Annotated in this window: 44 protein-coding genes and 1 other RNA gene; 28 read left to right on the forward strand and 17 right to left on the reverse strand. The window is 67.0% G+C overall.

All coding sequences use genetic code 11. The features are described from left to right. A partial coding sequence (locus tag BN4332_RS29010) for an amidohydrolase family protein (RefSeq protein ID WP_160110948.1) occupies positions 1-702 on the reverse strand: 702 nt, incomplete at its 3' end. 101 nt (positions 703-803) lie between these two features. Between BN4332_RS29010 and BN4332_RS29015 the strand changes: the two genes are divergently transcribed. Continuing rightward, entirely contained in the window at positions 804-2,138 is a 1,335-nt protein-coding gene (locus BN4332_RS29015; protein ID WP_066903201.1) for an aromatic ring-hydroxylating oxygenase subunit alpha, read from the forward strand. After that, positions 2,135-2,776 (forward strand): TetR/AcrR family transcriptional regulator, encoded by a 642-nt coding sequence (locus BN4332_RS29020; RefSeq protein WP_066903203.1) that lies wholly within the window; start codon positions 2,135-2,137, stop codon positions 2,774-2,776. The genes BN4332_RS29015 and BN4332_RS29020 overlap by 4 nt, the downstream gene beginning before the upstream one ends. Here the strand turns inward: BN4332_RS29020 and BN4332_RS29025 are convergent. The 4 genes from BN4332_RS29025 to BN4332_RS29040 form a co-directional block, all read right to left on the reverse strand. Further along, a complete protein-coding gene (locus tag BN4332_RS29025; RefSeq protein ID WP_066903205.1) occupies positions 2,748-4,187 on the reverse strand; it encodes a glycoside hydrolase family 183 protein in 1,440 nt (479 codons plus the stop codon). The two genes, BN4332_RS29020 and BN4332_RS29025, sit on opposite strands and share 29 nt — an antisense overlap. Before the next feature lie 399 nt (positions 4,188-4,586). Further along, complete coding sequence (locus tag BN4332_RS29030) at positions 4,587-7,436, reverse strand: MMPL/RND family transporter (RefSeq protein WP_066903207.1); 2,850 nt, start codon at positions 7,434-7,436, stop codon at positions 4,587-4,589. Between the two features lie 164 nt (positions 7,437-7,600). Then, on the reverse strand, positions 7,601-8,353 hold the full coding sequence (locus BN4332_RS29035) for a YwaF family protein (RefSeq protein ID WP_096867180.1): 753 nt from the start codon (positions 8,351-8,353) through the stop codon (positions 7,601-7,603). A gap of 72 nt (positions 8,354-8,425) precedes the next feature. Beyond that, on the reverse strand, positions 8,426-9,388 hold the full coding sequence (locus BN4332_RS29040) for a cutinase family protein (protein WP_066903210.1): 963 nt from the start codon (positions 9,386-9,388) through the stop codon (positions 8,426-8,428). Between the two features lie 207 nt (positions 9,389-9,595). Between BN4332_RS29040 and BN4332_RS29045 the strand changes: the two genes are divergently transcribed. Then, positions 9,596-9,943 carry a hypothetical protein gene (locus BN4332_RS29045; protein ID WP_066903212.1) on the forward strand — a complete coding sequence of 116 codons (348 nt, stop codon included), beginning with the start codon at positions 9,596-9,598 and terminating at the stop codon, positions 9,941-9,943. 52 nt (positions 9,944-9,995) lie between these two features. Here BN4332_RS29045 and ssrA read toward each other — a convergent pair. From ssrA to prfB, 7 genes are all read right to left on the reverse strand, one after another. Next, positions 9,996-10,364: a transfer-messenger RNA gene (ssrA, locus tag BN4332_RS29050) on the reverse strand. A gap of 169 nt (positions 10,365-10,533) precedes the next feature. Continuing rightward, positions 10,534-11,025 (reverse strand): SsrA-binding protein SmpB, encoded by a 492-nt coding sequence (gene smpB / locus BN4332_RS29055; protein WP_066903214.1) that lies wholly within the window; start codon positions 11,023-11,025, stop codon positions 10,534-10,536. A 10-nt stretch (positions 11,026-11,035) separates the two neighbouring features. After that, positions 11,036-11,932 carry a permease-like cell division protein FtsX gene (gene ftsX / locus BN4332_RS29060; RefSeq protein ID WP_066903216.1) on the reverse strand — a complete coding sequence of 299 codons (897 nt, stop codon included), beginning with the start codon at positions 11,930-11,932 and terminating at the stop codon, positions 11,036-11,038. Beyond that, complete coding sequence (ftsE, locus tag BN4332_RS29065; protein WP_066903218.1) at positions 11,933-12,622, reverse strand: cell division ATP-binding protein FtsE; 690 nt, start codon at positions 12,620-12,622, stop codon at positions 11,933-11,935. Positions 12,623-12,667: 45 nt separating this feature from the next. Continuing rightward, positions 12,668-13,183 (reverse strand): Rv3103c family proline-rich protein, encoded by a 516-nt coding sequence (locus BN4332_RS33880; protein ID WP_066903220.1) that lies wholly within the window; start codon positions 13,181-13,183, stop codon positions 12,668-12,670. Beyond that, on the reverse strand, positions 13,180-14,160 hold the full coding sequence (locus BN4332_RS29075; RefSeq protein WP_066903227.1) for a mechanosensitive ion channel family protein: 981 nt from the start codon (positions 14,158-14,160) through the stop codon (positions 13,180-13,182). Before BN4332_RS29075 ends, BN4332_RS33880 begins: the two co-directional genes overlap by 4 nt. Beyond that, positions 14,147-15,256 carry a peptide chain release factor 2 gene (gene prfB / locus BN4332_RS29080; protein ID WP_066903229.1) on the reverse strand — a complete coding sequence of 370 codons (1,110 nt, stop codon included), beginning with the start codon at positions 15,254-15,256 and terminating at the stop codon, positions 14,147-14,149. The genes BN4332_RS29075 and prfB overlap by 14 nt, the downstream gene beginning before the upstream one ends. A gap of 150 nt (positions 15,257-15,406) precedes the next feature. Between prfB and BN4332_RS29085 the strand changes: the two genes are divergently transcribed. Continuing rightward, positions 15,407-16,777: an FAD-dependent oxidoreductase gene (locus tag BN4332_RS29085; protein WP_066903231.1), complete on the forward strand. Its 1,371-nt coding sequence runs from the start codon at positions 15,407-15,409 to the stop codon at positions 16,775-16,777. A gap of 18 nt (positions 16,778-16,795) precedes the next feature. On the opposite strand, the gene BN4332_RS29090 is transcribed toward BN4332_RS29085, so the two are convergent. Further along, the gene (locus tag BN4332_RS29090; protein ID WP_276079652.1) at positions 16,796-17,146 is read right to left on the reverse strand and encodes a hypothetical protein; all 351 of its coding nucleotides are present in this window, start codon (positions 17,144-17,146) and stop codon (positions 16,796-16,798) included. A 20-nt stretch (positions 17,147-17,166) separates the two neighbouring features. On the opposite strand from BN4332_RS29090, the gene hisN reads away from it, so the two are divergent. Then, a complete protein-coding gene (gene hisN, locus BN4332_RS29095; RefSeq protein WP_066903235.1) occupies positions 17,167-17,949 on the forward strand; it encodes a histidinol-phosphatase in 783 nt (260 codons plus the stop codon). Between the two features lie 2 nt (positions 17,950-17,951). Here hisN and BN4332_RS29100 read toward each other — a convergent pair whose 3' ends face one another. Continuing rightward, positions 17,952-18,869: an NADP-dependent oxidoreductase gene (locus BN4332_RS29100; protein WP_066903286.1), complete on the reverse strand. Its 918-nt coding sequence runs from the start codon at positions 18,867-18,869 to the stop codon at positions 17,952-17,954. A gap of 113 nt (positions 18,870-18,982) precedes the next feature. On the opposite strand from BN4332_RS29100, the gene BN4332_RS29105 reads away from it, so the two are divergent. The 4 genes from BN4332_RS29105 (at position 18,983) to BN4332_RS29120 (ending at position 23,264) form a co-directional block, all read left to right on the forward strand. Then, positions 18,983-19,432 carry a winged helix-turn-helix transcriptional regulator gene (locus tag BN4332_RS29105; RefSeq protein ID WP_066903236.1) on the forward strand — a complete coding sequence of 150 codons (450 nt, stop codon included), beginning with the start codon at positions 18,983-18,985 and terminating at the stop codon, positions 19,430-19,432. Positions 19,433-19,526: 94 nt separating this feature from the next. Next, positions 19,527-20,924, forward strand: a complete 1,398-nt coding sequence (locus BN4332_RS29110) for an acyl-CoA dehydrogenase family protein (protein WP_066903237.1) — start codon at positions 19,527-19,529, stop codon at positions 20,922-20,924. Positions 20,925-20,949: 25 nt separating this feature from the next. Then, a complete protein-coding gene (locus BN4332_RS29115) occupies positions 20,950-22,170 on the forward strand; it encodes an acyl-CoA dehydrogenase family protein (protein WP_066903238.1) in 1,221 nt (406 codons plus the stop codon). A gap of 95 nt (positions 22,171-22,265) precedes the next feature. Then, positions 22,266-23,264 (forward strand): oxidoreductase, encoded by a 999-nt coding sequence (locus tag BN4332_RS29120; protein WP_066903240.1) that lies wholly within the window; start codon positions 22,266-22,268, stop codon positions 23,262-23,264. A 72-nt stretch (positions 23,265-23,336) separates the two neighbouring features. Here the strand turns inward: BN4332_RS29120 and BN4332_RS29125 are convergent, their stop codons facing one another. After that, positions 23,337-24,314, reverse strand: a complete 978-nt coding sequence (locus BN4332_RS29125; protein WP_066903242.1) for an esterase family protein — start codon at positions 24,312-24,314, stop codon at positions 23,337-23,339. Positions 24,315-24,788: 474 nt separating this feature from the next. Between BN4332_RS29125 and BN4332_RS29130 the strand changes: the two genes are divergently transcribed. Continuing rightward, on the forward strand, positions 24,789-25,955 hold the full coding sequence (locus BN4332_RS29130) for an acyl-CoA dehydrogenase family protein (RefSeq protein ID WP_066903244.1): 1,167 nt from the start codon (positions 24,789-24,791) through the stop codon (positions 25,953-25,955). A gap of 12 nt (positions 25,956-25,967) precedes the next feature. On the opposite strand, the gene BN4332_RS29135 is transcribed toward BN4332_RS29130, so the two are convergent. Then, complete coding sequence (locus BN4332_RS29135) at positions 25,968-26,525, reverse strand: type 1 glutamine amidotransferase domain-containing protein (protein WP_066903247.1); 558 nt, start codon at positions 26,523-26,525, stop codon at positions 25,968-25,970. 175 nt (positions 26,526-26,700) lie between these two features. Here BN4332_RS29135 and BN4332_RS29140 point away from each other — a divergent pair, with 175 nt between their 5' ends. Genes BN4332_RS29140 through BN4332_RS29175 form a run of 8 tightly spaced genes read left to right on the forward strand, consistent with a single transcriptional unit; the run spans position 26,701 to position 34,331 of the window. Continuing rightward, a complete protein-coding gene (locus BN4332_RS29140; RefSeq protein WP_066903249.1) occupies positions 26,701-27,804 on the forward strand; it encodes a homogentisate 1,2-dioxygenase in 1,104 nt (367 codons plus the stop codon). Between the two features lie 34 nt (positions 27,805-27,838). After that, positions 27,839-29,029: an alpha/beta hydrolase family protein gene (locus BN4332_RS29145; protein WP_066903251.1), complete on the forward strand. Its 1,191-nt coding sequence runs from the start codon at positions 27,839-27,841 to the stop codon at positions 29,027-29,029. Continuing rightward, the gene (locus tag BN4332_RS29150; RefSeq protein ID WP_066903253.1) at positions 29,026-30,228 is read left to right on the forward strand and encodes a CaiB/BaiF CoA transferase family protein; all 1,203 of its coding nucleotides are present in this window, start codon (positions 29,026-29,028) and stop codon (positions 30,226-30,228) included. Before BN4332_RS29145 ends, BN4332_RS29150 begins: the two co-directional genes overlap by 4 nt. 1 nt (position 30,229) lies before the next feature. Beyond that, positions 30,230-31,132 (forward strand): hydroxymethylglutaryl-CoA lyase, encoded by a 903-nt coding sequence (locus tag BN4332_RS29155; protein ID WP_066903255.1) that lies wholly within the window; start codon positions 30,230-30,232, stop codon positions 31,130-31,132. A 7-nt stretch (positions 31,133-31,139) separates the two neighbouring features. Continuing rightward, positions 31,140-31,751, forward strand: a complete 612-nt coding sequence (locus tag BN4332_RS29160) for a TetR/AcrR family transcriptional regulator (RefSeq protein ID WP_066903257.1) — start codon at positions 31,140-31,142, stop codon at positions 31,749-31,751. A 20-nt stretch (positions 31,752-31,771) separates the two neighbouring features. Continuing rightward, positions 31,772-33,016, forward strand: coding sequence for an acyl-CoA dehydrogenase family protein (locus BN4332_RS29165; protein WP_066903259.1), 1,245 nt, complete (start codon positions 31,772-31,774; stop codon positions 33,014-33,016). Then, a complete protein-coding gene (locus BN4332_RS29170; protein WP_096867155.1) occupies positions 33,013-33,987 on the forward strand; it encodes a phosphotransferase family protein in 975 nt (324 codons plus the stop codon). Before BN4332_RS29165 ends, BN4332_RS29170 begins: the two co-directional genes overlap by 4 nt. Then, positions 33,948-34,331 carry a DUF6285 domain-containing protein gene (locus BN4332_RS29175; protein WP_066903261.1) on the forward strand — a complete coding sequence of 128 codons (384 nt, stop codon included), beginning with the start codon at positions 33,948-33,950 and terminating at the stop codon, positions 34,329-34,331. The genes BN4332_RS29170 and BN4332_RS29175 overlap by 40 nt, the downstream gene beginning before the upstream one ends. Positions 34,332-34,336: 5 nt before the next feature. Here BN4332_RS29175 and BN4332_RS29180 read toward each other — a convergent pair whose 3' ends face one another. After that, positions 34,337-34,966 (reverse strand): class I SAM-dependent methyltransferase, encoded by a 630-nt coding sequence (locus BN4332_RS29180; protein ID WP_066903263.1) that lies wholly within the window; start codon positions 34,964-34,966, stop codon positions 34,337-34,339. A 59-nt stretch (positions 34,967-35,025) separates the two neighbouring features. On the opposite strand from BN4332_RS29180, the gene BN4332_RS29185 reads away from it, so the two are divergent. The 10 genes from BN4332_RS29185 to BN4332_RS29230 all read left to right on the forward strand — a co-directional run. Beyond that, the gene (locus tag BN4332_RS29185) at positions 35,026-35,412 is read left to right on the forward strand and encodes a nuclear transport factor 2 family protein (protein ID WP_066903265.1); all 387 of its coding nucleotides are present in this window, start codon (positions 35,026-35,028) and stop codon (positions 35,410-35,412) included. 24 nt (positions 35,413-35,436) lie between these two features. Continuing rightward, complete coding sequence (locus BN4332_RS29190; RefSeq protein ID WP_066903268.1) at positions 35,437-35,955, forward strand: YceI family protein; 519 nt, start codon at positions 35,437-35,439, stop codon at positions 35,953-35,955. A gap of 64 nt (positions 35,956-36,019) precedes the next feature. Beyond that, positions 36,020-36,418 (forward strand): Rv3143 family two-component system response regulator, encoded by a 399-nt coding sequence (locus BN4332_RS29195; protein WP_066903270.1) that lies wholly within the window; start codon positions 36,020-36,022, stop codon positions 36,416-36,418. 171 nt (positions 36,419-36,589) lie between these two features. After that, positions 36,590-36,958 (forward strand): NADH-quinone oxidoreductase subunit A, encoded by a 369-nt coding sequence (locus BN4332_RS29200; RefSeq protein WP_003881436.1) that lies wholly within the window; start codon positions 36,590-36,592, stop codon positions 36,956-36,958. Beyond that, complete coding sequence (locus BN4332_RS29205) at positions 36,949-37,503, forward strand: NuoB/complex I 20 kDa subunit family protein (protein ID WP_066903272.1); 555 nt, start codon at positions 36,949-36,951, stop codon at positions 37,501-37,503. Before BN4332_RS29200 ends, BN4332_RS29205 begins: the two co-directional genes overlap by 10 nt. Beyond that, positions 37,500-38,192, forward strand: a complete 693-nt coding sequence (locus tag BN4332_RS29210) for an NADH-quinone oxidoreductase subunit C (RefSeq protein ID WP_066903274.1) — start codon at positions 37,500-37,502, stop codon at positions 38,190-38,192. The genes BN4332_RS29205 and BN4332_RS29210 overlap by 4 nt, the downstream gene beginning before the upstream one ends. Then, complete coding sequence (gene nuoD / locus BN4332_RS29215) at positions 38,192-39,496, forward strand: NADH dehydrogenase (quinone) subunit D (protein ID WP_066903280.1); 1,305 nt, start codon at positions 38,192-38,194, stop codon at positions 39,494-39,496. Before BN4332_RS29210 ends, nuoD begins: the two co-directional genes overlap by 1 nt. A gap of 28 nt (positions 39,497-39,524) precedes the next feature. Further along, positions 39,525-40,073 carry an NAD(P)H-dependent oxidoreductase subunit E gene (locus BN4332_RS29220; RefSeq protein ID WP_066903282.1) on the forward strand — a complete coding sequence of 183 codons (549 nt, stop codon included), beginning with the start codon at positions 39,525-39,527 and terminating at the stop codon, positions 40,071-40,073. After that, positions 40,070-41,386, forward strand: coding sequence for an NADH-quinone oxidoreductase subunit NuoF (gene nuoF / locus BN4332_RS29225; protein WP_066903284.1), 1,317 nt, complete (start codon positions 40,070-40,072; stop codon positions 41,384-41,386). The genes BN4332_RS29220 and nuoF overlap by 4 nt, the downstream gene beginning before the upstream one ends. Before the next feature lie 92 nt (positions 41,387-41,478). Continuing rightward, positions 41,479-43,048: 2Fe-2S iron-sulfur cluster-binding protein (locus BN4332_RS29230; protein WP_160110950.1), on the forward strand; the 1,570-nt coding region annotated here is incomplete at its 3' end.

Genomic DNA, 43,048 nt, shown 5'->3' on the forward strand with positions numbered 1-43,048 from the left:
CGCCGTCGCCCGCCCCAGGGCGAACAGCTCGTCCTCTGCGGCGAAGGTGCCCGGCACCGGCTCACCGTCCATGGCGCGGTGCGCCAGCGTGCGCGAGGACGAAAAGCCCAGCGCCCCGGCCTCGATGGCCTCCTGAACCAGTTCGGCCATGGCCTTGATGTCATCGGGGGTGGCCGGCTCGTTGCGGGCGCCGCGCTCCCCCATGGCGTACGCGCGCACCGCGCCGTGGGCGATCTGGGTGCCCATGTCGACAGACAGCTCGCGCCGGCCGATCACATCGAGGTATTCGCCGAAGGTCTCCCAACCCCAGGTGATGCCCTCGGTCAGCGCGGTTCCGGGGATATCTTCGACACCCTCCATCAGCTTGATCAGCCATTCCTCCTGACCGGGCCGCACGGGCGCGAAACCCACGCCGCAGTTGCCTGCCACCACGGTGGTGACACCGTGGTTGCTCGACGGTTCGAGCACGTCATCCCAGCTGACCTGGCCGTCGTAGTGGGTGTGGATGTCGACGAACCCGGGCGCCACGATCTTGCCTGTGGCATCGATGGTTTCGGCCGCATCACCGGCCATCGCGGGGTCATTCGGACCGCGTCGATGCACCTCGACGATCTTCCCGTCCTTGATCGCGACGTCTGCGGTGAATCGGTCGGCACCGGTGCCGTCGACGACCGTTCCGCCGGTGATCTTGAGATCGAACACGTTTTTGCTCCCTTGAGGCTTGGAGGCCGCTACGGTGGCAATGTAACACCGTTACATAACTGCCGTGCCGAGTTTTCGATCTTCGCGACGGGAGGCTTTCCATGGCCCTGAGCTCCACGCCCACCGACCACCCACGGCGGCTGGACGCGATCGGCGAGCCGCCGGCGCGACCCACCCTGGTGCCCGCCGAGCGCTACCACTCCCCCGCATTCGCCCAACTCGAGGTGGAACGCATGTGGCCACGGGTGTGGCAGCTGGCGTGCACGGTGGATCATGTGGCCGAGCCGGGCGACTACTTCGAATACCGTTGCGGGCCTTATTCAGTGCTGATCGTTCACGGCGACGACGGCGTGCTGCGCGCGTTTCAGAATGCCTGCCGTCACCGCGGCAACGCGCTGTGTACCGGCGCAGGCTCGTCGCTGCGCGAGCTTAAGTGCGGCTATCACGGCTGGACCTGGGATCTGGCCGGAGCGCTCAAGCGAATCCCGAACCGCAAGGGGTTCGGGACGGTCCACATGGCCGAGTTCCCGCTGGCACCGGTGCGGGTCGACACCTGGGAACGGCTGGTCTTCGTCAACCTCGACATGGCCGCCATGCCGCTGACCGACTACCTGGAGGCGGTCCCGGCGGACATCGCCTGGTGCGGTCTCGGCGACTTCCGTTGCTACGCAACGATGACCATCGACGTCGACGCCAACTGGAAGACCATCGCCGACGGTTACAGCGAGACCTACCACGTCCAGACCCTGCACCCCGAACTACACCGATGCATGGACGACGTGTATGCGCCGCAGACGATCTGGGGTCACACCGGAAAATCAGAATCGCTCTACGGGGTTCCGAGCCCACGGCTCGCCGGAGCGCTGAGCGACGAAGAGGTGTGGGACGCATACGTGTGCACCCAGGGGCCCTTGATGGGGGTCGCCGAGGGCACCCCGTTCCCGCGCGACCAGCACGGCGCCGGCCAGTCGGTGGCCGACGTCATCGCCCAGCAGATCAAGCGCTTCGCGGCCGACCGCGGCGTCGACATCGGCTGGGCCACCACCGATCAGGTGATGCGGCTGCACCAGTACAACGTCTTCCCCAACATGACGTTCTTGGCCAGCGCCGACCATCTCACCGTGATGACGTCGCTGCCCGGGCCCGACCCCGACCGAGGCCAGTTGGTGATGACACTGATGACCCGCATGCCGACTCAGGCCCCGAGGACCAGGCCGGCCGATGTCCGCATGAGCGCCGCCGACGCCCACCCCGGCGTGGTGATGAGCCAGGACATCGCGGTGCTGACCGGCCTGCAACGTGGTATGCATCAGCCTGGGTTCACCCATCTTGTGCTGTCCAGCGAGGAGCGTCGGATCATCAACATGCACCACAATCTGGAGCGCTACCTCGACCTGCCCGAGGCCGAGCGCGTCACCGAAGCGCACGGCGGATGAGCCCGAAAACGAAGGCGATCGACGCCGACGTCATCCTCGACACGGCGGCGGTTCTCATCGAAAACGATGGGGTGGACGCCTTCTCGATGCGGGCCCTGGCCGAGCGCATCGGCGTTGCCGTCACCTCCATCTACTGGCACGTCGGCGGACGCGACGCGCTGTTCGACAGCCTGGTCGACCGGCTCCTCGCCGAGATGGCCGGCCTGCCCGTTTCGGGCGACGGACCGGTGAATCGGATTGCCGCCCTGGCCCGCAACCAACGCAGCCTGCTCATCCGCCGACAACACCTTCTGGCCATCGCCCACGAGCGGGACCGGACCCCGACCTTGTTCCTGCCGGTCCAGCAGAGGCTGGCGGCCGAACTGGCCGAGCTGGGGGTCACCGGAACCCACGCCGCACTGGTGCTGCGCGCCGTCCAGGTGCACGTGATTTCGTCTGCGGTGATGCAGTTCTCGGCGGTGCGCGCTCCTCGCCACCAGGAAGAGGACCCGTCGCTGTGGACCGCCGACTGGCCGGACCAGGCACTCGTCGCCGCCCTGCAGTCCCCCACCGACTACGACGCGGTGTTCGAGTACGGGCTCGATGCCTTGCTGGCCCCGCTGGCGCAGATTACGGCAGCACCGTCTTCATCAGCATGACGTTGTAGGCCGACCACAGCGACAGGTTGTAGTACAACTCCTTGCCCGTCGACCACGGGTGCAGATACGGCGCATAGATTCCGCCGGGGATCTGCGAGGACGGCGCGATCAACTGCTCAGGTCCCCACGGCCCCTGGGGCGCCGGCGCGGTCCGCATCACCACATCGTTGGCGCCGTTGCCGTACAGCACGAGGTACTGCTTGAGATACGTGTTGTACTGGGCCGACATCTCACTCACCGGGCCCGGGATCACCGGCGTCGCAGCCGCCGGATTGCCCGGCACCCAGGCATTGTTGTCGGCGTTCCAGTATTCGTATTTGGTGAGATCCGGGATCAGGCCCGGCGCCACCCGCGCGATGTAGGCCGATCCGCCGCGCCCGTTCGGTGTGCCGAACGAGTAGATGTACGGATCGCCGGGACCGGGCTTGAGAAAGGCCCCCATCTGGAAGTTCTCGTTGCCGCCGCCGGGCGTCCGGATGGTGCCCGGGTACACGCCCCAGTTCTCGCCGTTGTCCGGCGACATCGCGATCGCGGAGAAATTGGTGGACCACGCTCCCGGGCTGTCCCAGTTCCGGATCGACATGAAGTTCAGATACTGGTTGCGCCCGACGGCGATACCCGCGGTCGGGATGATTCCCGTCTCCTCCGGGGCCCGGCCGATGCTGTTGATGATCTGTTTGGAGATGCCCTGCCGCCACACCGGCGAACCCGAGTACCGGTTGGCCGGCACGCCGTCGGGCACGGCGATGGTCCGGGCCAGCGCACCGTCCTGGCTGCGGAACAGGGCGTTGTACCGCCACTGCTTGCCGGGGATGCCGCAGTAACCGTTGGTGTCACCGAAGGCCATCAGCACCTGGCGGTTCACCGGATCACCGTTGTCCCACATGATTCCGAGATCGGTCCCGGTGATCGCGAACCGCTTGATCGTCTGGTTGGGGCTGTCCGGACCGGTCACCCAGCCGACGATCGACGTGCCGGGAGGCGCGCCCGGGGCCGGCTGGGCCGCCGGAGCGGGGGCCGGTTGTGGCGCCGCTGGGGCCGGAGCCGGTTGGGCTGCGTTCGGGACAGGTTGGGCGCCACCGGGGTTGGGCGCCGGGACGACCGCTGCCCGCTGCCTGACCTGTCCGGTGTTCGGGATCAAGGCCTTGAGGATGGCCAACGGCAGCTGTCCGAGCCGCGGCAACGGTGCCTGGTCGTTGGCCCCCACGGGCTTGTGACCGATGGGCCGGTTGAGCGGGGCGAGCTTGGACGGATTGGGGATCTGGAAAGCCTGATGTGCCAGGGGCTGCGCGGCCGCGGCCGCGCCTTCACAGGGTTCGGCAGATACCGGGGGCGCCACGCCGACGGCGACGACGAGCCCGATTGCGGCCGCCGCGGCCATCGTCGAAGCACCCCGAGGACGTCGCGACATGTCACACCTTCCCAATACGGGACGTCGACACGACGTCACCATTCGCTGAAGTGACGTTAGTGATCAATGGTGCCGATGTGGCCAGTGATGTACTGATAGGTACCGTCCTGTGACCGTGTCGCAACCGGGGCGGCGTGTCGCTTGTTCATCCCTGTTTGCTGCGCGACGCCGCATTCGTCGCTACGGTGGGTTGTGGTGGAACTATCGACGAGCGAGAGGGATCACCATGGCCGGAACATTCGATCCGAAAAAGGGCGGCAAGTTCGAGCCGACCACCAAGGCTAAGCCGCCGCCACCTCCGCGGCCCGGGGGCAATAAGAAGTAGGTAGACGAATCTGCCCACGTGTGAGCGCTTTCCGCTGACGCGTGGGCAGATTCGTTTCCAGGCTGCGCGCGCCTCTAGTGCTGCAACGCGGCCAACCGCCGCTTCGACGCCGCCGACTGGATGACCTGCGGCCACCAGAACCAGCGGCCCAGCATCGCCGCGATCGCCGGGGTCATGAACGACCGGACGATCAACGTGTCGAACAACAGGCCGAGCGCGATCGTCGTACCCACCTGGGCCATCACCTTGAGGTCGCTGAACGCGAACGATGCCATGGTGAAGGCAAAGACCAGGCCCGCCGAGGTCACCACCGAGCCGGTGCCCGCCATCGCCCGGATGATGCCGGTTTTCAGGCCCCCAGGTAGTTCTTCCTTGAATCGCGACACCAGCAGCAGGTTGTAATCGGAGCCGACCGCGAGCAGCAGGATCACCGACATCGCCAGCACCATCCAGTGCAGTTCCAGCCCGAGCAGATGCTGCCAGACCAGCACGGACAAGCCGAATGACGCGCCGAGCGACAGCAGCACCGTGCCGACGATCACCGCGGCCGCCACCACGCTTCGGGTGATGAGCAGCATGATGATGAAGATCAGCGATACCGCTGCGATTCCGGCGATGATCAGGTCGTAGAACGATCCGTCGCGCATGTCCTTGTAGGTGGCCGCGGTGCCGGCCAGGTAGATCTTGGAACCTTCCAGGGGCGTGCCCTTGAGCGCTTCCTTGGCCGCGAGCTTGATCGGGTCGACATGGTCGACCCCCTCCGGGGTCGCCGGGTCACCCTCATGACTGATGATGAACCGCACCGACTTTCCGTCCGGCGAGATGAAGTTCTTCATGCCGCGCTTGAAGTCCTTGTTGTCGAAGGCTTCCGGCGGGAGATAGAACGTGTCGTCATTGCGGGCATCGTCGAAGGCCTTGCCCATGGCTGTCGAATTCTCTTGCATGGCGGCCATCTGATCCTGTTGCCCGGCCTGTGTGGACCGTTGCGTCAGCATCATCGTCTTCATCTTGCGCATGCTCTCGATCTGTTGCGGCAGCAACGAGACCAGCTGCGGCATCAGCGAATCCAACCGCTCCAGGTCGGGCACCAACTCCTGCACGTCGTCGGTCAGGGCATCGATTCCGTCGAGGGTGTCGAAGATCGACCGCAGCGACCAGCACAACGGGATGTTGGCGCAGTGCGGTTCCCAGTAGAAGTAGTTACGCAACGGACGCAGGAGATCGTCGAAATTGCCGATGTTGTCACGCAACTCGGCGATGTCGAGCGTCATCGTCTTGGTCTTGAGCACCATCGAGTGCGTGGTGTCGGCCATCTGCTGGGTCAGCCGGGACATCTCCTCCATCGTGTCGATGGTCTTCTGCATCTCGTCGGCCTGGACCAGCATGTCGTCCATCCGGTCCTGCATGTACTTCCGGTTCATGGTGTTCGTCGTCCCCTGCCGGCTCAACAGGAACGGGATCGACGTGTGCTCGATCGGGCGCCCGTTCGGGCGGGTGATCGCCTGCACCCGTGAGACACCGGGAACCCGCACCACACCTTTGGCGATCCTGTCGATGACGAGAAAGTCCGCGGGGTTCCGCAAGTCACGGTCGGTCTCGACCATCAGCAGCTCGGGATTCATCCGGGCGGCGCTGAAATGCCGCTCTGCCGCGGCATATCCGACGCTGGCGGGCAGATCCGATGGGAGGTACTTTCGCGGGTCGTAGTTGGTCTTGTACCCCGGCAGGGTGAGCAGGCCGACGAGGGCCAGGCCCAGCGTCGCGGCCAGGATCGGGCCCGGCCACCGCACCACCGCGATGCCGATCCGCCGCCAACCCCGGGACCGGATGCTGCGCTTGGGTTCGAACCGTCCGAACCGGCTGCCGATCACGATGACCGCCGGTCCCATGGTCAACGCGGCGACGACCGCGACGAACGTGCCGACCGCACATGGCACGCCCATCGTCTGGAAGTAGGGCAGCCGGGTGAAGCTGAGACACAACATCGCTCCGGCGATCGTCATCCCAGATCCAAGGACGACGTGAGACGTGCCGCGGAACATGGTGTAGTAGGCGGTTTCTCGGTCCTCGCCCGCCCCGCGCGCCTCCTGATAGCGACCGATCGCGAAAATCGCGTAGTCGGTCCCGGCCGCGATCACCATCAGCGTCAGCAGATTCACCGCGAAGGTCGACAATCCGATGATCCCGTTGTGCGCCAGGAAGGCCACGATGCCGCGGGCCGCGCCGAGTTCGAGGAACACCATCAGCAGCACCAGGATCATGGTGGCCACCGAGCGGTAGACGATCAGCAGCATCACCGCGATCACCACCAGCGTGATGGCGGTAACCCGCGCGACGCTCTTGTCGCCGGCATGGTGCTGATCCGACACCAGGGGCGCGCCACCGGTGACGTACACGCTGATCCCGGGCGGCGGTGACGATTGGGCGACGATCTCGCGCACCGCGGCAACCGATTCGTTGGCCAGCGTCTCCCCCTGATTGCCGCGGAGGTAGACCTGGACGTAGGCGGACTTGCCGTCGTTGCTCTGCGCGCCCGAGGCCGTCAGCGGATCGCCCCAGAAATCGGCGACGTGCTGCACGTGGGCGGTATCGGCTTCGAGCTGGTCGACGACACCGTCGTAGTAGTGGTGTGCATCGTCGCCGAGCGGCTGCTGCCCCTCCAGCACCACCATGGCGTTGCTGTCGGAGTCGAACTCCTGGAAGTTGTTGCCGATCTTGCGCATGGCGATCATCGCGGGGCCGTCTTTGGCACTCAGCCCGACCGTGTTCTCCTCACCGACCTTCTCCAGCGAAGGCACGAAGACGTTGGTCAGGACGGTCAGCACCACCCAGCCGAGCAGAATCGGCACCGCGAGCGCCCTGATCGCCCTGGCGATGCCCGATCCGTTGGTCCGCGCGCCCGCAGCCGCTGACTTGGTCTGCACAACCCGCCCCCTCGATCAGGCCACTGTCGCCCCGTGGGACAGGTCGCAAGCGATACAAAAACGCCGTCGCGCGTAATATACGTAGCCCGTCAAATTGTCGCTGTCAATGATGGAAATCGGCCACGATTGACAGCATCTTCACAGCTAGGTGGCGCGCCGGCGGCTCAGTCGGGGCGTCCGATGCGAGCCTGCCGTCCGTTCTCGTGCTCGCCGGAAGCCCCGCTGCGGGCCTCCCAAGGCCACGTCATCAACGCCCACACGATGAGGACGATGACGATCTCGGCAAGCAGGTACACCGGCCAGGGACCCAGTAAGTCCAGCACCGAAGCGGTGGGCGGCTTGCGGTTCAGATATCCGTAGTTGGTTCCGGCGATCGCGTTGAAGGCGAAGGTGAACGCCACCCACCCGAGGGTGACTATGACCGCGAAGCGATAGTCGCGCCACCGTGGTCGCATCCGGCGTCCCCAGGTGAGATAGATCGCCGACAACACCACCAGTACGTGCAGCGTGAAGAACGTGACGAACAAATGGTGCGGAAAATCCGGCGCGCCCTCGGTGGGGGTGCCGATATCCGGCGTGATCAACGCCTGCGAGCTGAGCACCAGGCCCCAGAAGTAGGTGAGCACGAAGGCCCAATGCCGCTGGGACCAAAGGGCATACGCCGCCGCGAGCTCCGCGATGTCGCACAGCTGCAGAGGTATCGAGGTGTAGAGGGTGGGGTTGGCCAGCTTGTAGGCCAGCGCCACGAGGAAGGCGCCCACGAGGAGCACTGCCAGGACCCGGCTGAGGACACGTGCCTGCGATTCGGTCTGCCGCCGGCCGATCACGACCAACAGCACTGCGCCGATCACGAACAGCGCGAGCACCACCAGGTGCGACGGGCCGTACGCCGAGAACTCACGTTGCGCCAAGAGCAAAACGATCAACTCCCCGATTCGTCACATGCAGGGAACGATCACCCATGATCCCAGGCGGCGGGTCGCGGTTGGTCAGCGGACCGCCGAAACCAACCCGACTTCGGAGGACGGCGGAGTGGACGTCGACGGGGTCTGAGGACCGTACCCGGGCGTTGCTGGGTCATACCCCGGCTGCGGGGCATACGGTTGCGGACCGTGCAACGTGGTGTCCGGACCGTAGGCCGGCGACGTCGGACCGTAGCCCGGGACCGGCCCGTACCCCGGCACCTGGCCGTAGTCCGGGGAGGGCCCGTAACTCGGCAGCGCAGGTCCGTATCCGGGCACCATCCCGCCGGACCCGGCCAGCAGCTTGGCCGCGGCGAATGCCGCCGCCTGCGTGGTGTAGACGGGGATGTAGCCGTCGGTGTGCCCGCTCCACGCATTGCCCTGGCCCTCGTGACAGATCGGGTCACTCGGATTGCAGAGGTCGATCGCCTTGGAACCGAACAGTGCGCTCTGGATTGATATCGATTGCTTGGTGCGGGTGCCCACGTCGCCGAAGGTCGTGATCGCCGCGACGTTGTCGGCATACTCGGGCGGCAGCGAATCGCCCCATTTGATGCCGCCCAGCGGGTTACCCGCCACGATGTTGATCACGCTCGCACCCTGCGAGTAACCGCCGAGCACGATCTGGGTGTCGGGGCACGAGGACAGCGTGGACTTGATGTGGGAAATCGCGTCTTTCGCGCCGTCACCACCACTCAGCTGCAGCTTGCCGGCCTTGTAGTCCACCGCATAGGTGGCGATGTCCATGCCGACGGCCTGTTTGCGGAGGGAGTCGACGAAGGCGTCGCCGACCCGGCCCATGCCGGGCGGCTCATCGGTGCCGCGCGCGAAGACGACTTCGGCATCGGCGCAGTCGGCGGCCACAGCCACCGGTGTACCCGGGGCCACGACCAGCGTGCCCGCGGCGAGAAGTGCAGTAGCGCCAAGCCCGACCCAGCGACCACCTGACCGCGCACTGCCCTGCAGGCTAGCTATGCGGCGAGAAAACATTCCTCAATCTAACCCGTCACGGCATCTCGCGGCTGATCCCTGCGCCGTCGACTCCACATCAGCCCCGAACAGCGGTACGTCAGTCACCTCGCGAACACGCACCGCGAACGTGGGGTAGTCCGCTACCCCAGCCGCGCGTCATCACCCGGCCGACGATGTCGGTACCAGAAAACGATCGCGCGGCTGCGACGAGACGAAGGAATCGACATGAACGGCACCGACCCCGTGAAGCGAGGAATCGTCGGGTTGACGACGGCTGTGGCGATGTGTGGTTTGGGCTCGGCGAGTTTGGCGCTGGCGGCGAGCGCGCAGGCCCGGCCCACCTGGTGTCCTGGTGACCCTCGGCCGGCCGCTGCGCCGTGGCCCGACTTCGACTGGTCGTCCTGTTACGAGTACAGCGGACAGAACGGCCAATACGGCTGGATCGACTTGGGCACCGGGATCTTCCACCCGATGCCCCTGGACATTCCGCCGACCCCGCCGCCGCCCAATCCGCCGGAGTGCATCGGCTTCTTCCCGCTGCCGGGGGCGGACCCGTCGCATTGCGTGATCTGAGGCGATCAACGGAAAAGGCCCAGGTCAGACTTGTTCTGACCTGGGCCTTCTGTCGTGGAGCTGCCGGGAATTGAACCCGGGTCCTACGGCATGTCCTCGAGGCTTCTCCGTGCGCAGTTCGCTGTGCCTCTACTCGGATCTCTCAGTCACGCGAACAAGCTGAGATGACGATCCCAGTCGCTGTTTGATGTCCCCACGGATTCCGCGACCGAACCCGTGGGTGGGTCCCTCTAGCTGATGCCAGGATCCGGGCCGAGGGCGTTCCCGGTCTGACAGACCAGCCGTCGCTTAGGCAGCGAGGGCGTAGTCGCGCTGATTGGAATCGGCGCTTAATTGGTTGCAACGACGCTTACGGTGGTCTCTTGCCTGCACCGGCACGCTTCCCTTGATTCGATGCGCGAAGTCGAAACCGATCAGCCCCTCGCATCCCTGCCGACTTTCGGCAGGACAATCAATGGTACGCGAACTCCAACGGCGAACGCCAAGCGATTATTCCGGGGCATTCTCGTGTCGCTCGCGGCCGCCGAGCGTGCACAGAATGCTGGGGTTTTACGGCGTGTCGGGCAGCAGACACGCACGGTCGCGGTGCTTCAGGACATGCCCTTGGCGCGGCGGCCGAGCTCGCGGGTGATCTCCCGGTCGGCGTCCCGCTTGGCCAGGTCCTGGCGTTTGTCGTGGGCCTGCTTACCGCGGGCCAACGCCAGCTCGACCTTGACCTTGCCACCGGAGAAGTACATCGACAGCGGCACCAGCGTCAGGTTGCCGTCGCGAATCTTGCCGATCAGGTTGTCGATCTGCTTGCGGTGCAACAGCAGCTTGCGGTTGCGCCGCGGCGCATGGTTGGTCCAGGTGCCGTGGTGATACTCCGCGATGTGCACGTTGCGCAGCCAGATCTCGCCGTCGTCGACGGTGGCGAACGCGTCGGCCAGCGAGGCCTGGCCTTCGCGCAGACTCTTGACCTCGGTACCCATCAGCGCGATGCCGGCCTCGTAGGTATCGAGAATCATGTAGTTGTGCCGCGCCTTGCGATTGCTGGCCACGATCTGCTTGTTTCCGGCGGGGCTGGACTTCTTGGTCGCCACTAGTTCACGACTACCTTCGTATGTAGAGCCGCAGCGTCACATACGCGGTTATGCCGGACATCGCCAGGCCGAGGAACAGCATCCACGGTGCGCTGAAGTAGAGCACGTCAGCGTAGTCGACCCGGGCGATCAAATTCGACTGATAAAACTGGTCGAGCGCCTTGTCCAGGAACACGGCTCTGACCACGATCAATCCCACGATTGCGATCACCACACCGATCAGGGCCGCGATCATGGCCTCCACCAGGAACGGTAGCTGCGTGTACCACCGGGTGGCGCCCACCAGGCGCATGATGCCGATCTCGGTGCGCCGCGTGTACGCGGCCACTTGGACCATGTTGGCGATCAGCAGCACCGCGCCGATCGCCTGCACCAGCGCCACCGCGAAGGCGACGCTACTGAGACCGTCGAGCACGGCGAACAGCCGGTCGATCAGGTCTTTCTGGTTGAGCACGTTGAGCACACCGGGTTGCCCCTGCATCGCCTTGTCGAACGCCTCGTGTTGCTCGGGGTCGGTGAGCTTGACGATGAACGACGCCGGGAAGGCGTCCTTGCCCGCCACGTCCTTGTACTGCGGGAACTTCTTGATCGCGTCGTCGTAGGCCTGTTCGCGATTGAGGAAGCGCAGCGACCGGACGTCGTCGCGGTCGTCGATCTGGCGGTACAACGCCTTGCACGCGTCGGCGTCACAGTTGGGATCGTTGGCCGAGATGTCGTCGGTCAGGAACACCTGGCTCTCGACGCGGTCGAGGTAGATGTCGCGGGACTGATCGGCCAGCCGCACCACCAGCAGACCGCCACCGAACAACCCGATCGAGATGGCGGTGGTCAGGATCATCGCCACCGTCATCGTGACGTTGCGACGAAGCCCGGTCAGAACTTCATTGACAAGAAAGCCGAAGCGCACTTAGCGATCCATTCCGTAGACGCCGCGCTGCTCATCACGGATCAGCCGGCCGAGTTCGAGTTCGACGACCCGCTGCCGCATGGAGTCGACGATGTGATGGTCGTGGGTGGCCATCAGCACCGTGGTCCCGGTGCGGTTGATCCGTTCCAGCAGATCCATGATGTCCTTGCTGGTCTCGGGGTCCAGGTTTCCGGTGGGCTCGTCGGCGATCAGGACCAGCGGCCGGTTGACGAAGGCCCGCGCGATGGCGACGCGCTGCTGCTCGCCACCGGAGAGCTCGCTCGGCAACCGGTTGGCCTTGCCCGACAAGCCGACCATCTCCAGCACGTCCGGGACGACGCGGTTGATCACCTCGCCGCGCTTGCCGATCACCTCGAGGGCGAACGCCACGTTCTCGAACACGGTCTTCTGCTGCAGCAACCGGAAGTCCTGGAACACGCAGCCGATCACCTGACGCAGGTTCGGCACGTGCCGGTCGGGGAGCTTGTTGACGTGGAACTTGGACACCCGGATGTCACCCGAGGTGGGCGTTTCGGCCGCCAGCAGCAGCCGCATGAACGTCGACTTGCCCGAACCCGACGGGCCGATCAGGAAGACGAACTCACCCTTGTCGATTTTCAACGAGACGTCGTCGAGCGCTGGGCGCGCCGAAGACTTGTAGTGCTTCGTCACGTGGTCGAGGGTGATCATCACGGCACGCCAGTGTAGCGGGGCGAAAGCGTTCGGCAGGTCACGCTACCTCGGCAATGTCGGTGCCACCGGCTCCATGCCCGGTTGCGGCTGTTCGACGGCGGGACTCGGGGCGGGCCCGGGGAACACCGGCAACGTGATGGGCGGAAGCAGCCCGGGGCCGTCGGGATCCACCACCGTCGTCTGCGGCGCGCCGGGCGGCGGGGTCGTGGTGGTCGGACTCGTCGGCGTGGTGGTCTCGGTGGGCTCGGTCGTCGTCGTGGTGGGCGTCGGCGTGGTGGTCTCGGTGGTCTCCGGCGTCTCGGTCGGTGTCGTCGTCCGGGGCGTCTGCACCTTGGTGCGCGGCACCCAGGTGTAGTCGGGGTCGGGGACGAAGCCCGGCGGCACCACCTGACCCCCGGGCGCCTGCGGCGCGGGCTGCTCCGGCCGGTACTCCTGCTGCACCCACGACAGCGCGATGAACACGATGATCAGCACCACCGTCGACGTGCGCAGCCGACCCAACCGGCTGCGCCACAACTTCACGGCACCCTCGGTCACCCGGTTGAAGTCGACCTTCACTTCTTCGACTCCTGCGCCGGTGGCGTGACAACTTGCGCCTCGGCGACCCCGCCCGGGTTCAGCAGGTCTCCGGCTGCGGCCACCGACCCGTCAGTCGAGGTGACGACGCCGGCACGGCGCAATGCGCGCACCACCCGGACCCGCAGCCGCCTGCCCACCTCGAACTGTTTGCCCGGCAGGGTGCGCGCGACCATGCGGAGGTTTACGGTGTCGACCCCGATGCTCTCGACGCCCATCAGCTGCGGCTTGTCCAGCAGCAGCCGGGACAGCTCACTGTCCTCGGTGGCCTTCTCGGCGACTTCGTTGAGCACGTCGTTGACCAGGTTGAGGTCGACACTCACCGGCACCGGGATGTCCACGACGGACCGCGCCCAGTCCTTGGACAGGTTGAGCGCCTTGACGATCTGCCCGTTGGGCACCGTGTACATCTCACCCTCGGATGAGCGCAGCTTGGTGACGCGCAGCGTGACGTCCTCGACGGTGCCCTCGGCCTCGTTGCTCGCGCCGATCGTCAACCGCACCAGGTCACCGAAGCCGTACTGCTTCTCGGTGATGATGAAGAAGCCCGCGAGCAGGTCCTGCACGATGCGCTGCGCACCGAAACCGAGCGCGGCGCCGAGCACCGCGGCCGGGGCGACCAACGAGGCGATCGGTACCGCGAGCGCATCGGTGACCTCGACGGCGACGATCACGAACAGCAGCGCCACGGTGACCCAGGAGATCACCGAGGCGACCGCCTGCCGGTGCTTGGCGCTCTCCGAGCGCACCAGCTGGTCGCTTTCCTGATACTCGGCGTCGATGCGGCGCACCACGCGCTGTGCGGCCCAGTTGATGAAGCGGGCCGCGAGCAGGCCGCCGATGAGCAGCAGCGCGATGCGCAGCCCGGTGGTCAGGATCCAGACGCCGACCTCGCCGTGCCAGAAATCGTGCCAGCGGTCGGCGAGGCTGAAGGCCAGCAGCGTATTAGTCGTCGTCATCTTTCCGGTTGCGCCATCTGATTCCCGCTTCCAGGAATCCGTCGATGTCCCCGTCCAGCACCGAGGCCGGGTTGCCGACCTCGTACTCGGTACGCAGGTCCTTAACCATCTGATAGGGATGCAAAACGTAGGACCGCATCTGGTTGCCCCACGAGCTGCCACCGTCGCCCTTGAGTGCGTCCATCTCGGCGCGCTCTTCTAATCGCTTGCGCTCCAGCAACCTTGCCTGCAGCACGCGCATCGCCGCGACCTTGTTCTGCAACTGGGACTTCTCGTTCTGACAGGTCACCACGATACCGGTGGGAATGTGGGTGAGCCGGACCGCGGAGTCGGTGGTGTTCACCGACTGCCCGCCGGGGCCACTGGACCGGTACACGTCGACACGCAGGTCACCCTCGGGAATGTCGATGTGGTCGGTGGTCTCCACGACCGGGAGCACCTCGACATCGGCGAACGACGTCTGACGCCGACTCTGGTTGTCGAACGGGCTGATGCGCACCAACCGGTGGGTGCCCTGCTCGACGGACAGGGTGCCGTAGGCGAACGGCGCGTGCACGGCGAACGTCGCGCTCTTGATCCCGGCTTCCTCGGCGTAGGAGGTGTCGAACACCTCGACCGGGTAGTCGTGCTTCTCGGCCCAGCGGATGTACATCCGCATCAGCATCTCGGCCCAGTCCGCGGCGTCGACGCCGCCGGCACCCGAGCGGATCGTGACGACGGCCTCGCGCTCGTCGTACTCGCCCGACAGCAGGGTGCGAACCTCGAGGGTCTCGATGTCCTCGCGCAGCTTGGCCAGCTCGGCGTCGGCCTCGGCGACCTCTTCTTCACCACCTTCCTCGGCGGCGAGTTCGAAAAGCACCGGCAAATCATCGACACGCTGACGTAGATCCTGCACGCGGCGAAGTTCGTTCTGCGCGTGCGAGAGCTCACTGGTGACCTTCTGAGCGCGGGCCTGGTCGTCCCAGAGGTTCGGATCGGAGGCCTGCTGCTCCAGCATGTCGATCCGCTGGCGCAGCCCATCGATGTCGAGCACCCGCTCCACGGTGGTCAGGGTGGTGTCGAGGGCGGCTACGGCGGCTTGGCGGTCTGGATCCACGGATGTCCAGGGTACCTGCCTGCATTTCCGCGGCAGTTCGCCCGACTCGCGGCAGCGCCGACGTTCTGTGTTTAGCATCGGGTGGTACCCGGACCGGCATGCCGTGGGCCGGGTCTGTGACGGCTTTTCCGGCTCGTAAGAAGGCAGGGTATGCGCCCATATCACGTAGCGATCGTCGGCTCCGGCCCCTCTGGATTCTTTGCTGCGGCATCGCTACTGAAGTTCGCCGATTCACCCGACTCCGACCGCGATGTGCGGGTCGACATGCTCGAGATGCTGCCCACCCCATGGGGGCTGGTGCGCTCCGGAGTGGCGCCCGACCATCCGAAGATCAAGTCGATCAGCGCGCAGTTCGACAAGACCGCGGCCGACCCGCGCTTCCGGTTCTTCGGCAACATCAAGGTCGGCGAGCACATCACCCCGGCCGAGTTGGCGGAACGCTACGACTCGGTGGTCTACGCGATCGGCGCCCAGTCCGACCGGGCACTGCGCATCCCCGGGGAAGAGCTGGCGGGCAGCGTCGCGGCGGTGGACTTCGTGGGTTGGTACAACGCCCACCCGCACTTCGACGGCATGGCACCGAACCTGTCGGGCGGCCGCGCGGTGGTGGTCGGCAACGGCAACGTCGCCCTGGACGTGGCCCGCATCCTGGTCAGCGACCCGGCGGCGCTGGCCAACACCGACATCGCCGACCACGCCCTGGCCTCGCTGGACACCCGGGGAATCGAAGAGGTGGTCGTGATCGGGCGGCGCGGCCCGCTGCAGGCGACGTTCACCACTCTGGAACTGCGCGAACTCGGCGACCTGGAGGGCCTCGGCGACGTCGACGTCGTCCTCGACCCGGCCGATTTCGCCGGTATCACCGACGATGACCTGGAAGCCGCGGGCAAGACCGTCAAGCAGAACATCAAGGTGCTTCGCAAATACGTCGACGAGCAACCGCGAGAGGCCAAGCGGCGCATCGTGTTCCGCTTCTGCACCTCCCCCATCGAGTTGCGCGGCGAGGGCCGGGTCGAGTCGATCGTGTTGGGCCGCAACGAACTTGTCCGCGACGCCGACGGACGCGTGGTGGCCAAGGACACCGGGGAACGCGAGGAGTTGCCCGTCCAGCTGGTGGTGCGGGCCGTCGGCTACCGCGGCGTGCCGACGCCGGGGCTGCCGTTCGACGAACGGTCGGGCACCATTCCGCACACCGACGGCCGGATCGACGGCAGCCGCAACGAATACGTGGTGGGCTGGATCAAACGGGGACCGTCCGGGGTGATCGGCAGCAATAAAAAGGATTCTCAGGACACCGTCGACACCCTGCTGGGCGACCTGCGCGACCGCGGGGTCGACGAGCGCGACGCCGATTACGGCGACGAACTGGCCGCCTGGCTGCTCGAACACCAGCCAGCTCTGGTGACGGGTGAGCACTGGCGGCTGATCGACGCGCACGAGCGCGCGGCCGGCGAACCGTTGGGCCGCCCCAGGGTGAAGCTGGCCAGCGTGGCCGAGCTGCTCCGCATCGGCCACGCCTGACCGGTCGGACGGCTGGGATCAGCCGTTCGGGTATTCGCTGACCGGTGGTTCCGGCGGCGCGAACGCCCACTTGTCCGGATTGCTCGGCGAATACACGACGGGCAGCAGCGCGCCCATGGTCGGCCAGTTGTCGACGTCGACCGCCATCTGCTGATAGACGACGTGCTCGCTGACCGTCGGCCCGGTGATGACGCCGGTGATGGTGACGAACTGCTCCCCCGTCGCGTCCGGGCGGGGGCTCACCCCGGTCACCAGCAACGTGCCGTGCGCAAGTTCACCGCGAATTCCGCGGCGCTGCATGATCCGTGGTGCGAGCAGCAGCACGAGCGCCCCGACCAGCAGGAGGAGTATTCCGAGTTCCCACACCAGGCCATGGTAGGACTTTCGGCATGAGTTCCACCTCGGATGACTTGACGCTGGCCCTCGAATTGGCCGACCAGGCCGACGCCTTGACCATGGACCGCTTCGGTGCCCTCGATCTGCGCATCGAGACCAAACCGGACCTGACCCCGGTCACCGACGCCGACCGCGGGGCCGAGGAGGCATTGCGCGCCTCGCTGGCCGCCGCGCGCCCTGACGACACGGTGTTCGGCGAAGAGTTCGGCGGCACAACGACATTGACCGGCCGCCAATGGGTGATCGACCCGATCGACGGAACCAAGAACTTCGTCCGCGGTGTCCCGGTGTGGTGCACCTTGATCGCCCTGCTCGAGGACGGGGTCCCGACCGTCGGCGTGGTGAGCGCCCCGGCGCTGGCGCGACGGTGGTGGGCCGGTCTGGGTCAGGGCGCATTCGGTTCGTTCGCCGGCTCGACCCGGAAGCTGGCGGTGTCGGGGGTCGCCGACCTCGCATCGGCCAGCCTGTCCTACTCGGACCTGACGACCGGATGGGAGGACCGTCGTGAGCGGTTCGTCGAGCTGACCGATGCGGTCTGGCGGGTCCGCGCCTACGGCGACTTCTGGTCGTACTGCATGGTCGCCGAGGGCGCGGTCGACATCGCCTGCGAGCCCGAGGTGAAGCTGTGGGACATCGCACCGCTCGACATCCTGATCCGGGAGGCCGGCGGCACCTTCACCAGCATCGACGGCGCCGCCGGACCGCACGGCGGCAGCGCGCTGGCCACCAACGGCCTGGTGCACGACGCGGTGCTGGCCAGGCTCGCCGGCGACTGAACTCACGGCTGGATGACGAACCGGCCGCGGACGCCACCCTTGGCGACGGCCCGGTGGGCATCGGCCACCTGATCCAACGGGACCACCGCGTGCACCCGGGCCGGTAGCTGTCCGGACGCGGTCCGGGCCAGCAGGTCGGCCAGCCGAGCACCGTCAGGGTGGGCGACCACGGCCGTCACGGCGACGCCACGCTCGGCGGGCAGCTGCGAACTCGGCTGCACCCCGACGAATCGGCCGCCGTCGCGAACCAGGGCCAGTGCGGTCTCCTGAAGGGCTCCGGCATCGGCGACCGCGTCCCATCCGGGTGCGGCGTCGGTCGTGAAGCCGGCCCCCAGCCCGCGCACGAACGCCTCGTCGTGCGCCCGGGCCAGACCGGTCACCTCCCAGCCGCGCTCCTGGGCGAGAACAGCGAGGTAACCCCCGACCGCACCGGCCGCACCGGTGACCAGCAGACGACGGCCGTCGCGGGGCGCATCACCGAGCAGATCGAGGATCTGGGCCGCCGTCAATCCGTTGAGCGGCACCGTCGATGCGACGGTCAGGTCCAGACCGTCGGGCACGACGGCGACGTCGGCCGCGGCCACCACCACCTGTTCGGCATAGGTGCCGTAGTCACGGTCGAATCCGGCCACCTGGCCCGCCACGCGGGTGCCCACGGCAAGATCGGTGCCGGCGCCGGCGGCTTCGACGGTTCCGGCGAACTCCCAACCGAGGCCGGTCCAGTTCGGCTGGTGCACCAGCCCGAGTCCGTGGAACACCCCGGCGGCAACACCCAGGTCGACCGGGTTGACGGCGGCCGCGGCGATCTTCACCCGGACCTCGCCGGGGCCCGGGTCGACCACCGGCACCTCGATGATCTCGATCGAATCAGGCCCGGCCGGCGTACGGACGATGGCGGTACGAAACGTTCTGACAGCCATGCTCATTCACTCCTTGTGGTGAGGTTGTTCTCTGCTCCACAATGGACAGGTAACTCTCCATTGGGAAGTAGGCACTCGAAAGTGCGTAACTCACCCGGAGCGAAGGAGCGGACATGCCGACCCAGACCGCAGCCCAGAAACGGGCCCGAGCAAAGCTCGAATACGACGCCTTCCTGGCCAACTGCCCCAGCCGCCAACTGCTCGACCGGATCAGCGACAAGTGGGTCGCGCTGGTCCTGGCCGCCCTCGGCGAGGACGGGCCACATCCGGGATCGGTCCACACCGGCGAGCCACACCCGATGCGCTACTCCGAGCTGTCCCGGCGCCTGGCCGGTGTCAGCCAGAAGATGCTGACGCAGACCCTGCGGTCGCTCGAACGCGACGGGCTACTTACCCGCACGGTGACCCCGAGCGTGCCGGTGACGGTCACCTACGAACTCACCGACCTGGGCCTTTCCCTGCACGAACTGATGGTCGGGGTGAAGTCGTGGGCGGAAGCCCACATGGACGAGGTGCACGCGAACCGCACGAAGTACGACCGGTCGGCGGCCGCTTCCACCTGACCGGCAGCGATGTGAGGTTGGTAACAGATGCCCTACCTTACTCTGGAGTAAGATACGGTCACATGCGTCGCCACGACCAACAGAGGCAGCTGACATGACCAACACCCTGCCGTCCAAGAACGGCACTGCACCACGTCCCTCAAGCCCCGGCCAGCAAAGCGCCGTCGGCCTGCACAAGCACAAGCGGACAGCGACCGACATCGGGTTGGCGCTGATCACCCCGATCGTCGGCCAGGAGTTCCTGGACCGCTTCGGCCTGCGCGATCCGCTCAACCGCGGCCTGAAATACGGTGTGAAGCAGGTCTTTTCGACCGCAGGCGCGGCCACTCGGCAGTTCCAGCGGATCCAGGGCCTCGGCAAGGCGCCGACCCGGCTCAAGGCCAGCGGGGCGGACTACTTCGACCTGACCCCCGACGAAGACCAGCAGATGATCGTCGACACGGTCCGGGAATTCGCCGACGAGATCCTGCGGCCCGCCGCGCACGACGCCGACGAGGCCGCGGCCTACCCGGCCGATCTGATCGCCAAGGCCGCCGAACTGGGCATCACCGCGGTCAACGTGCCCGAGGACTTCGACGGCATCGCCGAGCACCGCAGCACGGTCACCAACGCGCTCGTCGCGGAGGCCCTGGCTTACGGCGACATGGGCCTGGCCCTGCCAATCCTGGCCCCCGGCGGCGTCGCCTCGGCACTGACCCACTGGGGCAGCGCCGACCAGCAGGCCACCTACCTCAAGGAATTCGCCGGCGAGAACGTGCCGCAGGCCTGTGTGGCCATCGCCGAACCGCACGCACTGTTCGACCCCACGGCACTCAAGACCACCGCGGTGCGCACCCCCAGCGGCTACCGGCTCTCCGGCGTCAAGTCGCTGGTACCGGCCGCCGCCGACGCCGAATTGTTCATTGTCGCAGCGCAATTGAACGGCAAGCCGGCGCTGTTCATCGTCGAGGCGTCGACGCCGGGCCTGACCGTCAAGGCCGACCCGAGCATGGGCATCCGCGCTGCGGCGCTGGGCCGCGTCGAACTGGACAACGTCGCCGTGCCGCTGGCCAACCTCCTCGGCGAGGACGGAGCCAGCGATCAGGATTACTCCGAGGCGATCGCCCTGTCCCGGCTGGGTTGGGCCGCCCTGGCCGTCGGCACCTCCCACGCGGTGCTCGACTACGTGATCCCCTACATCAAGGAACGCCAGGCCTTCGGCGAGCCGATCGCCCACCGTCAGTCGGTGGCCTTCATGACCGCCAACATCGCCATCGAGCTCGACGGGTTGCGGCTGATCACCTGGCGCGGGGCCGCCCGCGCCGAGCAGGGCCTGCCGTTCGCCCGTGAGGCGGCGCTGGCGCGCAAGCTCGGCACCGACAAGGGCATGCAGATCGGCCTGGACGGCGTACAGCTGCTGGGCGGCCACGGTTACACCAAGGAACACCCGGTCGAACGCTGGTACCGCGATCTGCGGGCCATCGGCGTCGCCGAGGGTGTCGTAGTCATCTAGCCGCGATCGACCGGAAAGACTAATCATGGCAATCAATCTGGAAATGCCCCGCAAGCTCCAGGCGGTCATCGAGAAGGGCCACCAGGGCGCCGCCGAGATGCTTCGCCCGATCTCGCGCAAGTACGACCTCGCCGAGCACGCCTACCCGGTCGAGCTGGACACGCTGGCCACGCTGTTCGAAGGCATCTCGGAAGCCAAGACGATCTCGTTCGCGGGCGCCGAGGCGTTCCGCGACGACGCCAACACCAAGGGCGAGAAGGTCACCGTCAACGGCGCCAACATGTCCGCACTGCTCAACGCACTGGAGATCAGCTGGGGCGATGTCGCCCTGCTGCTGTCCGTGCCGCGCCAGGGCCTCGGCAACGCCGCCATCTCCTCGGTGGCCACCCCCGAGCAGCTGGAGCGCCTCGGTAAGGACGTGTGGGCCGCGATGGCCATCACCGAACCGGGCTTCGGCTCGGACTCGGCGGCCGTGACCACCACCGCGACCCTCGACGGCGACGAGTACGTGATCAACGGCGAGAAGATCTTCGTCACCGCGGGTTCTCGGGCCACCCACATCGTGGTGTGGGCGACGCTCGACAAGTCGTTGGGCCGGGCGGCGATCAAGTCGTTCATCGTGCCGCGCGAGCATCCCGGGGTCACCGTCGAACGCCTCGAGCACAAGCTCGGCATCAAGGCCTCCGACACCGCGGTGATCCGCTTCGACAACGCCCGCATCCCCAAGGACAACCTGCTGGGCGACCCGGAGATCCACGTGGAGAAGGGTTTTGCCGGGGTCATGGAGACCTTCGACAACACCCGGCCGATCGTCGCGGCCATGGCCGTCGGCATCGCCCGCGCCGCGTTGGAGGACCTGCGGGCGATCCTCACCGACGCCGGCATCGAGATCTCCTACGACAAGCCGGCCCACGCCCAGAGCGCCGCGGCCGCGGAGTTCCTGCGGATGGAAGCCGACTGGGAGGCCGGGTACCTGTTGACGGTCCGCTCAGCCTGGCAGGCCGACAACGGCATCCCCAACTCCAAGGAAGCCTCGATGGGTAAGGCCAAGGCCGCCAGGGTGGCCAGCGACATCACCCTCAAGGCCGTCGAAATGGCCGGTACCACCGGCTATTCCGAGCAGACCCTGCTGGAGAAGTGGGCCCGCGATTCGAAGATCCTCGACATCTTCGAGGGCACGCAGCAGATCCAGCAGCTGGTGGTCGCCCGCCGCCTGCTGGGCCTGTCCTCGGCCGAGCTGAAGTAGTTCTTTCGGCGAGCAGACGTAGAACTGCCCAAAACCGCGTGGTTTTGGGCAGTTCTGCGTCTGCTCGGCCAACGAGGGTGATTAGCGTGGCGGGCATGGAATCGTTTCAGGCACTGGTGGCACGGCAGGACGGCGATCGCATCGACGCCGCGATCGAGACACTGCAGGCATCCGACCTACCCCCGGGTGACGTCACCATCCGGGTGCAGTACTCCAGCGTCAACTTCAAGGACGCGCTGGCACTGACGCCCAAAGGCGGTGTGGTGCGCGACTATCCGATCGTGCCGGGCATCGATCTCACCGGTGAGGTGGTCAGTTCTGAGTCACCGGACTTCGCAGCCGGTGATCTAGTGCTGGCCCACGGCTACCAGATCGGCACGGGCCATCACGGCGGCTACGCCGAGTACGCCCGGCTGCCCGCCGATCAGGTCGTCGGCCTGGGGGCGCTGAGCCCGCGGGAAGGTGCGGCGATCGGCACCGCCGGATTCACCGCGGCGATGAGCGTGCAGGCCCTCACCGACCACGGCATCACCCCGCAGCACGGACCCATCGTGGTGACCGGTGCGACCGGAGGCGTCGGCTCGGTGAGCGTGGACCTGCTGGCCGCCGCCGGGTACGAGGTGGTGGCCTCGACCGGTAAGGCCGACCAGGCCGACCACCTCCGCGCCTTGGGCGCCACCGAGGTCATCGGACGGCTTCCGGCCGACCCCGAGGCCAAACCCCGGCCACTGGGCAAGACCCGATGGGCCGCGGCGGTGGACTGTGTCGGCGGCGCCACCCTGGCCGACGTGCTGAGCACACTGCAGTACGGCGGCGCGGTGGCGGCCAGCGGACTCACCGGCGGTGCCGGGTTGAACACCACGGTGATGCCGTTCATCCTGCGCGGTGTATCCCTGTTGGGCATCGATTCGGTGCAGCTGGCCATCGGACCGCGGCGCGCGCTGTGGGCAGAGCTGAGCGGCGCGCTCAAACCTCGCCATCTCGACGACGTCACCCACGAGGTGGCCGTCAAGGATGTCGTCGAGGTGCTGGACCAGGTCCGCGCCGGCCGGTATTCCGGACGCGCGGTGGTGAAGGTCGCCGGCGGCTTCTGACGACCCACAGATACGAAATCGCCCAGAACAGCTGGTGTTCTGGGCGATTTCGCTATTCGCGTGTGGTTCGGCCTAGCCGAGCACCCGCTGCAGGTCCGGGACCATGGCCTGCAGTTCCCGGGCCCAGTAGGCCCAGTTGTGCGTGCCGTTGTCCGGGAAGTTGAACACACCGTTGGTGCCACCCGCGGCCAGGTAGTTGTCCTGGAACGTCTTGTTCGTGCGGATGGTCAGGCCTTCGAGGAAGGTGGCCGGCAGATCGCCGCCGCCCAGCTCGTTCGGCTGGCCGTTACCGCAGTAGATCCACAGACGGGTGTTGTTGGCGACGAGCGTCGGGATCTGCAACATCGGGTCGTTGCGCTTCCAGGCGCTGTTCGGGTCCTCGGTGCGGCCCCACATGTCGTTGGCCTTGAAGCCGCCGGCGTCACCCATGGAGATGTTGATCAGGAACGGCCACCAGCCCTCGGACGGGTTCAGGAAGCCCGACATCGAACCGGCGTAGATGAAGCGGTCCGGGTGGTAGGCGGCCAGGATCAGCGAGGCGGAACCGGCCATCGACAGACCGATCGCGGCGTTGCCGTTGGCCGCGACGTCGCGGTTGGCTGCCAGCCACTGCGGCAGCTCGTTGGTCAGGAAGGTCTCCCACTTGTAGGTGACGCAGCCGGCCTTACCGCATGCCGGGGCGTACCAGTCGGTGTAGAAGCTGGACTGACCACCGACAGGCATGACCACCGACAGCCCGCTGTCGAGGAACATCTCGAACGCGTTGGTGTTGATGTCCCAGCCGTTGAAGTCGTCCTGTGCGCGCAGGCCGTCGAGCAGGTACACCGCGTGCGAGCCGGGTCCACCGCTCTGGAACTGAATCTTGATGTCGCGGCCCATCGACGGCGACGGGACCATCAGGTACTCCACCGGCAGACCCGGGCGGGAGAAGGCTCCCGCGGTCGCCGATCCGCCGACAACGCCGATCAAGCCAGGCAGCAGGAGTGCTGCCATGGCCGCCACCGTCATCCGGCGCGCCCAACGGCCACGAATCTTGTCAATGAAGGTCATACTGCGAGTCCATCCGTCTTCGGTCATTAACGCCACTTGCGCGATCTGCGATCAGCGATCGCCAAGCGACACCGCAGCGAGCGAATCGCTGCACTGTCGCGCCCGCTCCCCGTCACCGGACACCTCAGAGGGCGTAGCAGAGCGGACCGAGAGAATTCAGTTGTTGCGCCATGAGTAAAGCACGGGGCCGCGATGAGGGAAAACCCGCCGCGCGCCGTCGAACAGCAGTTCTCGTGATTCCAAAACGTGAATTCGCCTTTATCTGACCGGCGCATGCAGCGTTCCTACCTGGGGAAACGCTTTCGTTCGGGCGTCCGGGCCGGCCGGAGGTGAAATCCACCGATGCCTATCCGTTCACAACTGGTGTCCGGAGGGTTATCCGATCGTCGCCGACCGGTTTTCAAATGCCGTCCGTCGGCCATCGCGATCGGCCACCCGATGAGACCATACTAAAAAGTATGGTAACTTTCCGCCATGGCCTCACCGACCACCACGGACTGCACCATCACCCCCGAATTCGTCGCCGGCTTGGCGGACCGGGCCGCTGAAGCCGAGGAGTTGCGCCGCCTTCCCGACGCCACGGTGACCGGGCTCATCGATTCCGGTTTCACCGAGCTGCTGGTCCCGGCCCGGTACGGAGGTCGCCAGGCCCCGTTCCCGGCGATCTTGGATCCGGTGCGCCGGATGGCCCACGGCTGCACATCCAGCGCGTGGACCATCGGGTTCCTGACCCTGCACAACTGGATGCTGGCGCTGTTCGGCGAGCAGGCCCAGGACGAGGCGTTCGCGAGCCGCCCGTTCCTGGCGCCGGCCCCGCTGGCCCCGACCGGGCGCGGCGTACCCGCGGACGGCGGTATCCGGCTGACCGGCCGCTGGTCCTGGGCCACCGGGATCATGCACGGCAACTGGATCATCGTGGCCGCGCTGTGCGGTCCCGACGACGCGCTGTATCCGGCGCTGGCCCTGCTGCCGATCAGCGATGTGACCGTGGTCGACGTCTGGCACACCGATGGCATGCGCGCGACCGGATCCAACGACGCCGTCGCCACCGACGTCTTCGTACCGGACCACCGACTGGTGAAGGTGCTCGACATCTATTCCGGTACCGCGCCCGGCGCCGGGCTGCACGACAGTGCCACCTATCGCTGGCCGATGGTGCCCGCACTGGCGCTGCTGGCCGCCATGCCCGCGCTGGGCAGCGCCGAGCGGGTCACCAAGACCTACGCCCAGCGCCTGGGGGAACGGGTGCTGCCCTACGAGGGCGTCATGCAGAAGGACAAGCCGATCGCGCAGGCCCACCTGGCGGGGGCTCAGGTCCGGATGCGCGCCCTTCGCGCGCTGCTGGCCGACACCGTCGGCGAGATCGAGGCGATCGTGGCGACCGGCGATCCGGTCGAGAAGCCGGTGCGCGCCCAGGCCAGGCTGGCGGCCGCCCACATCGTCAGCGAATCCCGGGCCGTGATCGCCGATCTGCTCGGCGCGGGCGGGGCCAGCATCCATTTCCTGTCCAGCCCGTTGCAGCGGTTCAAGCGCGACGTCGACGTGCTGTCCGGCCACGTGGTGTTCGACTACGACACCAGCCGGGAGCTGGCCGGCGCCCTGGCGCTCGGGATGAAGATCCCGCGCACCTCGATGATCTGACGTAGCCCCCGGTCACGTCTGCGCCGGGGTGCTCGCCAGTACCTCGGTGATCGCCTCACAGAACGCGGGCAGATCGCGCGGCGAGCGACTGGTGATCAGGTTGCCGTCTACACAGACCTCATGGTCGACGACCGTGGCTCCGGCATTTCGAAGGTCGGTGCGGATGCTCGGATAGCTGGTCAACGTTCGGCCCCGGACCACGTCGGCCTCGACCAACGTCCAGGGCCCGTGACAGATCGCCGCGACGGGCTTGCCCGAGCGGACTAAATCGCGGACGAACGCAACCGCGGTCTCGTCGAGCCTGAGCTTGTCGGGGTTCACGGTGCCCCCGGGCAGGATCAGCGCGTCGAACTGATCCACCTTCGCCTCGGACACCGTGCGGTCCACCGGAAAGGTGCCTGCCGGTTCGAGGTCGTGGTCACGGGCCTGGATCTCACCGCTCTTGAGCGACAGCAGCTCGACGTGACCGCCCTCGTTCTCGACCGCGGCGCGCGGCTGTTCGAGCTCGATGCGCTCCACACCGTCGGCAGCGAGGATCCCGATCCTGCGACCTTCCAATTCCTTTCTCATGACCGTCCTTTCGTCGACGCCGGCGAGCAGCAGAACGCCTGGATGCCCGCCCGGTGGCTACCCCGGGGCGACGAACCCGAAACTCGCCGGATCCGGCGCGAACACCCCTTGTCACCGGACGAAACAAAAAGTAATGTCACTTTCAGTTTTATTGCACTTCGTCAGGAGCCCACGCATGGAATCCTTCGTCCACCTGCGCAAAGGCAAAACCCCGAAGCGGGTACACGCCGATCTCGACGGCCTCAAGGATGACGAGCTCGGCCGCGGCGGATTCGTCGGCCGCACCGCGAACATGTACCGGCGCAACGATCCGACCGCCTACCGCACCGTCGGCCCGCTACGCCCCACCGATGTGCTGTCCAGCGAACTCAAACCCAGCGATGCCACCGACGCCCAGGGTGCGCCGCTGCTGATGTTCGCCAACGCCGATTGCCAGGTGCTGCTGAGCCGGCGCAGCGAGGCGATGCCGTTCTTCGTCCGTTACGTCGACGGCGACCTGCTGCTGTTCGTGCACAAGGGATCCGGCTTGCTGGAAACCGAGTTCGGCCCGTTGCGCTATCGCGAAGGCGACTGGGTGTACATCCCGAAGGCCTGCACGTTCCGCCAGGTGCCCGACAGCGAGAGTACGTGGCTGATGATCCAGGCCACCGACGATTTCCGGGTCCCGCCGGCCGGCACCCTCGGCAGGCACTTCCCGTTCGACCCCGCGCAGGTGACGATCCCCGAGCCCGCTCCCGTCGACGACGACGGCAGGGACGAGTACGAGGTCCGGCTCATCCACTCAGAAATCCAGGGGGTTGGCTCTACATCGTTGTTCTACCAACACAATCCGCTCGACGTGGAAGGCTGGCGGGGCGACAACTTCCCGTTCACCTTCAACATCGAGGACTACACCGTCATCACCTCCGAGAGCGTGCACCTGCCGCCGACCGTGCACCTGTTCATGCAGGCCACCGGGGTGTACGTGATGAACTTCCTACCCAAGCCCGCCGAGAGCGTGCCCGGCACCGAGCGCACCCCGTGGTATCACCGCAACGTCGACTACGACGAGATCGCGTTCTTCCACGGCGGATCGCTGTACGGCATCCCGATGCCGCCCGGACTGATCTCCCACGCACCGCAGGGCGTGCACCACGGCGCCCCCGAGAAAGCCCGAGAGCGGGCCCGCCGCAAATTCGACGACTACGACCGGGTCGACTGGTCGGTGATCGCGATCGACACCCGGCGACGGCTCGTCCCGTCCGCCGAAATCCTCGCCAACGACCTGGGGCAGCACTAGTGATGAGCGCTTGCGCGAAGAACAAAGGACAGCGATGACAACCGTTGAAGCACCTGTGAAGCACGAGTACGACCGCATCCCGTATCTGGTTGCCTACCAGAACAACTCGGCGGTCCGCGACGTGTACGGCGGGGTCGCCGAGTTGGTCGTGCTGGAGAGCTATCTGCTGCGACCCAAATCGAAGCCGTCAGACACCGTCCTGGTGTTCATGCACCCGATCGGCGGCGGTGCGTACCTGCCGATGATCAACGCGCTGGCCCGCGCCGGACACCACGTCATCTACTGCAACAGCCGGTTCCGCGGCACCGACTCGGCCCTGCTGATGGAGAAGGTGGTCGAGGATCTCGGCGAGTGCATCAAGGACGCCAAGAACCGGCTGGGCTACGAGAAGGTGGTGCTGGCCGGGTGGAGCGGCGGCGGGTCGCTGTCGGTGTTCTACCAGCAGCAGGCGCAGCACCCGACGGTCACCGCCAGCCCGTCCGGCGACGGGCCGGACCTCACCAAACTCGGGCTGATCCCGGCCGACGCGATCATGCTGCTCGCGGCGCACATCAGCCGGCACGGCACCATGACCGAATGGATGGACGCGTCCATCCTCGACGAGAACGACCCGACCAAGCGGGATCCTGAGCTCGACCTCTACAACCCCGACAACCCCAACCAGCCGCCGTACACCGCGGAGTTCCTGGAGCGTTATCACCAGGCACAGATCGCCAGGAACCGCCGGATCACCAAGTGGGTCAAGGAAAAGCTCGCGGAACTGAAGGCCGCCGGCCGGCCCGATGACGAGTTCGCGTTCGTCGTACACGGCACCATGGCCGACCCGCGCTGGCTGGACCCGACCGTCGATCCCAACGAGCGCACGCCGGGCACCTGTTACCTGGGCGATCCGCAGGTGGTGAACATGAGCCCGGTGGGCCTGGCCCGCTTCTGCACGCTGCGCAGCTGGTTGTCGCAGTGGAGCTACGACGACGCCAACGGCGATGCCGTCAAGGCCGGGCCGGATATCGCGGTGCCCGCCCTGGTGATCGGCAACCTGGCCGATGATGCCTGCACCCCCAGCCACACCCGTCGGTTGTACGAGGCGATCGGCCATCCAGACAAGGAGATGCACGAGATCCCCGGGGCCAACCACTACTACTCTGGTCCGGATCAGCGCGACACCCTGCGCCAAGCTGTGGGTATCTGCACGGATTGGCTGCACCGACACGGATTCTCGCTGTGACGACCGGCGCTCTGGACGGCATCCGGGTGATCGAACTCGGCACCCTGATCTCGGGGCCGTTCGCGAGCCGGCTGCTCGGCGACATGGGTGCCGAGGTGATCAAGGTCGAGCTACCCAATACACCGGATCCGTTGCGCACCTGGGGCCAGGCCGAGCTCGACGGGCATCACTTCTTCTGGACGGTGCATGCCCGCAACAAGAAGGCGGTCACTCTCGACCTGCGCAAGGAGACCGGCCGGGCCCTGTTCCTGGACCTGGTGGCGCAGTCCGACATCATCGTGGAGAACTTCCGGCCCGGCACCCTGGAGAAGTGGGACCTGGGCTACGAGGTGCTGCGCGAACGCAACAAGGGCATCATCCTGGTGCGGGTGTCGGGCTACGGACAGACCGGGCCCGATGCCGGGAAGGCCGGATATGCCTCGGTGGCCGAGGCATCGAGCGGGCTGCGGCACATGAACGGATTCCCGGGCGGTCCCCCGCCCCGGCTGGCGCTCTCGCTGGGCGACAGCCTGGCCGGAATGTTCGCCGCGCAGGGCGCCTTGGCTGCGCTGTACCGGCGAACCGTGACCGGTGAAGGCCAGATCGTGGACACCGCGCTCACCGAAAGTTGCCTGGCGGTACAGGAATCCACCATCCCCGACTACGACGTCGGCGGCGTGGTGCGCGGCCCGTCGGGCACTCGGCTGGAAGGCATCGCGCCGTCGAACATCTATCAGAGCGCCAACGGCAGCTGGGTGGTTATCGCGGCCAATCAGGACACGGTGTTCCGCCGGCTGTGCGCCGCCATGGGCAGCCCCGAACTCGCGACCGACGAGCGGTTCGTCAATCATGTTGCCCGGGGCCGCAATCAGGACGAGCTGGACAAGATCATCGGTGATTGGGCCGCCACTCGGCAGCCCGAAGAGATCATCGACACCCTGTCGCGGGCCGGCGTGATCAGCGGGCCGATCAACACCGTGGCCGAAGTCGTGCGGGATCCGCAGCTGCGGGCCCGCGGCATGATCGCCGACCACTTCGACGAACGGATCGGGCGCAACGTCAAGGGCCCCGGCGTCGTCCCGGTGCTGTCCGAGTCCCCCGGCACCATCCGCAACGCCGGGCCGGCCCGGCCCGGCCAGCACAACGACGAGGTGTACGGCGGCCTGCTCGGCCGCAGCGCACAGGAATTGGAAGCCCTGCGTTCCGAGGGGGTGCTGTGAGATGAACCTGCCGGCGAAGGTCGATATCCGCGAGGTGTGCCTGCGCGACGGCCTGCAGATCGAAACGCCGATCCCGTTGTCGGCCAAGGTCGCGATCCTGGAAGCGATCGTCGCGACCGGGGTGCGTGAGGTGGAGGCGACGGCGTTCGTGTCCCCCTCCAAGGTGCCCGCGCTGGCCGACGCCGCCGAACTGGCCGAAGAACTGCACCGTTTTCCCGGCGTGGAGTTTTCCGCCCTGGTGGCCAGCCCCAACGGCGCCAAACGCGCGATCGCCGCGGGCCTGCGCTCCATCGAGTACGTGGTGTCGGCCTCGGATGCCCATTCCCATGCCAATGTCGGACGTTCGTCGGCCGAGGCGACCGCGCAGATCGCCGACATCGTGGCCATCGCGGGAGACAGCGGCACCTCGGTGGAGGTGATCATCGCGACGGCGTGGGACTGCCCGTTCGACGGACCGACCGATCCACGGCGGGTACTCGACATCATCTCGGCCGCAGCCGGATTCGGCGTGAACCGGCTGGCGATCGCCGACACCATCGGCACCACCACGCCGCGCCGGGTCACGTCGCTGGTCGAGCAGGTCCGGCCGCTGATCGGTGACACGCCGCTGGGTGCACATTTCCACAACACCCGTGGCGCCGGGCTGGCCAGTGCGTACGCGGCGGTGCAGGCCGGGGTCGCTCGCCTGGACGCTTCGGTCGGCGGGCTGGGCGGCTGCCCGTTCGCACCCGGAGCCAGCGGCAACATCGCCACCGAGGATCTGGTCTACATGTTGCGCGACAGCGACATCGCCGTCGACGTGGAACTGGCCGCGGCCATCGACGCGGCCCGTGTCGCGCAGGACGCCGTGGGCCACGAGCTGCCCAGCGCGCTGCTGCGGGCCGGCGACCGGATCCTGGGCTGAGGCCTCGATGACCGCCGCCGAGCTGGGCACCAAGGGCCGCCAGACCCGATCGGCCATCGAGCTTGCCGCCCGGAAGCTGTTCGCCGAGCGCGGCTTTCACGGCACCACCCTGGCCGACATCACCTCGGCGGCCGGCAAGAGCCCGGCGGTGTTCTACCGGTATTTCTCCGACAAGGAGGACCTGCTGGCCGCGCTGGCCGAATCGTTCCTGCACGACGTCGTCGAACCCTCCGGCCTGAACCTGCACCTGCCCGACTCCCCCGAGGACACCGAGTTCTTCACCACGGTGGTCACCGGCTACTGGAACATCTTCAAACAGAACATCGGCATCATGATCGCGGTGGCCCAGCTGGCCGCCACCCAACAGCGATTCGCCGACGTGCAGAACAAATTCCGCCGATTCGGCATCGACATCGTCATCGCGTCGGTTCACCACGCGCAGGCTCAGGGCCACGCCCAGGGGCTGCACCCCGAGCACGTCGCGGCAGCCATCGCCCTGCTGTTCGAGAACTTCACCACGGTGTTCGTCGGCCAGTCCGGACTGGGGATCGAGGTCAGCGACGCCGACGCCATCGCCACCCTGTCCACCATCTGGAAGAGAACCTTGTACGGCGCCTGACCCGAGGAAGAGAGATCACCGTGGATTTCGCTTTGCCCGAACACCTTTCCCGTGTGCTCGCCGAGATGGACGAGTTCATCGAAACCGAGATCAAACCGCTGGAACGCGAGCACATCCAGTACTTCGACCAGCGCCGCGAATACGCTCGCACCGACTGGGACAACGGTGGCATCCCGGCCCGGGCCTGGGAAGACCTGCTCGACGAGATGCGCCGGCGCGCCGATGCCGCCGGCTGGCTGCGCTACGGCCTGCCCGCCAAGTTCGGCGGCCGCGACGGCAGCAACCTCGACATGGCCGTCATCCGGGAACATCTGGCGCACAAGGGCCTCGGACTGCACAACGATCTGCAGGACGAGTCATCGATCGTCGGGAACTTCCCCCAGGTGATCATGATGGACCGGTTCGGCACCGAGGCGCAGAAATCCGAATGGGTAGAGGCCATGCTGACCGGCAAGCGGTCGATGGCGTTCGGGTTGACCGAACCGGCGCACGGGTCGGACGCGACCTGGCTGGAGACCACCGCGGTGCCCGACGGCGAGGACTGGATCATCAACGGCACCAAGCGATGGAACACCGGGGTGCACCGCGCCACCCACGACCTGATCTTCGCCCGCACCTCCGGTGAACCCGGACAGGCCCGCGGCATCACCGCCTTCCTGGTGCCCACCGACTCGCCGGGATTCACCGTCCCGTTCTACTGGTGGACGTTCAACATGCCCACCGATCACGGTGAGGTGGAGCTGAGGAATGTGCGGGTGCCTGCCGACGCGGTGCTGGGCGAGGTCGACCGTGGTCTCGAGGTCGGCCAGACCTTCCTGCACGAGAACCGGATTCGCCAGGCCGCCAGCAGCCTCGGCGCCGCCCAGTTCTGCATCGACCGTGCGGTGGACTACGCCAACCAGCGCATGGTGTTCGGCAAGCCGCTGGCGGTCAACCAGGCCGTGCAGTGGCCGTTGGTGGAGCTGCAGACCGAGGCGCAGATGGTCCGGCTGCTGGTGCGTTACGCCGCGACACAGCTGGATCAGAACCATCACATGGAGGTCTCCGACAAGGTCTCGATGGCCAACTATCGTGCCAACCGCCTGGTGTGTGAAGCCGCCGATCGAGCCATGCAGGTGCACGGCGGTATCGGCTACAGCCGGCACGAGCCGTTCGAACACATTTACCGCCACCATCGGCGCTACCGCATCACCGAGGGCGCCGAGGAGATCCAGATGCGGCGAGTGGCCCAGCGACTCTTCGGATTCGGCAAGGCCAAGCAGTGACCGCGGCTCTGGTCACCGGTCTGGCCGAGGTGCTGGCGCCGACGTTGGGCACCGGGGTCACCGTGCAGAACCTCCGCGAGCTGACCGGCGGGGCCAGCCGAACCACCTGGTCATTCGACGCCGTCACCGAATCGGGCCGACGCCCACTGATCCTGCGCACCGGCGCCCCAGACGAGGTGCATGCCGGGATGGAGCTGGAGGCCGCCGCCCAACGCGCCGCGGCTCTCGCGGGCGCACCGGTCCCCCAGGTGCTGGTTGCCGACGATTCCGTTGCCGCACTGGGAGACCCGTTCCTGATCTGTGACTTCATCGGCGGCCAGACCATCGTGCGGCGCATCCAGCGCACGCTCGACGACGCCGGCCGGGCCCGGCTGCTCACCCAGTGCGCACAGGCGCTGGCCGCGATTCACCGGGCCGCGCCGCCCGATTCGCCCGGGCTCGTCGAGCAGGACCAGATGGCGCAATGGCGCGAGCAGCTCGACCAGATGGGCGACACCACAGCCACTTTCGAATGGGTGTTCCGCTGGCTGGCCGCCAACCGGCCGCCGGCGTCGCCGACGCGGCTGGTGCACGGCGATTTCCGGATGGGCAACGTGATCGTCGACGATTCGGGCCTGGCCGCGGTACTGGACTGGGAACTGGTGCACCTCGGCGAGGCGTACGAGGACCTGGCCTGGTTCTGCATCCGAGCCTGGCGGTTCGGGGCACCGGCCGGCCTGGGAGCGGGCGGTCTTGGCAGCATCGAGAGCTTCCTGAGCGCCTACGAGGCAGCCGGCGGAGCCGCTCTGGACCGGTCCGCCATGCGGTGGTGGCTGGTGCTCGCCACGCTGCGCTGGGGGGTCATCTGCCGCTATCAGGCCGAACGGCATCTCAGCGGACAGACCCGGTCGGTGGAACTGGCCACCATCGGCCGCCGGGTCTGCGAAACCGAATGGGACCTGTTGACCCTGTTGGACGGGAGCGGCTGGTGAACAACCTGTACGGACGGCCGAGTGCGGCCGAGCTCGTGGCCGCGGTCGCCGAGTTCCTCGACACCGAGGTGCGAGACGGTGAGACGGTCGCCCCTCCGGTGAGATTCCAGGCCAGGGTGGCGGCCAATGCCCTGCGCATGGTCGAACGCGAACTGCTGGCCGCCGAAACCCCTGCGGCGGCCGAGGCGGCGCTCGGTGCCGTCGGGTTCACCGACGAGGCCGCGCTGGCCGCGGCGATCCGGGCCGGCGACCTCGACGACCGGTCCGACGACGTCACCGCGTGCCTGCGCGTCCTGGTACGGCAACGGCTCGCCGCCGCCCACCCGGGCTACGACGAGCCGTGAACCCGTCAGCGCCGGCGGAGCCGGGCCAACCAGGCGGGCTCGTCTACCCGGGCCCCGACCGGCTCGCCGATCTCCTCGGCGTGCGCCGCACCCACCACGCCGCGGTAGGTGGTGGTCTCCAGGGCTTCCAGCTCCCATCCCTCGGCGAACGCCTGGCGGATGACGTCGGCGCTGACCTGGGGACCGAAACCGCGGCCCGCGTCGGAGAGCGCCAGCACGTACACCGTCGCGCCCGGGCGGGCCGCTCGATGCAGGCTGTCGACATATCGGGGCCGATCGGTGTCGTCGAAGATGTGGAACAGCGCGCTGTCGAGGATGGTGTCGTAACCCGGCGCCTCGTCGAGGCGGGTCGCGTCGGCCACGGCGAAGTGTGCGTCGATACCGCGTTGCGCAGCGTTCTCGCGAGCCTGGTCGATCGCCTGCTCGGAGAAGTCGACACCCAGGACGTCATAGCCGCGCTCGACCAGCAGCATGGTGTGTTCACCGGCGCCGCAGCCGACGTCGAGCACCTTGCCGGTGATGCCGCCGCGGCGTTCCAACTCGACGATGGCCGGTTGCGGCTCGCCGATCACCCACGGTGCGGTGCGGGACTCGTAGGCTTCTTCGAACAGGGAGTGTGCAGGCGTGGAGTTCATGATCCGAGTGTGAAACCTCAATAATCGTTGAGGTCAAGCCCGACCTGAGGAGGCCGACGATGTCCGCTGCCGACACCGTGATCGGTGACGTGGCCGACCGGCTGTTCGACGCGATCGAACGCGGCGACCGGGCCGGCGTGGCCCGGCTCTGGGCCGATGACGTCGCGGTATGGCATGCCGGCGATCTCCGGGACAACGACCGGGCCCGGGCGCTGAAGGTGATCGACTGGTTCATCGACGCCACCCCTGAGCGGCGCTACGAACTGCTGGACCGCCAGTTCTTCGACGGCGGATTCGTCCAGCAACATGTCCTGCACGCCACCGCACGCGATGGCGCGTCGATCGCCCTGCGGGTATGCATAGTGATCAAAGTGGGTACCGACGGACTTATCCATCGCATCGATGAATACTTCGATCCGAAGGACATCGCGCCGTTGTTCATCTGACCGATCCGAGCCGACGGAGGTGTCATGACCACACTCAGCGACGTGCTGGCCGCGAGCACGGGTAACTGGACCCTGGTCCCCGACCGGTCCCGGGTGACATTCCGGAACAAGACGCTCTGGGGCCTGGCGACTGTGACCGGCCGGTTCACCGATTTCGCCGGCGCGGGCACCGCCGATGACGCGGTGAGCGGTGAGGTGGTCATCGCGACGGCGTCGTTGCGTACCGGGATCCGCAAGCGTGACGAGCACCTGCGATCCGCCGATTTCTTCGATGCCGAGGCGCATCCCGACATCACCGTGCGAGCGAAAGGCCTGGTGCCGTCGGACGACGGCGCGGCGCGACTGACCACGGTCCTGACGGTCCGCGGCGTGTCGAAAACCGTCGAGATGCCCGTCGAGGTGGAGGTGCTCGACGACGGCGCGCTGCGGCTCTCGGGCCGGTGCACGGTGCACCGAGGCGAGTTCGGCGTGTCGGGGAACATGCTGGGTATGGTCGGCCCGACCACCGAACTGTCCGGTGAACTGGTGTTCACCCGGGTCTGATGCGCCACAACAGAATTCGCTGAGTTGTCCGGCGATCGGCGCCGCTGGCAGTAGCATCGGCACCATGTCCGGCCCCGCGCCGTTGCGCATCCTGGTCTACAGCGACAATCCGCGCACCCGCGAACAGGTACGACTCGCACTGGGCAAACGCGTCCACCCGGAGCTTCCCGAGCTGGAGTACGTCGAGATCGCCACCGCGCCGATGGTGATCGCACAGATGGACGCCGGGGGCTTCGACCTGGCCATCCTCGACGGCGAGGCCACCCCGACCGGCGGCATGGGGGTGGCCAAACAGCTCAAGGACGAGATCGCCGATTGCCCGCCGATCCTGGTCCTCACCGGCCGACCCGACGATGCCTGGCTGGCTAGCTGGTCACAGGCCGAGGCGGCCGTGCCGCACCCGATCGACCCGATCCGGCTGGGCGATGCCGTGGTGCCGCTACTGCGCGCGTCGGTTCGCTGATTTTCCACGAATTGCCCTGTTGCCGTTGACTTTCTCGGCATGGCTGCGGCCGCAGCGACACGCTGCCCCGATATGAAACGATACTAACCAAAATGAGTGGCGTAGGCCGCAATCCTCGCTAGGCTGTGGGTTAGCTCACATCGACAGCCCACCGAGGGAGCGGTAAGTGGCATGAATCTGTACACGCCCATCCTGGTTCTCGGAGCGATCGCGGCGGCCTTCGCCGTGGTGTCCGTGGGAATCGCGCTCGTCATCGGTCCGCGTCGGTACAACCGGTCCAAACTTGAGGCTTACGAGTGCGGTATCGAGCCGATGCAGCCCGGGGCCGCCGGGGTGACCGGCCAGCGCATGCCGATCCGCTACTACCTGACGGCGATGTTGTTCATCGTGTTCGACATCGAAATCGTCTTTCTCTACCCGTGGGCCGTGGCGTTCGACAGCCTCGGGCTGTTCGCACTGGTGGAGATGCTGCTGTTCATGCTCACGGTGTTCGTGGCATACGCCTACGTCTGGCGGCGAGGGGGCCTGAATTGGGACTAGAGGAACGCGTTCCCGGCGGAATCCTGTTGTCGACGGTCGAAGCCGTCGCCGGTTACGTACGCAAAGGTTCGCTGTGGCCGGCCACCTTCGGCCTGGCCTGCTGCGCCATCGAGATGATGGCGACGGCCGGGCCACGTTTCGACATCGCCCGGTTCGGCATGGAGCGGTTCTCCGCCACCCCACGGCAAGCCGATCTGATGATCGTGGCGGGCCGGGTCAGCCAGAAGATGGCGCCGGTCCTGCGCCAGATCTATGACCAGATGGCCGAACCGAAATGGGTGTTGGCCATGGGGGTTTGCGCCTCGTCCGGCGGCATGTTCAACAACTACGCGGTGGTGCAGGGCGTCGATCACGTGGTGCCCGTGGACATCTATCTGCCGGGTTGCCCACCCCGGCCGGAGATGCTGCTGCACGCAATCCTGAAGCTGCACGACAAGATTCAGCAGATGCCGCTGGGCGTCAACCGTGCCGAAGCCATCCGCGAGGCCGAACAGGCCGCGCTGGCCGTCACGCCCACCATCGAACTCAAGGGGCTGCTGCGGTGACGGCCAACGGAGACGGCGACGCGACCGGCGGCACACCGGAGGTGATCAGCGTGCGCCGCGGCATGTTCGGCGCCTCGGACACCGGCGACACCTCCGGCTACGGCCGCCTGGTCCGCTCGGTGGCCCTGCCCGGCGGTTCCCCCCGGCCCTACGGCCGGTATTTCGACGAGGTGGTGGACCGGCTCGCCGAAATCCTCGGCGAGGAACGCTATGCGGTGTCCATCGAGCGCGTGGTGGTCTACCGCGACGAGCTGACCCTCGAGGTCAGCCGGGTTCAATTGCCCGCGGTGGCCAGTGTGCTGCGCGACGATCCCCAACTGCGGTTCGAACTGTGCCTCGGCGTGAGCGGGGTGCACTACCCCGATGACACCGGCCGCGAGCTGCACGCGGTGTACCCGCTGATGTCGATCACCCACAACCGCCGGATCCGGCTGGAAGTCGCAGCGCCCGATGCCGATCCGCACGTGCCGTCGCTGTACGCGGTGTATCCGACGACCGACTGGCACGAACGTGAGACCTACGACTTCTTCGGCATCGTGTTCGACGGCCATCCGGCGTTGACCCGGATCGAGATGCCCGACGACTGGGTCGGACATCCCCAGCGCAAGGACTATCCGCTGGGCGGCATCCCGGTCGAGTACCACGGCGCGCAGATCCCGCCGCCCGATCAGCGGAGGTCGTACAACTGATGAGTACCGAATCCCCCGTCGTGGTGGTCGGCGGACAGGACTGGGACGACGTCGTCGCCGCGGCCCGTGAACACGCCGGCGAACGCATCGTGGTCAACATGGGCCCACAACATCCGTCCACACACGGGGTGCTGCGGCTGATCCTCGAGATCGAGGGCGAGATCATCACCGAAGCCCGTTGCGGCATCGGCTATCTGCACACCGGCATCGAGAAGAACCTGGAGTACCGGAACTGGACGCAGGGCGTCACCTTCGTCACCCGGATGGACTACCTCTCGCCGTTCTTCAACGAGACCGCGTACTGCCTGGGCGTGGAGAAGCTGCTGGGCATCACCGACGACATCCCGGAGCGCGCCAGTGTGATCCGGGTGATGTTGATGGAACTCAACCGGATCTCGTCGCATCTGGTGGCACTGGCCACCGGTGGTATGGAACTGGGCGCGATGAGCGCGATGTTCTACGGGTTCCGCGAACGCGAGGAGATCCTGCGGGTCTTCGAGTCGATCACCGGCCTGCGGATGAACCACGCCTATATCCGCCCCGGGGGCCTGGCCGCGGACCTGCCCGATGACGCTCTCGCTCAGGTGCGGGGCCTGCTCGATCTGCTGCCGAACCGCTTGCAGGACTTGGAGGATCTGCTCAACGAGAACTACATCTGGAAGGCACGCACCGTCGGCGTCGGCTACCTCGACCTGACCGGGTGTATGGCGCTGGGCATCACCGGCCCGGTGCTGCGTTCCACCGGGCTGCCGCACGATCTGCGCCGCGCGCAACCGTATTGCGGCTACCAGGACTACGAATTCGACGTCATCACCGATGACCGCTGCGATTCCTACGGCCGCTACATCATCCGGGTCAAGGAGATGCGGGAGTCGTTGAAGATCGTCGAGCAGTGTGTCGACCGCCTCGAGAAGCTCGGCGCGGGCCCGGTGATGATCTCCGACAAGAAGCTGGCCTGGCCGGCCGATCTCAAGCTCGGTCCCGACGGCTTGGGCAACTCCCCCGAGCACATCGCGAAGATCATGGGCCACTCGATGGAGGGGCTGATCCATCACTTCAAGCTCGTCACCGAGGGCATCCGGGTGCCGGCCGGACAGGTCTATGTCGCAGTCGAGTCCCCGCGCGGTGAGCTCGGCGTGCACATGGTGTCCGACGGCGGCACCCGGCCCTACCGGGTGCACTACCGCGACCCCTCGTTCACCAATCTGCAAGCGGTGGCGGCGATGTGCGAGGGCGGCATGGTCGCCGACGCCATCGCCGCGGTGGCGTCGATAGACCCGGTCATGGGCGGGGTTGACCGATGAGCGCTTGCGCGAAGAGGAGACAGCACCGATGAGTGACGTTTTCATTCAGCTGGGGCAGCGCCCCGATGAAGCGGGCCCGCCGATCAACGGGCCCGCGGCGTATCCGGACGACGTGACGGCCCGGCTGGCCTCCGACGCCGAGCAGATCCTCGGCCGCTATCCCGACACCCGTTCGGCACTGCTGCCGTTGCTGCATCTGGTCCACGCCGAGGACGGTTGCCTGACCCCGGCCGGGATCGGCTTCTGTGCAACGTTGTTGGGCCTGACCGAGGCCGAGGTCACCGCGGTGGCCACGTTCTACTCGATGTACCGGCGCACCCCGACCGGCGACTACCTCGTCGGGGTGTGCACCAACACGTTGTGCGCGATCATGGGCGGCGACGCGATCCTCGACGCGTTGCAGGAGCATCTGGACATCGAGGCCGGACAGACGACGGCCGACGGCCGAGTCACGCTCGAGCACATCGAATGCAATGCCGCCTGNCCCGGCGGCGCCCCCGGACCGGCCACGCTGGCCGGGCTGCACGAGGCGCGCAAGCGCGGAATGTCCACGCCCGAGGCAGGTCCGAGAGCATGACGGCGCTGACCCCGGTACTGAGCCGGTTCTGGGACGAGCCGGAACCGTGGACCCTGGACACCTATCGCCGCCACGACGGTTACCGAGGACTGCAGCAGGCCTTGGGGATGGCGCCCGACGACGTGATTGCACTGGTGAAGGACTCGGGCCTCCGCGGCCGCGGTGGTGCCGGATTCCCGACCGGGACCAAGTGGTCGTTCATCCCGCAGGGCGACGATGGCGCCGGGGCCAAGCCGCACTACCTGGTGGTCAACGCCGACGAATCGGAACCCGGCACCTGCAAGGACATTCCGCTGATGCTGACCACACCCCACTTCCTGGTGGAGGGCGTGATCATCGCGGCGTATGCGATCCGGGCCCGGCACGCGTTCATCTACGTGCGCGGTGAGGTGGTGCCGGTACTGCGGCGTTTGCAGGCCGCGGTCGCCGAGGCGTACGCGGCCGGGTATCTGGGCACCGACATCCTCGGGTCGGGCTTCGACTTGGAGTTGACGGTGCACGCCGGCGCGGGTGCCTACATCTGCGGTGAGGAGACCGCACTCCTCGACTCCCTGGAAGGCCGCCGCGGCCAACCACGCTTGCGCCCACCGTTCCCGGCCGTCGCCGGCCTGTACGCCTGCCCGACGGTGGTCAACAACGTCGAATCCATCGCCAGTGTGCCGCCGATCCTGGTCAACGGCATCGACTGGTTCCGGTCGATGGGTTCGGAGAAATCCCCCGGATTCACGCTCTATTCGCTGTCCGGCCACGTCAAGCGGCCCGGTCAGTACGAGGCCCCTTTGGGCATCACCCTGCGCGAGCTGCTGGACTATGCCGGCGGGATCCGCGACGGTCACACCCTGAAGTTCTGGACCCCGGGCGGCTCCTCGACACCGCTGCTCACGGCCGAACACATCGACGTGCCATTGGATTACGAGGGCATGGCCTCTGTGGGCTCGATGCTCGGCACCAAGGCGCTGCAGATCTTCGACGAGACCACCTGCGTGGTGCGCGCGGTGCGGCGCTGGACCCAGTTCTATGCCCACGAGTCGTGCGGCAAGTGCACGCCGTGCCGCGAGGGCACCTATTGGCTGGCGCAGATCTATGCGCGGCTGGAGACCGGGGCGGGCACCGAGGCCGACATCGACAAGCTGCTCGACATCTCCGACGGCATCTTCGGCAAGTCGTTCTGCGCATTGGGCGACGGAGCGGCCAGCCCGATCATGTCGTCGATCAAGCACTTCCGCGACGAGTACGTGGCACATCTCGACGGCGGGTGCCCGTTCGACCCGCACGCCTCGACGCTGCTGGCCACCGAAAGTGCGGGTGCCTGAATGTTTCTCACCGCGAGCAGACACAGAATCGCGCTTTTCCAGGGCGTGTCGTGCGAGTTCATGTCTGCTCGCGCATGGAGAGGGGGACGTGCATGACGCTGGCCGAGCCGACCAAGGACACCCCGCCGGTGGAGATGGTGTCGCTGACCATCGACGGCGCAGAGATCAGTGTTCCCAAGGGCACGTTGGTGATTCGCGCCGCCGAACTGATGGGCATCCAGATACCCCGGTTCTGCGATCATCCGCTGCTCGATCCGGTGGGCGCCTGCCGGCAGTGCCTGGTCGAGGTGGAGGGCCAGCGCAAACCGATGGCGTCGTGCACCACCACCGTCAGCCCGGACATGGTGGTGCACACCCAGTACAGCTCCGAGGCGGCCGACAAGGCGCAGCGCGGGGTGATGGAACTGCTGCTGATCAACCATCCGCTGGACTGCCCGGTGTGCGACAAGGGCGGCGAATGCCCACTGCAGAACCAGGCGATGTCCAACGGGCGTCCCGAAACCCGGTTCGAGGACGTCAAACGGACCTACCCGAAACCGATCAACATCTCCTCGCAGGTCCTGCTGGACCGGGAACGGTGCGTGCTGTGCGCGCGCTGCACCCGGTTCTCCGCGCAGATCGCCGGCGACCCGTTCATCGAACTGCTGGAGCGCGGCGCGCTGCAACAGGTCGGGATCGCTCCCGGGGAACCGTTCCAGTCGTACTTCTCCGGCAACACCGTGCAGATCTGCCCGGTCGGCGCCCTCACCGGGACGGCCTACCGGTTCCGGGCCCGGCCGTTCGACCTGGTGTCCAGTCCCAGTGTCTGTGAGCACTGTGCCTCCGGGTGCGCCCAGCGCACCGACCACCGGCGCGGAAAAGTCCTGCGCCGCCTGGCCGGCGACGATCCCGAGGTCAACGAGGAGTGGAACTGCGACAAGGGCCGGTGGGCCTTCACGTATGCGACAGCCGGTGACCGGATCACCACCCCGCTGATCCGTGAGGACGGTGCNCGGTGGGCCTTCACGTATGCGACAGCCGGTGACCGGATCACCACCCCGCTGATCCGTGAGGACGGTGCCCTGCGTCCCGCCTCGTGGTCGGAGGCGCTGACCGCCGCCGGGGCGGGTCTGCTGCAGGCGGGCGCGAACACCGGTGTGCTGGTGGGCGGCCGCTGCACCGTGCAGGACGCCTACGCGTACTCGAAGTTCGCGCGAATGGTGCTGGGCACCAATGACATCGACTTCCGGGTCCGGCCTCACTCCGAGGAAGAGGCGGCATTCCTCGCGGCCCGAATCGCCGGTCGGCCGATGACACTGCGCTACGCCGAGCTGGAGAAGGCACCGTCGGTGCTGCTGGCCGGGCTGGAGCCCGAAGAGGAATCGCCCATCGTGTTCCTGCGGCTGCGCAAGGCGGCCCGCAAGAACGGCGTCACCGTGCTCTCGGTCGCGCCGTTCGCGAGCCGTGGGCTGACCAAGATGGCGGGCACGCTGATCCCGGCCGTCCCCGGGCACGAGGCTGCCGCACTACAGGCGCTGGAAGCCGATGAGCGGCTGCGACGTCCCGGTGCGGTGATCCTGGTCGGGGAACGGCTGGCCACCGCACCCGGTGCCTTGTCGGCCGCGGTGCGGCTGGCCACCGCCACCGGGGCGCGGCTGGCCTGGATCCCCCGCCGGGCCGGTG

Origin of the sequence: Mycolicibacterium houstonense (genome assembly GCF_900078665.2) — a bacterium.
Taxonomy (GTDB): domain Bacteria; phylum Actinomycetota; class Actinomycetes; order Mycobacteriales; family Mycobacteriaceae; genus Mycobacterium; species Mycobacterium houstonense.

Coding starts and splice junctions, on each gene's coding strand:
- hisN (WP_066903235.1), top strand. CDS start 17,167: ATGAGTTCCACCTCGGATGACTTGACGCTGGCCCTCGAATTGGCCGAC.
- BN4332_RS29130 (WP_066903244.1), top strand. CDS start 24,789: ATGGCCTCACCGACCACCACGGACTGCACCATCACCCCCGAATTCGTC.
- BN4332_RS29180 (WP_066903263.1), bottom strand. CDS start 34,966: ATGAACTCCACGCCTGCACACTCCCTGTTCGAAGAAGCCTACGAGTCC.
- BN4332_RS29115 (WP_066903238.1), top strand. CDS start 20,950: ATGGCAATCAATCTGGAAATGCCCCGCAAGCTCCAGGCGGTCATCGAG.
- BN4332_RS29120 (WP_066903240.1), top strand. CDS start 22,266: ATGGAATCGTTTCAGGCACTGGTGGCACGGCAGGACGGCGATCGCATC.
- BN4332_RS29110 (WP_066903237.1), top strand. CDS start 19,527: ATGACCAACACCCTGCCGTCCAAGAACGGCACTGCACCACGTCCCTCA.
- BN4332_RS29100 (WP_066903286.1), bottom strand. CDS start 18,869: ATGGCTGTCAGAACGTTTCGTACCGCCATCGTCCGTACGCCGGCCGGG.
- BN4332_RS29025 (WP_066903205.1), bottom strand. CDS start 4,187: ATGTCGCGACGTCCTCGGGGTGCTTCGACGATGGCCGCGGCGGCCGCA.
- BN4332_RS29200 (WP_003881436.1), top strand. CDS start 36,590: ATGAATCTGTACACGCCCATCCTGGTTCTCGGAGCGATCGCGGCGGCC.
- BN4332_RS29045 (WP_066903212.1), top strand. CDS start 9,596: ATGAACGGCACCGACCCCGTGAAGCGAGGAATCGTCGGGTTGACGACG.
- BN4332_RS29075 (WP_066903227.1), bottom strand. CDS start 14,160: ATGACGACGACTAATACGCTGCTGGCCTTCAGCCTCGCCGACCGCTGG.
- BN4332_RS29140 (WP_066903249.1), top strand. CDS start 26,701: ATGGAATCCTTCGTCCACCTGCGCAAAGGCAAAACCCCGAAGCGGGTA.
- BN4332_RS29105 (WP_066903236.1), top strand. CDS start 18,983: ATGCCGACCCAGACCGCAGCCCAGAAACGGGCCCGAGCAAAGCTCGAA.
- nuoD (WP_066903280.1), top strand. CDS start 38,192: ATGAGTACCGAATCCCCCGTCGTGGTGGTCGGCGGACAGGACTGGGAC.
- BN4332_RS29085 (WP_066903231.1), top strand. CDS start 15,407: ATGCGCCCATATCACGTAGCGATCGTCGGCTCCGGCCCCTCTGGATTC.
- BN4332_RS29135 (WP_066903247.1), bottom strand. CDS start 26,525: ATGAGAAAGGAATTGGAAGGTCGCAGGATCGGGATCCTCGCTGCCGAC.
- BN4332_RS29015 (WP_066903201.1), top strand. CDS start 804: ATGGCCCTGAGCTCCACGCCCACCGACCACCCACGGCGGCTGGACGCG.
- BN4332_RS29190 (WP_066903268.1), top strand. CDS start 35,437: ATGACCACACTCAGCGACGTGCTGGCCGCGAGCACGGGTAACTGGACC.
- BN4332_RS29125 (WP_066903242.1), bottom strand. CDS start 24,314: ATGACCTTCATTGACAAGATTCGTGGCCGTTGGGCGCGCCGGATGACG.
- BN4332_RS29145 (WP_066903251.1), top strand. CDS start 27,839: ATGACAACCGTTGAAGCACCTGTGAAGCACGAGTACGACCGCATCCCG.
- BN4332_RS29155 (WP_066903255.1), top strand. CDS start 30,230: ATGAACCTGCCGGCGAAGGTCGATATCCGCGAGGTGTGCCTGCGCGAC.
- ftsE (WP_066903218.1), bottom strand. CDS start 12,622: ATGATCACCCTCGACCACGTGACGAAGCACTACAAGTCTTCGGCGCGC.
- nuoF (WP_066903284.1), top strand. CDS start 40,070: ATGACGGCGCTGACCCCGGTACTGAGCCGGTTCTGGGACGAGCCGGAA.
- BN4332_RS29185 (WP_066903265.1), top strand. CDS start 35,026: ATGTCCGCTGCCGACACCGTGATCGGTGACGTGGCCGACCGGCTGTTC.
- BN4332_RS29020 (WP_066903203.1), top strand. CDS start 2,135: ATGAGCCCGAAAACGAAGGCGATCGACGCCGACGTCATCCTCGACACG.
- BN4332_RS29040 (WP_066903210.1), bottom strand. CDS start 9,388: ATGTTTTCTCGCCGCATAGCTAGCCTGCAGGGCAGTGCGCGGTCAGGT.
- BN4332_RS29160 (WP_066903257.1), top strand. CDS start 31,140: ATGACCGCCGCCGAGCTGGGCACCAAGGGCCGCCAGACCCGATCGGCC.
- BN4332_RS29175 (WP_066903261.1), top strand. CDS start 33,948: ATGGGACCTGTTGACCCTGTTGGACGGGAGCGGCTGGTGAACAACCTG.
- BN4332_RS29195 (WP_066903270.1), top strand. CDS start 36,020: ATGTCCGGCCCCGCGCCGTTGCGCATCCTGGTCTACAGCGACAATCCG.